This window comes from Flavobacterium sp. AC267, from assembly GCF_979258715.1.
Genome location: NZ_OZ409875.1, coordinates 691,673 through 749,343, shown reverse-complemented (window position 1 = coordinate 749,343; position 57,671 = coordinate 691,673). Strand labels below are relative to the sequence as shown.

The window sequence follows — 57,671 nt, the reverse complement described above, 5'->3', positions numbered from 1 at the left end:
AGTCGCTTATAGTCTGCAAGTACTAAATGTTGGAAATGAGATTCAGGCCCTCATTTTTGGCATGACCTGCTTGGGAAGTTTTCCAGATTTCTCTTAGGGTAAAAATTACTAACTATAACTTAAACTTAATCAATTCTTATTATGAAAAGCAAAAATTGTATTAAAACAACAAAGCTTCCATATTTTATGGCGGTGCTTGCTTAGCGTATTTATGATGCAGTTTGGATTTGCACAAGAATCCAAAACTGTAAGTGGAACAATCACCTCTTCCGAAGACGGATTTGGAGTTCCTGGAGCAACTGTACTTGTACAGGGAACAAAATCGAGTACTGTTACCGATTTTGATGGAAAATATAAAGTGGAAGCCAAAACAGGCGATGTTTTAGTGATCACTTTCGTGGGATTTAAAACACAAAATATTACGGTTGGCGCTCAAAAATTAGTCAACGTGGTTTTACAGCCAGAAACTTCAGAACTTAAAGAAATTGTAGTAATTGGTTACGGTACTCAAAAGAAGAAAGTTAATACAGTCGCAACTTCTTTGGTATCAGGAAAAGACATTCAGCAAGTTGCGAGTCTTGATGTTGTAAATGCTTTACAAGGACAGGCTTCGGGAGTTTCTGTAACTTCTTCTTCTGGTCAGCCTGGTGCGAATATGGTGGTAAATATTCGTGGTGCAGGTACAGCAGGAAACAGTGATCCTCTTTATGTAGTTGATGGTGTTGTGGTTGATAACGGAATTGGATATCTTGATCCATCTGTTATTGAAAGGGTTGATGTTTTAAAAGATGCTTCTGCGACTTCTATCTACGGAGCAAGAGCGACAAATGGAGTTATCTTGGTTACAACTAAAAAAGGAAAAGACGGTAAAATGAATGTGTCTTTCAGCTCTTATACAGGTTTTCAGCAGATTGCTAAAAAACTGGATTTATTGAATACACAGGAATATACAACAATTATGAACGAAGCTCGTGTAAATTCTGGATATGCTCCATTATACACAAAAGCTCAAATTGCTGGATTTCCAGATACCGATTGGCAGAAAAGTTTATTTAACGAAGGTGCAATCAAACAAAATCACTCGCTTTTAATTACAGGTGGTGACGAAAAATCTACAATTGCTACTGGTTTATCTTACTACGGGCAAGACGGTATGATCGGAGGATCTACAAGTCAGTCTCAATACGATCGTATTACCTTTACAGTAAACTCTACTTCAGAAGTAATTAAAGGATTTTTAAAAATTGGTGAAAACTTCACTTTATCAAACATCAAATCTAGCGGTGTTGCAGATGATGGTATTTACAGCAATGCAATTAGAGCTTTCTTAAATGTCGCGCCAATCGATGCTCCTTACGATGAAAATGGCGGTTTTGCACGTTCAATTATTTCAAACGACGTAACAAATCCTGTTGGATCTTTATACTACAATAACTTCAACCAGACTAAAACAAACCGTTATGTAGGTAATATTTTTGCTGAATTAAAATTTGCCAAAAACTTTACTTTCAGAACTAGTTATGGTGTTGATATGACAGACAGTAATTACCGTTCTTTCAGACCAGTTTATTCTCTTTCTTCAAATGATAATAATACGGTTTCAAGTGTAACTCAAAGTGCTACAAAATCTTTGGGATGGATTTTTGAAAATACACTTCAATATAAATTCAATGTTGGGTCAGCTCATAATTTTGATTTGCTAGCGGGTACTTCTGCTAAAAAGAATACTTCTGATTACATGGAAGGACAAGGTAGAAACTTGATTTTTGATGATTTTGCTCACGCTTATTTAGACAATGCAAAAGACCCAACTTCAAATGTGGTAAAAGGAAATCGTAGAGATTACGCGATTCAATCTTATTTCGGACGTTTATTGTACGATTATGATAATAAATACTTATTCTCAGCGACAGTTCGTCGTGACGGATCTTCAGAATTTGGTCCAGACAACAAATATGCTATTTTCCCTTCATTCTCTGCAGGTTGGAATTTAGACAAAGAAGCTTTCTTTAAAGAAAACAAAGTATTAAATACTTTCAAATTAAGAGCAAGCTGGGGACAAAATGGTAACGATCAATTTGCAAGAAGATTTGCTTACATGTCAGTTGTAAACTCAACAGATAAAACATATCATTTTGGAACAGGTGACGAAACTTTATTAGTAGGTTCAAGTCCTGACCAATTAGCAAACCGTAACTTAAAATGGGAAACTTCAGAGCAGTTAGACTTAGGTTTTGATGCTACTTTGTTTAACAACTTTACTTTAACTTTCGATTATTACGATAAGAAAACTAAAGACTGGTTAGTTTTGGCTTCTATTCCTGCCTATGCTGGAGCAACTGCACCTTACATTAATGGTGGAGACGTGAGCAACAAAGGTTTTGAAATTGGATTGGCTTACCGCACACGTTTCGGAAAAGACTGGAATTTTGGTATCAACGCCAACCTTTCACGCAACCAAAACGAAGTGTTGAGAATTGCAAATAATGAAGGAATCATTCACGGAGAATCTAATGTTTTATTCCAAGGTTTAGACGAAATGAACCGTGTTGAGGTAGGTAAACCAATGGGTTATTTCTACGGTTTAAAAACAGCTGGAATTTTTCAAAATGCTTGCAGAAGTTGCGGCGGGAGTACAGCCTAGTGCAGTTCCTGGAGATGTTCGTTTTGTGGACTTAAACGGTGACGGACAAATTGATGCAAATGATAAAACTCAAATTGGTGATCCAAACCCAGATATTACTTACGGTGTTAATTTAGAATTATCATATAAAGCTTTTGATTTCTCTATTAATACTTACGGTACTGCTGGAGGACAAAACGTTTTTGGAATTCACGATTACACTCGTGCTTACACAAACAACACAACAGATGTTTTAAACAGATGGACAAGCGAAGGAACTTCAAACACAGTTCCAAGAGTAACTTACGGAACAGATGATAATGGTAACTACACTAAATTCTCTGATTTGTATATTCAGGATTCTGATTTCTTCAGAATTAAAAATGCTACAATTGGATGTGATTTGACAAAGTTAACAGACAAGTTAAAATTCTTCTCTAAATTCAGAGTATACGTTGCAGGAAATAACATTTACACATTCACAAAGTACAAAGGAATGGATCCGGAAATTGGTTTTGGAAACGTAAATCAATCTTGGGCTAAAGGAATCGATGTTGGGTATTATCCACAGCCAAGAACCTACATGATGGGTCTAAATGTTAACTTTTAAATTTTGAAAACGATGAAAACATATATAAAATTATTTGCCCTTTCAAGCCTTCTGGTTTTAGGTTCTTGTTCGGAGGATTTTTTGGAAAACGAACCATATACAGATAAAGTAACAGAGAATTTTTATAAAACTCCATCTGATGCTTTTGAAGGTTTGGTTGCCGTTTATGACGTATTGCAAAGAGAAGCTTATGGTACACAATTGATCGTAAGCGAGCAGGCATCTGATAACTGTTTTGGTGGATTTGGTATTGCAGATCCAACGGTAGATTTGCAGTGGGACCGCTTTCAATATACTACAGATAAAGATATGAATAGCCTGACTTGGTCAAACTCTTATCTTGGAATTTACAGAGCAAATGTTCTATTAGAAAACTTAGACAAAGTAAACTGGGGATCTGAGACAGCTTTAAAAACACGTTACGAAGCGGAAGCTCGTTTCTTGAGAGCACATTTTCATTTCCAGGCGACAAAAATGTTTGGTGATATTATTCCGTTGGATCATACAGTAACAACAAGTGAATTTGAATTACCAAGACAAACTCCAGAAGTTACTTATGCTTTAATTGCAAACGATTTAAAATTTGCTGCTGATAACTTAGGTCCAGAAAATTACTCACAAGCAGGAAATGCAAACTACGGACGTATTACAAAATGGGTCGCAGAAGCTTATTTAGCTAGAACATTCTTGTTTTACACGGGAGCTTACAACAAAACAGATCTAGCCGGAGTAATTACAAAAGCGCAAGCTGTAACTTATATCAATGATGCTGTAAATAATAGCGGACACGGTTTAGTAGCTGATTTTGCAAATCTTTGGTTAGCGACTTCTTTTGAAAATTTTGCTGGAGAAGATAATACAGAAATGGTTTGGGCTGTTCGTTTCAACGGATCAGGAAAAGGAAATTGGGATCTTCATGAAGGAAACCGTTTCCAAGTAAATATTGCGTCGCGTGGAGGCTCAATTGGTAAATATGCAACAGGATGGGGAGGAGCAACTGTAAATCCTAAATTGGTTGCTCGCATACGATAATGCTGATACAAGAAAAGGAGCTTCATTTATTGATTATGTTGGTGAAGGATTAAACTTTGACCCGCAAGCTAGAGAGCAGCGTCAATATACTGGATATTCTTGGAAAAAATACTGCCCAATTACTAACAGCCGCAGGAGTTGCAGTTGTAGAGGCAAATGGAGGAAACTTCCAAATTGATAACTATCAAGATTATGCGGTTATTCGTTTTGCAGATGTTTTATTAATGGTCGCTGAATTGAATTTAGGAACAAATGCTTGCATTAGCACAAACAGATTTAGACAGAGTTCGTGATCGTGCTTTTAAAACTACGACAAATAGAGTTCCTGCAACTCAGGCCAATATTATGGAAGAGCGTCGTCTTGAATTAGCATTAGAAGGTTTACGTTATTTTGATTTAATCAGACAAGGTATGCCTGTAATGAAAGCGGCGATTGATAATAATACTGGAGATTCTCAGTTTGCGGTTACTTTTAGACCAGAAACGCTGGGATGGTCGCCTTTACCACAATCACAGATTGTACTTTCAAACGGTACTATTCAACAAAATCCAGGTTGGAACTAACATTTAAACAAATTGATTATGAAACGTATATTATATATAGTATTAGCGGCTGTAACAATCAGTTCGTTTTTATTCTCTTGCGAGCCTGTTGAAGATCGTGAAAGTCTGCCGGCAGTAACGCTGACACCAGAAACACTTGAGTTCTCGATAACTCAAAACACTGCAAAAAAGAATGAAGTAGTTTTAAAGAATGACGATCCAACTGTAATTCCATATTGGAGATATGTTGATGGAAATGGTAATGAACTTGGACATTCTAACAAAAGTGATGATAAAGTAAATTTTCCTTTTGCAGGGAAGTACACTATTTTTTACACAGCGTTTGTTAGAGGAGGTTCTGTTGAAGCGGCGCCGGTAACGGTAGAAGTTCCAGAAAATGATGATGCTTTCTTCAGCGATCCAAGATGGGAAAAACTGACTAATGGACAAGCTGGAAAAACTTGGGTTTTATACATGACGGCTCCATTAGAATTTATCGGAAATACACCAAGTTATGTAAACAGAGAGGTGAGCGGTCCAGGATGGTGGCCAAACCTTTCAGATATTTCTTGGGCTGGTCTTGAAAACAAAGATTGGGGAGAAATTACATTTAATTTAGATGGAGGTTACAATGTTTCGGTAACACAAACCAACCCAGCTTTAGGGAATACACAAAAAACAACCAAAGTAGGAACATTCAATTTTAGTCTTACAACTGGAGAAACAAATGATAGAATTTCGTTTAACGGAGGTACAGAAATGCTGCATCCAAACGAACCAAGTTATTTTAGTCCTTCTTTCAGTTTCACGAATGTAAAAATTGTTGAACTTACTGATACAAGTTTATGCTTTATCGGAATTAGAGCAGATGGTGATTATTTAATTTATCATTTAGTTCCAAAATCATAAGTTAGTTAGTTTTGAAGTCTCAGTTTTAAATACATTTTATAATGTGCTTTAAGACTGAGACTTAAATTATTTTAAGAAGAAATATTCGAAATCATTTTTTATTTCTATCTTCCATTTCCAAAAACACAAAAAGCACCTATGCATATTAGAAAAAACATAAAAAGCATAAGTTTATTGGCAGTCGCGACCGGAGTACTTTTATTCAATTCCTGCGCTAAAAAAGACGATGCATTTATAAACAGAAAAGTTTCTTTTAATACAGATTGGAGTTTTCACCTTAACGATAGTATTGTGGATAAAGATACCATCGGAAGTACTACAAAATGGCGAAAACTAGACGTTCCGCACGATTGGAGCATCGAAGGCAATTTTGATGAAAAAAGTCCGGCAGGTTATGGAGGCGGCGCTTTAAACGGAGGTTTAGGCTGGTACAAAAAAACATTCAAAGTCGCTTCAGAAGACAGCACAAAAGTAACATCTATAACTTTTGACGGTGTTTACAAAGACAGCGAAGTTTGGGTAAACGGACATTATTTAGGAAAACGTCCAAACGGATATATTGGTTTTCAGTATGAAATTTCTCCTTATTTAAATTATGGAGACAAAAACAATGAAATAATTGTTAAGGTTGACAATTCAAAACAACCCAATTCACGCTGGTATTCAGGTTCAGGAATTTTTAGAAATGTCTGGATCGAAACCACAGATAAACTGCATGTTGCACAATGGGGAACTTATGTGACAACACCAAAAGTTACGGCTCAAAAAGCTTCAGTAGAATTTGAAACTACCATTCAAAATCAAAACGCGCTGACAGAAAAAGCGACCGTAACCACTATTATTTTTAAAGAAGATACCAAAGTAACATCGGTTACTCAAGATATAACAATCGGCGCCAATGCCAATCAAACCTTAAAACAATCTGCAGAAGTAGAAAATCCGGTTTTATGGTCGGTTGAAAAACCAGAATTGTATACCGCAGTTACCGAAATTTCTGTTGACGATAAAATCGTTGATCAATACAAAACCAATTTCGGAATCAGAGATTTTAAATTTGATTTGAATAAAGGTTTTATTTTGAATGGAAAACAGGTAAAAATAAAAGGGGTTTGTTTACATCATGATTTAGGTCCGCTGGGGGTCGCGATCAATACGCGTGCTATCGAACGTCAATTGGAAATCATGAAAGAAATGGGTGTAAACGGAATCAGAACTTCTCATAATCCGCCTGCTCCAGAACTTTTAGACCTTTGCGATAAAATGGGTTTCATTGTTATGGATGAAGCTTTCGATATGTGGAAACAAACCAAAACCAAATACGATTACGGAAACGACTGGGACAAATGGCACAAAAAAGATCTAATTGATCAATTGTCGCGTGACCGAAATCATCCAAGTATTTTTGTTTGGAGTATTGGAAATGAAATTCCAGAACAATGGAACGAAACCGGTGTTGTAATTGCTAAAGAATTAGCGACAATTACACGTCAGTACGATAAAACGCGTCCGTTGACTGCGGCAATGAATCCGCCTGTAAATATGAATATTGATGAAGTGACGTTACAGTTTGAGAAAAACAATGTATCGATTAATCCGCTTGCTGGATCAGGTGTTTTAGACTTGATTGGGTACAATTATGCACATCAAACGTACGAACATCACCTAAAAAACTTTCCAAATACACCTTTCATTGCAACAGAAACGACTTCTGGTTTGCAGACAAGAGGATATTATGACGCTGTTTCAGATACTATAAAAAAATGGCCGGTAAGATGGGACCTTAAATTTACAGAAGGAAATCCAGGTAACACAGTTTCTGCTTACGATCAGGTGCAGACACCTTGGGGTTCTACTCACGAAGCAACGTGGAAAGTAATTAAAAAACACGATTTTCTTTCTGGAATGTACATTTGGACCGGTTTCGATTATATCGGCGAACCAACACCTTATGAATGGCCGTCAATTAGTTCTTATTTTGGAATTGCAGATTTAGCAGGTTTCCCAAAAGATGTGTATTATATGTACCAAAGTGAATGGACAGACAAAACCGTTCTTCACATTTTCCCACATTGGAATTGGAAAGCGGGACAAACCGTTGACGTTTGGGCATACTACAATAAAGCCGATGAGGTGGAACTTTTTGTAAACGGAAAATCAGTTGGAAAAAGAAGCAAAAAAGGAGACGATCTTCATGTAATGTGGAGAATTCCTTTTGAAGCGGGAACTTTAAAAGCCATTTCTCGTAAAGACGGAAAAGTGGTTTTAGAAAAAGAAATTAAAACGGCTGGAAAACCTTCGCAGTTAAAATTGACTGCTGACAGAAGCACAATCAAAGCAGATAAAAATGATTTGTCATTTATAACAGTTGATATTTTAGATGATAAAGGCACTTTGGTTCCGAATGCCAATAACGAAATCAACTTCTCTTTAAAAGGAAACGGAAAAATCGTTGGTGTTTGCGGCGGTGATCCCGTAAGTCACGAACCTTATAAAGGAACTAAACATACCGCTTTGGCTGGAAAATGCTTGGTAATAGTTCAGTCTGGAGATCAATCTGGAAGATTAGAATTAACCGCAAAAGCGAATGGCTTAAAACAAGCTACAATTGTAATTACAACAGAATAAATTTTTGAAATTTTAAATATGGCCACAGATTAAAAGGATTAAAAAGATTTTTATGCTCTCGCAGATTTAGCAGATCATGCAGATTTATTTTTTCAAATCTCTGTAAAAAGATAGCAACAGATAAAATGATTAAAAAAGATTTAGATCTGCATGATCTGCTAAATCTGCGAGAGAAAAGGAAAAAGAAAAAAAATCCTTTCGAATCCTTTTAATCTGTGGCAAAAAATAAAAAGTAACCAATGAAAAACTCAAAATTAACCGCATTATTTTCTGCTCTTATGTTTGGATTTTTGGCAGTTCCAAATGCTAATGCTCAAATCCAAAATGCAGACGTACTAAATGCACCAATAGACATCAGTAAAGATTTTCAGAATTATCTGAATACTTTTTATTTCGCAGACGAATTGGCCTCTTTTGATCCTGCAACGGGAAAAGGAACTATAAAATATTTGAGATACAATTATAAAACGCGTCAGGCTTTCAACAACATGATGATGAAACCTGATGTGGAAAAAGCAAACGAATTTCCAACAACAGAATACGAAGAATCACCTGTTTTACCATTCGAAATTCAGTTTGTTTCAGATCGAACAGTTCGTATTAAAACAACATCTGGACCACAGTTTCATCCGCAAAAAGAATCTTTAATGCTGATTGACGGTGTTGCGCCAAACCATCCTGAATTATGGAAATATTCTAAAATTGAAGGCGGTCACAGTTATACAAGTAAACACGGAAAAGTTGAAATCTTGACAAAACCTTGGCACGTAAAAATCTACGATGAAAAAGGAAAATTGCTGACAAGTACACTTCACGATACTGATTTTAAAAACACATATACACCAACACTTCCGTTTTCTTATGTTCGCAGAAACAGCGATTATTCAAGAAGTATGGGTGCGGCTTTTAGTTTAGAGCCAGACGAAAAAATATTTGGCTGTGGAGAATCATTCACACAATTAAACAAACGTGGTCAAAAAGTAGTTTTATGGGCAGATGACGCAAACGGAATCCAAAATGAAACCATGTACAAACCAATTCCGTTTTACATGAGCGTACTACGGTTACGGAGTTTTCATGCATCATTCAACACCAATTACAGTTGACTTCGGAAAATATTTCTCAAGTGCAAACGAAATGTATATTGGCGATGACGAAGCCGATTTGTTTTTCTTCATCGGAGAACCAAAAGACGTTTTAGATCAATATACCAATTTAACTGGAAAAGTCGCCATGCCTGCCACTTTGGTCTTTCGGATTCTGGATGAGCCGTATTACCTATTTCTCTGAAAAAGAAGGACGCGAAGTAGCAAAAGATTTGCGTAAATATAAAATTCCAACAGATGTAATTCACTTCGATACGGGTTGGTTTGATGTAGATTGGAGAAACAACTACGAGTTTGCAAAATCTCGTTTCCCAGACGCTACAAAAATGATGTCCGATTTAAAGAAAGATGGTTTCCAGGTTTGTTTATGGCAATTGCCTTATTTCACGCCAAAGAATACTTTGTTTCCTGAAATTATGGATAAAAACTTAGCAGTAAGAGACAGAAAAGGAAACCTTCCGTATGAAGATGCGGTTTTAGATTTCTCAAATCCAGAAACGGTAACTTGGTACCAAGGAAAATTGAAAAAATTATTTGATGAAGGAGTTGCGGTTTTCAAAGTAGATTTTGGAGAAGCGGCACCGCCAGACGGAATTTACCATTCGGGAAGAACTGGTTTCTACGAGCACAACTTATATCCATTACGATACAATAAAGCAGTTGCAGAAATCACTCAAAAAGAAAAAGGATATACTTTAATCTGGGCAAGAAGTACTTGGGCAGGAAGTCAGCGTTATCCTTTACATTGGGGAGGTGATTCTGAAACCACAAACGGAGCAATGTCTGCAGAATTACGCGGTGGACTTTCTTTAGGTCTTAGCGGATTCAGTTTCTGGAGTCACGATGTTGGAGGTTTCGCAACTAAATCTCCAGAGAATATTTACAGAAGATGGACACCATTTGGAATGTTAACTTCGCACGTAAGAAGCCACGGAGAACCGCCTCGCGAACCTTGGTTGTACAGCAAAGATTTCTTGGAAGGATTTAGAAAAGCAGATAATATGCGTTACGAATTAATGCCGTATATCTACGCTCAGGCAAAAGAAAGTTCTCAAAAAGGACTGCCAATGATGCGTGCTTTATTTGTAGAATATCCAAACGATCCGGGAGCTTGGTTAGTAGATAATCAGTATTTATTTGGTTCAAGTATGTTGGTTGCACCGCTTTTTGAAGAAGTTGAAGAAAGAGATGTTTACCTTCCAGAAGGAACTTGGATTGATTATCAAACTAAAAAAGTTTACCAATCAGGATGGCATAAAATCAAAGCTGGTGAAATTCCAATTATCGTTTTGGTTAAAGACGGAACAGCAATTCCACACATTGGTTTAGCGCAGTCTACAAAAGATATGGATTGGAGCAAACTGACATTAAAAGTTTATGCAAGCGACAAAACCACTTCGGCGACAGCCAAAGTATTTTTACCAGAAGGCAATGCAGTACAAGAAATAAAAGTGAACAAAACTGGAAACAATTTTGAAGTAGTCGCAAATCCATTAAACGGAAAAACCACTTTTAAAACAGAGTGGGTTAAGTAATTAAAAATTGATAATTAAAAATTAAAAATCTCCTCAATCTGCGAGAAAAAAATAAACACATAGAAACATAGTTTTTTTGTTTCTGATCAAAGAAAATAAAAAGAAAATAGTTTTTCACACATAGAAAAAGCTATGTGAACTGACATAAGTGAAAGGCCTTTTTTTAAATTTCTAATAAGCTATGATTCTATGTGTTTAAAAAATATAGCCACAGATTAAAAGGATTAAAAATTAAAAATTAAAAATCTCCTCAATCTGCGAGAAAAAATAAACACATAGAAACATAGTTTTTTGTTTCTGATCAAAGAAAATAAAAAGAAACTAGTTTCTCACACATAGAAAAAGCTATGTGAACTGACATAAATGAAACGCCTTTTTTTAAGTTTCTAATAAGCTATGAATCTATGTGTTTAAAAAATATAGCCACAGATTAAAGGATTAAAGAAGATTATTACTCTCGCAGATTTAGCAGATCAGGCAGATTTTTGTGATATTTAAAATCAGCTCAATCAGCTCAATCTGCGAGAGAAAAAATAAAAATCCTCTCTAATCTTTAAATCTGCGGCAAAAAAATAATTCAAAAAACATGAAAAACTATCTAATTCTCCCAGCCGTTTTGTTTTCAGTAGCAATTGGCTACAGTCAGAAAAACAAAAACGCTTACGAACTGGCATCGCCAAACGGAAAAAACAAAATCAAATTTGAGCTCGTAAAAAATGCTCCAAAATACGCCGTTTCTCACGGAAAAACCGAAGTGATTTCTCCGTCAGATATGGGATTTTTGCTAAAAGGAAATGAAGATTTAAGTTCAAATTTTGAAATTAAAGGTGCTAAAACTTCGACTTTTGACGAAACTTGGGAACAAGTTTGGGGAGAAAAGAAAAACATCAGAAACAATTACAATCAGCTTGTAGTTGATTTACAGCAAAAAACAGGAAACAAAAGAAAATTACAAATTCAATTTCGTGCTTTCGATGACGGAGTTGCTTTTAGATATGTGTATCCAAAGCAAAATGTAAAAGACAGTATTTTTATTACGGACGAAAAAACAACTTTTAACTTAAAAGAAGACGGAAAAGCATGGTGGATTCCAGCAAACAGAGAAAACCGCGACGAATATCTTTTCAAAGATGCGCCGGTAAGTACTTTGGACACCGTTTTAACTCCATTAACAATTGAAAGTAAAAGCGGATTGGCTCTAAGTTTTCACGAAGCAAATCTGATTGATTTTGCAAGTATGACTTTGGTAAACACAAAAGGGACCGAATTAAAATCGGATTTAGTGCCGTGGCCTGACGGAGTAAAAGTTCGCGTAAAAGATACGTTTACTTCTTCTTGGAGAACACTTCAAATTGGAGAAAATCCTGGAGAATTGATTACTTCTTATTTGGTTCTAAACCTAAACGAACCAAACAAATTAAAAAATACCGCAAGTTATTTCAAACCTTATAAATATTTAGGAATTTGGTGGGGAATGCACATCGGCAAATATACGTTCTGGGAAAGCGACAAACAAGGAGCTACAACCAAAAATGCAGAAGCATATATTGATTTTACAGCAAAAGAAGGTTTCAATCATTTATTGATCGAAGGATGGAACAAAGGATGGACGCCAGGCTGGTATGAAAACCGTATGCACATGTTCAGCTTCACGAAAAGCGCTGACAATTTCGACCTTGAAAAAGTAGTGGAATACGGAAAGAAAAAGAACATCGAATTAATCGGATACCACGAAACAGGTTCGAACTTAATTAACTACTTAAAAGAAGTTGATGAAGGTTTTGCTTTATATAAAAAACTAGGAATTCATACGGTAAAAATTGGTCACGTGGGTTCAAAATTGAATATGAAGCAAATGCACTTTGGACAATTTGGAGTGAATTATTTCAGGTACATTTTAGAAAAAGCGAGCACAATACGATCTAGCCGTTTTATACCACGAATCAATCAAAGATACAGGAGAAAGAAGAACTTTCCCAAACATGGTTTCAAGAGAAGCAGCGCGTGGACAAGAATATAACGCATGGAGCGAAGGAAATCCGCCAAACCATTTAAGTATTATTCCATTTACAAGATTACTTTCTGGACCAATGGATTTTACACCTGGAATTTTTGATGTTGAGGTAAAACAAGGTTATCCAGGAAAAAGAATTCAAGGAACAGTGGGGCGACAATTGGCATTGTATGTAACAATTTATTCTCCAATTCAAATGTTGGCCGATCTTCCAGAAAACTACGAAGGAAAACCAGCTTTACAATTCTTAAAAGACGTTCCGACCGATTGGGAAGACACTAAAATCTTAGAAGGAAAAATTGGTGAATATATTACAACGGCAAGAAAAGACAGAAACAGCGCAGACTGGTATTTGGGAACTCTTACGAATGAAAAACCAAGAAATGCGACAATTTCATTATCATTCTTAGATCCAAATGCAACTTACGAAGCACAAATTTATGTTGATGCCGAAGGAACAGATCAAACGCACAATCCAGAAGCAGTTGCCATTTCTAAGAAAACAGTAAAAGCTTCAGATGTTCTAAACCTAAAATTAGGCGGAGCTGGCGGTGGAGCAGTAAGATTTAAAAAATTGTAATTATAGATTTAATATCCTAACAGGTTTCCAAAACCTGTTAGGTATCAGATATAACGTCACAGTTAAAAACGCTTTTTAGATTAGGTAAAAAATACCTAACAGGTTTTTGAAACCTGTTTAGTTATCAGATATAACGTCAAAATTAAAGACGCTTTTTAGATTGGGTAATAATACCTAACAGGTTTTGGAAACCTGTTAGGATAACAAAAAATTTTCAGATGAAAAGAATTCTAATACTGCTGGTTTTAATTCATTCAATCCAAATTATTGGACAAAATAATACTGCTGAAAATCGAATCATAAAAGTTGATTATAAAAAAGAAGCAGGAAAATTAAATACCATGTTTAAAGAATGCATTGGTGCCGGAAGAGCAAACGAAGGTTTGAGAGCCGACTGGCGACAACAATTGGCATTGGTTAAAAAAGAATGCGATTTTAAATACATCCGTTTTCATGGTTTATTGTCCGATGATATGGCCGTTTATCGTGAAGATAACAAAGGAAATCCGGAATACAATTACCAATATGTAGACGTTTTGTTCGATTATATTGTGAGCCTGAAAATGAAACCGTTTGTAGAATTAGGTTTTATGCCTAATGCTTTAGCAAGTGGAAAAGAAACTATTTTTTGGTGGAAGGGAAATGTAACACCTCCAAAAGATTATAAAAAATGGGAAGATTTAATTAAAAATCTAACCGCACATTTTAAGGAACGCTACGGAGATGAAGAAGTAAAAACATGGTATTTTGAAGTGTGGAACGAACCCAACTTATCACCAGGTTTTTGGACAGGAACTCAAGCAGAATATTTTAAATTATACGATTATGCGACTCGTGGTGTCAAAGCGGTAAATCCTGCATATAAAGTTGGCGGACCAGCAACGGCAGGCGCAGGATGGGTTCCCGAAACAATTGATTTTTGTGTTAAAAATAATGTGCCTTTAGATTTTATTTCGACTCATACTTATGGTGTTAATCAAGGATATTTAGACGAATTCGGAACTTCTGGAACAGTTTTGAGCCCAGACATAAATAGTGTCAACGGAGATGTCAGCAATTCGCGTAAGCAAATCACTAATTCGGCTAAACCTAATTTAGAATTGCATTATACAGAATGGAGTTCATCTTATACGCCAGCCGATCCAATTCATGACAGCTATCATTCGGCGGCTTATATACTGCAGAAATTGAAGCAAGTCGGCAATGATGCAAACTCCATGTCGTATTGGGTTTTTACTGATATTTTTGAAGAACCAGGACCAAGATTTACACCTTTTCACGGAGGTTTCGGATTGTTAAATACACAAGGAATTAAAAAGCCGGCCTATTTCTCTTATTATTTAATGAATAAATTAGGAGAAACAGAACTTCAAAATTCAGATAAAGCTTCGTGGACTTCCAAAAATGCCAAAGGCGATGTACAAGTTTTGCTATGGGATTTTACCAATACGCATCCGGGCGATAAAGTTTGGAACCAAACATATTATGTTCAGGATCTTCCATCAAAAGAAAAAGGAAAAGTAAAAGTTGAAGTTGATGGAATGCAGAAAGGAAAATATCTGCTAGAAATTTACAAAGTAGGATATAAATCAAACGACGTTTATGCAGATTATTTGGCAATGAATAAACCAAGTCAGTTAACACGTCAGCAGGTTAATTCGTTAAAAGAAAAAAACAACGGCGCACCAATTGCAACAGAAAAAATTACGATTGACGGAAAAGGAACTTTCAGCAGAGAATTTAAAATCAATGAAAATGATGTTTTTTTTCTTAATCTGATTAAACAATAAACAAAAAACCACAAACACAAAAAATAATATTAACGGTATTTAAAGATCATTAGTGAGGCTCAGAATCTTTAAATCTAAACACCTAACTATCTATGAAAAACAAAATGATATTCCTTTCGGTCGCAGTTGTTTTTGCATTGTTTACTTCTTGTAAAAATGATGCGAAGACGGAAGCTTCAAATTCGGATTCGGCACAGACCGAAGAATACGTAGGAAAAGAAATAAGCACAGATCATGATGCTGAAATCGACAAATTGATTTCGCAGATGACATTGGAAGAAAAAATTGGAATGCTTGCACGGTAACAGTATGTTTGCGAACGCAGGCGTAAAACGTTTAGGAATTCCAGAATTAAAAATGGCCGACGGTCCGTTGGGAGTTCGTGAAGAAATTTCACGCGACAATTGGGCTCCGGCAGGTTTAACAAATGACTTTGCAACGTATTATCCAGCAGGAGGTGCTTTAGCGGCAACATGGAATGCAGAGATGGCACATACTTTTGGGGCTAGTTTAGGAGAAGAATTACGTGCAAGAGACAAAGACATGTTACTTTCGCCAGCCATTAATATGGTAAGAACACCGCTTGGAGGAAGAACTTACGAATACATGTCTGAAGATCCTTTCTTGAATAAAAAACTTTCAGTGCCTTTGATCGTTGGTTTACAAGAAAAAGATGTAATGGCTTGCGTAAAACATTATGCGACAAACAATCAGGAAACCAATCGTGATTTTGTCGATGTACAAATTGACGAACGTACACTTCGTGAAATTTATCTTCCCGCTTTTGAAGCTTCGGTAAAAGACGCAAAAGCATACAGTATTATGGGAGCTTATAATAAATTTAGAGGCGAATACTTATGTGAAAATGATTATATGCTGAATAAAATCCTTCGTGACGAATGGGGATTTAAAGGTGTAGTAGTTTCAGACTGGGTCGCAGTGCATTCTACAGCAAAAGCATTGAAAAATGGTTTAGATATTGAAATGGGAACACCAAAACCGTTCAACGAATTTTTCTTAGCCGATAAATTAATCGGCGCGGTTAAATCTGGTGAAGTTTCAGAAAAAGAAATTGATCTGCATGTAAAACGTATTTTAAGAGTTTTGTTCCAAGTTAAAGCAATGGGCGGAGGCGAGCGTGCAAAAGGAAGCATCGCAACAGAAGCACATTACCAAGACGCTTACAAAATTGCGGCAGAAGCGATTGTATTGTTGAAAAACGATAACAATGCTTTACCATTAAAATTGGACGGTGTAAAATCGATTGCAGTTATTGGAAACAATGCTACAAAGAAAAACGCTCTTGGCGGATTTGGAGCTGGAGTGAAAACAAAAAGAGAAGTTACCCCTTTAGAAGGTCTTAAAAATAGATTACCTTCTTCAATTAAAATCAATTACGCAGAAGGATATTTAGAGCGTTACGACGAAAAAAATAAAGGAAACTTAGGAAATATTACTTCTACAGGACCTGTTACAATTGATAAATTGGATGACGCTAAAGTTCAAGAAGCAGTAGAAGCGGCTAAAAATTCAGATGTTGCGATCATTTTTGCGGGTTCAAACCGTGATTACGAAACAGAAGCTTCAGACCGTAGAGATTTACACTTGCCTTTTGGACAAGAAGAATTAATCAGAAAAGTAACTGCAACAAATCCTAAAACTATTGTAGTAATGATTGCAGGAGCTCCATTTGATATTAATGAAGTAAGCCAGAAATCTTCTGCTTTAGTTTGGAGCTGGTTCAATGGTTCTGAAGGTGGAAATGCTTTGGCAGATGTTATTTTAGGAAAAGTAAATCCATCAGGAAAATTACCTTGGACAATGCCTAAACAGCTAAAAGATTCTCCTGCGCATGCAACAAACAGTTTCCCTGGAGACAAAACGGTAAATTATGCAGAAGAAATTTTGATCGGATACCGTTGGTTTGATACTAAAAATGTTGCGCCATTATATCCTTTCGGTTACGGATTATCATACACGACTTTTGCGCTTGATAATGCAAAAGCAAATAAAGAATCGTATGCTCAAAACGATGTAATTGAAGTTACAGTTGACGTTAAAAATACTGGAAAAGTAGACGGAAAAGAAGTAGTACAATTATATACTTCTAAGTCTGATTCTAAAATTACACGTGCGACTCAGGAATTAAAAGGATTCAAAAAAGCTGATGTAAAAGCGGGAGGTTCAGAAAAAGTGACTATTAAAGTACCAGTAAAAGAATTGGCTTACTACGATGTTGCGACCAAAAAATGGACAGTTGAACCTGGAAAATATACTATTAAGTTAGGAACTTCTTCTAGAGATATCAAAAAAGAAATTGAGGTAACAGTTAAATAACAGCTGTTTTCTTTTCATAAAATCTAACTATAATCAACGCCAGCCCTTTTAAGCTGGCGTTGATATTAACCACCAAACCAAATAAAATGAAAAAAACAATTAAAGATTACCTATTAAGTTTTGCCTTATGTTTTGCATTTCTAGGAGTTTTAGCCTGCAGTTCAGACAAAGAAGATACAGCTCCTGTATCCATAAAGACACTTGGTGCGAGCACAAATAAAATTGATTTAGAAAGCAAAGAAACTACGGTTGAGATAACAATTACTTCCAACGCTACAAACTGGACTTTAAGTAATCAGGCAAGCTGGATCAAATTAAGTCAGGCCGTTGGAACTTCTGGAAGTACAATTGTCAAAATTACAGCTTCAGAAAATGTAGATACAGCAGTACGAAATGCAGTATTGAAATTAACTTCTACTGAAGGCAATGCTTCAGAAATTACAGTTTCTCAGGCGACTGGAGTTGCGGCAGGTTTATATCCAAGTTATAATACAAATCCAATTGCGGCTGATGCCTCTGGAATGGCAAGTTCAGCAGTTGAATTGGCGACAAAAATTAAACTAGGATGGAATATCGGAAATACACTTGAAGCAACTGGAGGCGAAACAGCTTGGGGAAATCCAAAAGTGACTAAAGCTTTGATTGATGCTGTAAAAGCAAACGGATTTAATGCGATCCGTATTCCGTGTTCTTGGAATCAGAATCTAGAAAATGTCTGCAACGGCAAAAATCAAAACAGAATGGTTGAACAGGGTTAAAGAAGTAGTTCAATATTGTGTAGACAATGATATGTATGTCTTGGTAAATATTCACTGGGACGGCGGCTGGTTGGAAAATAATATTACTGAAGCTAAAAAGGTAGAAAACAACGCGAAACAAAAAGCTTTTTGGGAGCAGATTGCAACGCATTTACGCGGATTTGACGAACATTTACTTTTTGCAAGTGCCAACGAACCAGCAGTAGAAGATGCGGCGCAAATGGCGGTTTTAACTTCATATCACCAAACTTTTATTGATGCCGTTCGTTCAACTGGAGGAAAAAATGCTTCTCGTGTTTTAGTAGTGCAGGGACCAACAACAGATATAGAAAAAACAAACAAATTAATGACTACATTGCCAGTAGATAAAGTTACAGGCAGAATGATGGTTGAAGTACATTATTATTCACCTTGGAATTTTGCAGGATTGACCAAAGATGAAACTTGGGGCAAAATGTTCTACTATTGGGGGAATGGTTTCCACTCTACAACCGATACAGAACGAAATGCCACTTGGGGAGAAGAAGCTGATTTAGAGAAAAACTTCAAATTAATGAAAACGCAGTTTGTAGATAAAGGAATTCCAGTTTTGTTGGGAGAATTTGGAGCAATCCGCAGAACGACATTAACAGGAGATGCTTTGACTTTACATTTAAATTCAAGAGCCTATTATTTAAAAACGGTTGTAAAAACTGCAAAAGCAAATGGATTATTACCATTCTATTGGGATGAAGGAAGCATAGGAAATAATGGTTTCGGAATTTTCAAAAGAAGCGATAATTCTGTGTTTGATACTCAAGCTTTAAACGCTTTAAAAGAAGGATTACAATAAAAATGAGGTTAAAAACCATATAAGTGATATAAGTAAATTTAAGCACAGCGTTAATAAAAACTTAAAGTAACTTATATCACTTGTATGGTTTAAAAACAATTAAATTAGAAAAAATGAAAAAAGTTGTTGTTTTTATTTTGTTGATTTTTAGTGTTATATCTAATGCTAATGTGAGAATGCCTTTAATATTCTCGGACGGAATGGTACTTCAGCGGAACAAAGAAATTCCGATTTGGGGTTTTGCCGATGCCAATGAAAGTATAGAAATTCATTTCAACAAACAAATTAAGAAAACACAAGCCGATAAAAACGGAAAATGGACGGTAAATTTAAGTGCTGAAAAAGCCGGAGGCCCATTTGAATTAATCATTATTGGAAAAAATAAAATTACAATCAAAAATGTTTTGGTTGGCGAAGTCTGGATTTGCGGCGGACAATCCAATATGGAATTTCAGGTTATAAAAACCATGAATGCCGAAAAAGAAATTGCAGATTCTAATTATCCAATGATTCGTCATTTTGGTGTTGCTCAAGATTTAAGCGGTACTCCAAAAGACGATTTGAAACAAGGAAAATGGGAAGTTTCAAGCAAAGAAACCGTCGGTAATTTTACGGCAGTAGGTTATTATTTCGCCAAAAAACTATATTCAGAATTAAAAATTCCAATCGGAATCATTAATACTTCTTGGAGCGGCACCAACGTAGAAACATGGACAAGCCGTGAAGCATTTCAAAACAGTCCAGAATTTAAAGCAATGATTGCCGATGTTCCAGTTGTAGATATTGATTCGGTTTTTGAAATTTATAAAAAATCAGTTTTAGACAATCTGAAAAAAGTGCAAGGTTTTGATGTTTCCATGGAAAATGAAACTCAATTTAAAGACCCAAATTTTCAGGATAAAAATTGGCCGGAAATAAAAGTGCCTTCACTTTGGGAAAATCAACAGATTGGCAACATCGACGGAATTGTTTGGATGCGAAAAACAATTGTTTTAACGGCAGAACAAGCAAAAAAAGAAGCAACATTACATTTAGCAAAAGTAGATGACGAAGATAAAACCTATGTAAACGGAGTTGAAGTGGGAACTAATAATCTTTGGGACAAACTAAGGGTTTATAAAATTCCTGCCAATGTTTTAAAAGAAGGAACCAATGTAATCGCTGTTCGAATTACAGATTATAGCGGTGGCAGGTATCTACGGCGACCCAACCGATTTAAAAATTGATTTTAATGGCTCAAATTTTCCGCTTGACGGACTTTGGAAATTCAATGTCATTCAGGTAAAAATTGCCATTTCACCAAATAGTTATCCATCCTTATTATACAACGCAATGGTAAATCCGTTAGTTCCGTATGCTATGCAGGGGGTTTTATGGTATCAAGGTGAAGCCAATGTTTGGAGAGCAAAAGAATACAAAAAGTCTTTCCCGTTAATGATTAACGATTGGAGAACCAAATTCAAACAAGGTAATTTTCCATTTTATTTTGTTCAATTATCAACTTTTGATGAATTTGGAGGCAACAGTCAAAAAGGAAGCCGATGGGCAGAACTTCGCGAAGCACAATCTGAAACGCTTAAACTTCCAAATACAGGAATGGCAGTTACAACCGATATCGGAAACGCAAAAGACATTCACCCAACTAATAAACAAGATATTGGACTGCGTTTAGCGGCAATTGCAATGAATGATCTTTACGGAAAAAAGCAAGTTCACAGCGGTCCAACTTACAAATCGCAGGAGATAAAAGGAAACCAAATTATCCTTACTTTCGATAATACAGGAAGCGGATTATCAACGCTAAATAACAATGAACTTAAAGGATTTGAAATCGCTGGTTCAGACAAAGTTTTCCATGCGGCGAAAGCGATAATTAAAGACAATAAAATAATTGTTTCAAGTGAGAAAGTTCTAAATCCTGTCGCAGTACATTACGGCTGGGCAGATGACGATACGACAATCAATCTTTGCAATAAAGAAAAATTTCCGGCATCGCCATTTAGAACCGATAATTGGGAACTGATTACGGCGAATGAGAAGTATAGTGTGAGTAAGTAGTTTTTTAGTGATTAGTGCTTAGTTCTTAGTGATTAGTTGTTAGTGATTAGTGATTAGTTGTTAGCACTTAGTTCCTAGTCCTTAGTAATTAGTCGTTAGTGATTAGTAGTTAGTAATTAATAAAGGGAATAAAAATCTATTTTACATTTATAAAAAACTTTTACATCTGTATGACATGTTCCATCGGAACATTTCATCGGTAGAAAAATAAACATCTGATTTTCTATCCTAACAGGTTTTTAAAACCTGTTAGGTATTAGATAGATTTTATTAGTTTTAGATATTCAATAAATACCTAAGAGGTTTTAGAAACCTTTTAGGATAAGATAACCAGATATGATTAAAAAAACATTTTTCATTTTACTTCTTACCTCTTACTATACAAACATTTCGGCGCAATCGAAACATGTTTTATCGTACAAACAACCCGCAGAATTCTTTGAAGAAAGCTTGGTTTTAGGAAATGGTAAAATGGGGGCAACTGTATTTGGAGGTGCAAATTCAGATAAAATTTATTTGAATGATATTACACTTTGGTCAGGAGAACCGGTAAACGCTAAGATGAATCCCGAGGCTTACAAAAACATTCCGGCAATTCGGGAAGCATTAAAAAATGAAAATTACAAACTAGCCGAAGAACTAAATAAAAAAGTTCAGGGTAAAAACTCCGAATCTTATGCTCCTTTGGGAACATTAGAAATCAATAATTACGAAAAAGGAAAAGCCGTTAATTATTATCGGGAATTGGATATTTCGAATGCAGTATCAAAAGTAAGCTACGAAATGGCCGGCATAAAATATACCCGCGAATATTTTGTTTCAGCGCCAGATCAAATTATGGTAATCAAATTGACAGCCGATCAAAAAGGAGCTTTAAATTTTGATATCAATTCAAAAAGCCTTTTAAAGTCAAATGTTGAAGTAAGAAACAATATTTTGGTTATGACAGGTGTGGCGCCGATTCATGAAAATGCTGGATATCCAGTTGTGCCAAAATATCTGGACATAAAAGAAAGAGGAACAAGATTTACCACTTTAGTCCAAATCAAAAAAACAGACGGAAAGATTACAATTTCGAGAGAATCGTTATCTTTAAAAGATGCTACAGTAGCTATTATTTATGTTTCAGTTGCCACAAGTTTTAATGGTTTCGACAAAAATCCAGCAACAGAAGGTTTAGACGATGTGTCAATTGCTTTACAGAATTTGAACAAGGCATTTGCAAAACCATTCGATAAACTAAAAGAAAATCACATTGCAGATTATCAAAAATATTTTAATCGTGTCAATTTAGATTTAGGAAAAACAACTGCTCCAGATTTGCCGACAGACGAGCGTTTACTACGTTATGCTGACGGAAAAGAAGATAAAAATCTGGAAATTTTATATTTCAATTACGGTCGTTATTTATTAATCAGTTCTTCAAGAACTTTGGGTGTTCCTGCAAATTTACAAGGACTTTGGAATCCGCATTTAAATCCGCCTTGGAGTAGTAATTACACGATGAATATCAATCTGGAAGAGAATTATTGGCTGGCAGAAAACACCAATCTTTCAGAAATGCACACTTCGCTTTTGAGCTTTATAAAAAACCTTTCGGTAACAGGAAAAGTGACGGCAAAGACTTTTTATGGCGTAAACGAAGGATGGGCGTGACACATAATTCAGATATTTGGGCAATGACCAATCCGGTTGGACAATTTGGAAAAGAAGACCCGATGTGGGCTTGCTGGCCATTGGCAGGCGCTTGGCTCAGTACACATATATGGGAACATTATATCTTTACGCAGGACAGAGAATATTTGAAAAAAGAAGGATATCCGTTGATGAAAGGTGCGACTGAATTTTGCTTGGGCTGGCTTGTGACCGATAAAAATGGAAATCTAATTACATCGCCGTCAACTTCACCAGAAAATCAATACAAACTGGCAGATGGCTTTGTTGGTGCTACTCTATATGGAGGAACTGCCGATTTAGCAATGATTCGCGAATGTTTTGATAAAACCATAAAAGCATCAAAAGAACTGAATGTTGATGCTGATTTAAGAAAAAAACTTGAAACAGCACTTTCAAAATTATATCCGTATCAAATTGGTAAAAAAGGAAATTTGCAGGAATGGTATTTTGATTGGGAAGATAACGACCCGAAACATCGTCATCAATCACAATTATTTGGACTTTTTCCTGGCGATCATATTACGCCATTAAAAACTCCTGATCTGGCTAAGGCTTCGAGAAAAACTTTAGAAATAAAAGGAGATGAAACAACCGGCTGGTCAAAAGGCTGGAGAATAAATCTTTGGGCAAGACTTTGGGACGGAAACCGCGCTTATAAAATGTTCCGTGAATTATTGCGTTACGTTGATCCTGACGGCAAAAAAACAGAAAAACCAAGAAGAGGAGGAGGAACGTATCCGAATTTATTCGACGCGCATCCGCCATTTCAAATTGATGGTAATTTTGGAGGTGCGGCGGCAGTTGCTGAGATGCTGGTTCAGTCAGACGAAAACGAAATTCGATTACTTCCCGCTTTACCAGACACTTGGGAAACTGGATCAGTAAAAGGAATATGCGCCCGTGGAGGATTTGAAATTGAAATGAATTGGGAAAATAAAATGCTCAAAAAAGTAGCAGTTTCATCTAAAATAGGAGGGAAAACGACTTTGATTTCTGGCGATAAAAAACAAAATATCACCTTGAAAAAAGGAGAAAAACTAGAAGTGAACTGGTAAAATAGTTCTAAACGTAATCTTTGTCAAACCCGACATGTTTTTAAAACCTGTCGGGTTTGCTTCTATAAATAAGCTTCGGAGAAGTGAAATGTTTATAGAAAATAATATGTGTTCATAATAATATAGAGCTCCAGCGGAGCGACATGTAAAATCTTCGCTATTTAGATATATTTCGCTCCTTAGGAGCTCTTTTACATGCGCTGGATTTCATTTCTATAAATATTTTGCACCGCTGGGGCATTATAGAATATGTATAAAAAACAAACTCGACAGGTTTTTTAAAACCTGTTGGATTTCGTTTTAAAGGCGTTTATTGGAATTTTGGGAATTGAATTGTTGGATTTTAAGTTCCATCGGAGTGGCACATTATATATTTCACCCCGCTGGGGTTTTATGATGGTACATTTATAAATTTTCTATAAATATTTCGTCCCGATGGGACTTTCTTTTAAAATACTATTTATTCTTTCTCATTAATTTCATTTGACTTCTCTTCAGAACTTTTAACATGTTCTTCCTTAAAAGTTTCATACCATTTCTCAATTGAAGGATACACAAAAGCCGCTACTTTTTTTATCGGATTGTAAAAATAATATTTATCGAGAGTTTCTTTTTTTGCAAAAGTTTCATTGAAGTTTATTTTCTCAAAAAGAGCAATAAAAATACTCATAATCAGGATCGTTTTTAAGATTCTAAAGAAACCTCCACCCAGTTTATTGGCCCATCCTAAAAAAGCGAAATCGGCAATTCCGGTAAGGATTTTGGCTAAAAAGTAAACTCCAATTACAACTAGAATAAAAGTCAGGATAAAAGCAGTAACTTGTATAGTATTCGGATTCCATGATACATGTTTACTGATCATTTCTTTCATTATAGAAGAAAATTTTATGGCAAGATAAATTCCTAACAGGAGCGAAATAAAAGAAGCAACTTCTACAAAAAGTCCGTTTTTGATTCCTTTATATAAACTAAAAGCTAAAAGTGCGGCCACAATTATATCAAAAAAACTCATGATTTTGGTGTATTAAATAAAGGCGCAAATATATAGTTTTTTTTAGGTTCAAAGGCTCTTAGCGACAAAGGTTCAAAGGTTTTTTGGAGTTCTCTTTTGTATGTGTTTAATTTTTTTAGGCACATTGAATTTGAACTATGTATCTTTGCAAATCAAAATTTAGAGTTTAGATTGTGATTCTGCCCCTCAGAATTAAATTTTTAGCCCGCAATCTAAAACCTGCCATCAAAAATCATTAATTAAAATGTCCAGAGATACACAACTAAAAGAGCGATGGGAAAAGCTCGTCGAGATATTATCTAATCAGTTTTCGCAAGGTGAAGATTTAGATTTAGATGCCATAATTTACTTAATTGGAGTTCAGGAACTCGGAAAAGTGCACCGTGAATTCAAAAAAGATGAAAAATTAAACTTAATGCATATTGCAATTTGTAGATTATTAGAGCCTTACGGGTTTTATGAATTTGATTTTTTTGATGCAGAAGGATGGCCGCATTATAAGGTAAAAGAAGAATTACCACCATTAAAAGCTGGAGAACAATCTGTTTTAATGAAAGAAGCGATTGTAAATTATTTTTTAGAACGAGAATTGATTGAGTAGTTTTTAGTTTTCAGTCACAGTCACAGTTTAGAGCTGATTGAAGTGAAAACTGAAAACTGTGACTGTGACTGTATAATTTCAACTAAAAACACTAAATTTGTATCTCAATTATTGAAGGAAAATGATAGATAAGATAAAACAACATATAGAGGAAGCCAAAGCCTTTAATGATAAAAACAAAGAATCTTTAGAACAATTCCGTATTAAATATTTAGGTAGTAAAGGTTTATTGAAGGAACTTTTTACTGAATTTAAAAATATTCCAAACGATCAAAAAAAGGATTTTGGACAAGTTATAAATACTTTAAAAGCGGTTGCTGAAGAGAAAGTAAGAGTTATTCAGGAAGAACTTGAAAGTAAAGAAGAATCTAAAGGCATTTTCGGCGATTTAACGCGTGCGGCAGAACCAGTAATTATTGGTTCTCGCCATCCAATTTCGATTGTTAAAAATCAGATTATAGATATTTTTGCTAATATCGGATTCAACGTTTCTGAAGGTCCAGAAATCGAAGACGATTGGCATAACTTTACAGCATTAAACTTGCCAGAATACCACCCGGCGAGAGATATGCAGGATACATTTTTCATTCAGACAAACCCAGATGTTTTATTGCGTACGCATACATCATCTGTTCAGGTGCGTTATATGGAAAATCACAAACCGCCAATTCGTACAATTTCACCAGGACGTGTTTTCCGTAATGAAGCAATTTCATCTCGTTCGCACTGTATTTTCCATCAAGTGGAAGGATTATATATTGACAAAGATGTTTCTTTTGCCGATTTGAAGCAGACATTATTGTATTTCACTAAAGAAATGTTCGGAAAATCTAAGATTCGTCTTCGTCCGTCTTATTTCCCATTTACAGAGCCAAGTGCTGAAATTGATATTTATTGGGGACTAAAAACAGAAACTGATTACCGTATTACAAAAGGAACTGGCTGGCTAGAAATTGGAGGATGTGGAATGGTTGATCCAAACGTTCTTAAAAACTGTGATATCAATCCTGATGAATTCAACGGTTTTGCTTTCGGAATGGGAGTAGAGCGTATTGCAATGCTTTTATACCAAATTGGCGATATCCGTATGTTTTATGAAAACGATGTTCGTTTCTTAGAGCAGTTTAAATCAAATATATAATTTAAGTTAAAAAGTCATAAAGTCGAAAGTCAAAAGTCTCATAGTTATGGCTTTTGGCTTTCGACTTTATGACTTTCGACTTTCAAACTTTTGACTCATATGAAAAAAGATATAGTAATTCCAGAAGTAGAAAACGTATTCCTTGCCGCTGTGCAGGAATGGAGCGATGACTTTATGGAAAAAGTATGGTATGCTTATTTAGTTAATGACAGTGACTTCAATTTAGACAGCGTAATGGTCGTTTCAAAAGCTTTTGGAACTATCGACGGCGAAATGAAAAAAACTTCGATTCTGCGTCATGCTTTTGTTGAGGTTCCAGCAGTTTCTGTTGTAAAAATCGAAATGATTGAGAAAAGTCTTTTGGTTATGAATAATGAATTTATGGTGACTTTCTTTATCGGAAATACTTTATACGACAAGAAATTCATCTTCAAATCTAATTCGCTTGACGAAAATAAAACGGAAGAAGTGCCGATTTTGTTTGTTGAAGGGGTTATGGTGAAGTAAAGAAAATAGAGAAAAGAATAAAGAAAATAGACTCTACAAAATAGTAAAAGAAAAGAGCCAAGACTAATTATTTAGATCTTGGCTCTTTTTTTATAATCGACAAAAGTCTATATCTATTCTCTTTATTCTATATTCTTTTCTCTTAATCCAAAGACTCTGTCAATTTCTTAAATACTGCCTTAGCGTCTTTTCCTTCATATAAAACAGCATAAACAGCATCGATAATTGGCGTTTTTGCTCCGTATCCTTGATTTAATTTATAAGCACTTTTTGTAGCATAATAACCTTCGGCAACCATACTCATTTCCATCATGGCGCTTTTTACGGTATATCCCTTTCCAATCATATTACCGAACATTCTGTTTCTTGAGAAAACAGAATATCCTGTAACCAATAAATCGCCCAAATAAGCTGAATCATTGATGTTACGTTTCATTTTATGAACTTTTCTAATGAATTTCTTCATTTCGCGGATTCCGTTACTCATCATAACCGATTGGAAATTATCGCCATAACCTAATCCGTGTGCAATTCCAGCGACTATTGCGTAGATGTTTTTCAACATGGCGGCATATTCAGTACCAATAATATCGTCTGAAATTTTAGCTTTAATGTAATTTCCAGAAAGAGATTTAGCTACGATGCAGGCTTTTTCAGGATCACCACATGCGATTGTTAAGTAAGAAAGTCTTTCAAGAGCTACTTCTTCGGCGTGGCAAGGACCTGTAATAACTCCAATGTTGTAGTAAGGAATGTCGTATTGAATGTGAAAATGTTCGCCAACGATTAAACTTGTCTCAGGAACGATACCTTTAATAGCCGAAAAAATAATTTTATCAGCTAACGAAACCGTCATGTTTTTTAATTCGGCATCTAAAAAAGCGGAAGGAATCGCAAAAATAATATAATCTGCGTATTCAATTGCTTCGTTTATATTGTTGGTTAATTTAAGCTTGTTAGTATCAAATTCAACAGAACTTAAATAATTTGGATTGTGTTTGTATTTCTGAATATGTTCAATGGCAGAGTCATTGCGCATATACCAGGCAATTTCTGAAAGATTAACGCATAACATTTTTGCAATTGCCGTTGCCCAGCTCCCTCCTCCAATTACTGCAAATTTTAATTTTTCGCTCATTATTTTAATAATTTAAAACAAAAGTACTTAATAATGTGCTAATAAAGCAAAGTCTAATTTAAGAATTTTGCCAAAGACATTTGGGTTTATTTTCATTTAAATTAAAAGCGACTGAATTTCAGAAGATATTTTAGTTTTAAAAACTCAATTAATACAAAAAATAGTATTTTTGAGAAATTTCTTTCAATTATGATATATTAATTTTTGACCTCTAAAATCTTTTATGGAAGGTAAAGTCTTAGGAGAAAAAAAGAATGTAATTTTTAAGATATTATAAAAGAGATTGAAATAATGAATAAAATACTGGAGAAGAAAATGAACGAAAGCTTTAAATAATAACGAGTTTGCTGAATGATTTGATTTATCAATAAAAATATTTTTCTCCCTACACAATAAAATATAAAACTGTGCGTTTGAACTCTTTATAAATTAGAATTTTAATGAATTTGAAAAAAATTGAGTTAGTTAGTTTTGTTTTAGTATTTTGAAAAGGCGTTCCTAATTTTTTTAAGAACGCCTTTTTTGTGAAATTCCAATTTTTCTAAGCTCCAAATTCCAACGATTGAAATTTAAATCCCAATATTCCAAATTCCACATTCCAATTTCAAATAAAAATTCCAAATTCCAATACTTACGTGCGCAATTGGAATTTGGAATTTAATTCCGAGGCTTCGGGATTGGAATTTTATTTTATTTAGTAGCTCATTTCAACAATAGATTTCACTTTATCTAAAGTTACCAATTGATTTTCACCAAGACCTTTCCAGCCTCTTTCGTCAAAACGATTTACGATAAAATCTGCTGTATTGCCGTAATCTTCTGTGTATTGTGAAAGTTTAGTATCCATTCCCATTGTATGGAAAAATTCAACCGTTTTATTGATTGCTTCTTTTGCCACTTCTTCATCAGAACCAGAAAGATTAAAAATACGTCTTCCGTATTGGGCTAATTTTGCTTTTTTAGTTTCAAACATTACATTGTATAAACTTGGTCCAATAATCGCCAAAGTTCTCGCATGATCGATTCCGTAAAGCGCTGTTAATTCGTGGCCAATCATGTGAGTTGCCCAATCGCTTGGAACACCTTTCTGAATTAATCCGTTTAATGCCATTGTACAGCTCCACATAAAATTGGAAGCCAAAGTATAATCGGTTGGATTTTTTACAACGCCTGGACCAACTTCAATTAAGGTTTGAAGAATTCCCTCTGCAATTCTATCTTGTAAAAATGCATCAGTTGGATACGTTAAATATTGTTCCATAACATGTGTGTAAGCATCTACAACACCATTTTCAAGTTGTCTTTTTGGTAAAGATGCAATTACTGAAGGGTCACAGATAGAGAATTGTGGAAACAAAGCACTTCCGCCAGAAGATAATTTTTCCTGAGTAGCTTCAATTGTTACTACGTATCCGGAATTCATTTCACTTCCCGTTGCTGGAAGTGTCAAAACGGTACCAAAAGGCATCGCATTTTCTTTAATCAGAATACGTTTCTGCAAAATATCAATCGGATTTCCGTCAAAATTTACGGCGACCGAAATAAATTTCACACCATCAATTACAGATCCTCCGCCCACGGCAAGAATGAAATTAATTTTTTCATTTTTGATAACATCAACTGCTTTCATCAAAGTTTCAAAATGTGGATTTGGTTCTATGCCGCCAAATTCTACAATTTCAAAACCTTTTAAGTTCGCAATTACCTGATCGTAGATTCCGTTTTTAAAAATACTTCCGTCGCCGTAAGCCAAAAGAATTTTAGCATCTTTTGGAACTAAAGTCGAAAGTTTTTCAATTTGTCCTTTTCCGAAGATTAAATTCGTCGGATTATATAATTCAAAGTTTAGCATGTTTTTTTAAGGTTCTGAGATGCTAAGGTTCTGAGGTTCTAAGTTTTTTTAACTTAATCTTAGAATCTCAACATCGATTATTATTAATTCTTTTAATTTATTTATTAAGTGCAAAAGGGTTAAGTTTTAAAATCTTAGCACCTTAGCAACTTAGAATCTTAGCATCTTTACTTACTTCAATTGCTTTAATAATTTTCCAGCTACCAATTTAGATGAAGCAGGGTTTTGACCTGTAATCAATAGACCATCTTCTACAGCATAAGGTCGCCAATCTGGTCCTTTTGAGAATTTTGCACCATTTTGAGTTAGTGCGTCTTCTAATAAAAACGGAACAACTTTTGTCAAGCCTACACCTTCTTCTTCAGAGTTTGTAAAACCAGTCACTTTTTTATCTTTTACTAAATATTCACCGTTTACTTTTACATTTTTCAAAACTGCTGGAGCATGGCAAACAAAAGCAACTGGTTTTTTATTAGTATAAAAAGCTTCGATTAGAGCGATTGAATTTTTGTCTTCGACTAAATCCCAAAGTGGTCCATGTCCTCCTGGGTAAAAAACCGCATCGTAATCTTTTTGGTTAATTGTTGAAAGCTTTAAAGTGTTTTTTAGTTTTTCCTGTAAAACTTTATCTGCGTCAAAACGTTTTGTGTCTTCAGTTGCAGAAGCTGGATCTGCACTTTTTGGATCAATTGGCGGTTGTCCTCCAAGCGGAGTAGCAATCGTAATCTCGACTCCCTGATCTAGTAATTCGTAATATGGTGCGACAAATTCTTCTGACCAAAATCCTGTTTTTTCTCCTGTATTGCCCAGTTTATCATTACTGGTTACAACAAATAATACTTTTTTCATACTTTTTTTATTTGATTTTTGAGCCACAGCAGAAATGCTTGAAGCTGTAAATGCAATTATTGCGAGTAATGCTATTTTCTTCATTAGATTAAATTTTAAACAAATTTACAGCTTATGTGATATCAGTAAAAATAAAATAAACTATGTTTGTTATAAATAAATTTATGTCATGGTAAATCTAGAATGGTACAGAACATTTAAGGCAGTTTACAAAAACGGTAATTTTTCGGTAGCGGCAAAAGAGTTATTTATGAGCCAGCCCGCCGTTAGTCAGCAAATTTCTATGCTCGAAGCGCATGTTGGAAATAAATTATTTAATAGGAAATCTAAAGGCGTTGAACCAACCGAATACGCTAAGTTACTGAATAATTTGATTATAGATGCGCTGGATCGGCTAGAAAGTGTCGAGGCAGGTTTCAGGGCAAAAGCGGAAGACGCCAATAGATTAATTTCAGTCGGAATTTCAAAACATCTTTTCCATTGCGTTGGCGATCTTTTGATTTCTAAGTTTGATTTGATCGATTTTACTTTCGCAGAAAACGATGAACTATTTGCATTAGTAGATGCTAAAAAACTTGATTTCGCCATCACGACAAAAAGGTTCGATACTTTTGATACCACTTATGAAATTGTTGGAAAAATAAAACTGATAATGGTGGCGCCAACACATTTAGACATAACAGATTTTCGTCAAAAATTAAAAGCAGACAATTTTAGTGAAATAGAACAATGGCTCAATGGGCAGAAATGGTACAGTCATGATGCTCGAATTCCGCACATAAAATTATTCTGGCTTCATGCTTTCAATAAAAAAAGACCTTCAATGGTTCCCAATTATATTATTCCTTCAGAATCTGAAATGCTAAAACTTTTATCCAAAAATGATGGAGTGGCCGTAACTTGGAATTGTAATGCGAGGAAATTAATAAAAGAAAATAAACTGCGACTGGTGTGGAATAGTTTTCACGTGCCAGAAGAATTTGTGTATTTGTTAGCACCAAAAAATAATAACTTAAATTCGTTTTTTGACATAATTGCTAAAGAACTGAAGTTGTTTTTTGGAAATAGGTTATGATTTTAATCATTTGTTTCTGTAGTGTAAAAGAGTAATTTTGATAAATGAACCACTAAAATTTTCAAAAATGAAAAAGATTGCAAAAGTGTTAATGCTTATCGCAACTGTACTTATAAGTAATTCGTGCAGTAAACATGATGACGAAGTGATAATAGATTGTCTAGCAGAATCATTTTTTGTTAAATTACATAATTCAACAGATGCTTGCTAATCCGAAATTAATGAACTATTCAGTTGAGTATTCAGGAACTGGAACTTTAGTTGGAGTGAAATGGACATTTGGTGATGGAACTACGGGAACTGGTACAGTGGTAACACATATTTACGCGACAGCTGGTACATATGAAGCTAAGGCTGAAGTTACGGTTAAAAAAGATGGTGCAGAATGTACTTCTGTTCCTAAAAGAACTGTGACTGTTAACTAGAAAAAATTAAAAGATATTAATGAGAGTCAATTTTATAATCTAATGCAAAAGCATAAATTATAAAATTGACTCTCATTCGTTATATTTGTTTGATATGATTTATGATTATGGAAAAATTACAAAATATTAGAATTGCTGTCGATGCGATTGTTTTTGGGTATAAAAACAATGATCTATACGTTTTATTGATCGAACAGCAGTTTGGTACTTCAGAAAAATATTGGGCTCTTCCGGGTGGTTTAGTTCAGGATTCAGAATCACTAAGCGATGCAGTAATTCGCGAATTGCATGAAGAAACAAACGTGCGACTGACTTTTATGGAGCAGTTGTACACTTTTGGAGATGACATTGATAGAGATTCCAGAAATCGCGTTATTTCGGTTGCTTATTATGCTTTGGTTGATGCTTCAAACTTAGACATCAAAGCCAGTACAGATGCAGAAAGAGTGCAATGGTTTAAAATTGATGAAATCCCGTCTTTGGCATTCGACCATAATTTGATACTCGAAAAAGCCATTACAAGGCTAAAAGCAAAACTGACTTACGAACCAATTGGTTTCGATTTACTTCCTGAAGAATTCTTGTTTTCAGATCTTGAAAATCTTTATTGCACCATTCTAGAAAAAGAAATTGACCGACGAAACTTTAGAAAAAAAATACTCAGCTACGGTATTTTAGAACAAACAGAAAATTTTTCTCCAATAAAAACAGGACGTCCAGCCAAGTTATTTAAGTTTAATAAACTAAAATACAACGAATTAATAAAAGAAGGTTTTCACTTCGAAATAAAGTTTGCGTAATTTTTACACAAAATAAATTGTTTATTTAAAATTTAATTCTACATTTGCGTATAATTAACGCAAACTAAAAAACTATGATACTAAATCTCGACCCAAAATTCGCTCCTTTTCAAAATCAGGAAGAAATCAAATTTCAAAGTTTTACTTTCTCTGGAGGAGAACCACACATCAAAATCAGCCCAGATTTTGATGCTAATCGAAAAATAACAATTACACACCGCTTAAATTCTTTCAATGATTTAGGATTATTATGTGTTACAGTTGATGCGCTTCGCAGAATGGATGTTAAAATTATCGATCTTTTTATTCCGTATTTCCCGGTCGCAAGACAAGATCGTGTTATGATTCCTGGCGAACCATTATCTGTAAAAGTATATGCAGATATTATAAATGCCTTGCAGTTAAATAAAGTTTTTGTTTTTGATGCGCATTCAGAAGTGACTCCAGCTTTACTAAATAATTCTACAGTAATTCCAAACTATACTTTTATCAAAGAAGTTTTAAAAAGAATTGGCGAAAACGTAAAATTGATTTCTCCAGACGGAGGTGCTTTAAAGAAAATCTATAAAGTTTCTGAATTTTTAGGCGGTGTTGAAGTTGTAGAATGCAACGAAAAGTCGTGATGTAAAAACAGGAAGATTATCTGGATTTAAAGTTTACGAAGATGATCTAAACGGAATGGACTGCTTAATTGTAGATGATATTTGCGACGGTGGCGGTACTTTTGTCGGTCTAGCCGAAGAATTGAAAAAGAAAAATGCCGGAAGATTATATTTAGCAGTAAGCCACGGAATTTTTAATAAAGGGTTTGAAGTTTTAAACTGCTTTGACGGCATTTTTACGACGAATTCTTTTAAAGACTTTGAAGGCGAAAATGTTACGGTAATCGGACTAGATACTTTAGTTTAAAAGTTTAAAGTTTCAGGTTTCACGTTATCCGAAGTAACCTAAAAAATGCTATTAACCGTTTCAAGTTTAAACCACATTTCAAATCAAGTTCACAACTTGAAACCTGAAACCTGAAACAAAAAAATAAAATTATGAGCGATTTAAAACCAAGATTTATTGAGTCTTTAAAAAGAAACAATGATCAGATAAGAGAGGATAGAGCCAAAACTATTGGCGAAGATTCTGAATTAATATACAGACGTCGAGTTGAGGATATCGAATTAAAAATAAAAAGACTCGAAAGAGAACAAGAAGGACTTATCGATATTAGTCCGCTGGATAAAAACAGTTTAACCTTTGCCGATTTTCAGCCAGAAGCTTTTGTGCAAAAAGATATGGAGCTTTCGCTGACCATCAGAAATTTAAATATCCAGTTTGAAGTAACAAAAAAGAGATTTGAGTATTTATTTGGTAAAACATTTTAGTCATGGGAGGTACAAGATATGATTTCGGTGCTCGCGAAAGCAGAGCAAAAAAAGTAGGTTATGCTAGTAAATCGGCTGGCGAGATATTTACACAGAATGCGTTACGAATGGCGCATGAATCAATGAATCCAAAAGGAGTGATTTTCAGAGAAGCGAGAGATTCAGACGTTCATCCAAACACAGTTCCAATTATTTTAGGACTAGACGTTACAGGAAGTATGGGACATATTCCACACGAACTGATCAAAGAAGGACTTCCAAAATTAATGGGAGGAATTATTCAGGGAGGTGTTCCAGATCCGGCACTTTTGTTTTTAGGAATCGGCGATCACGAATGCGACAGGTATCCATTGCAGGTTGGACAGTTTGAATCTGGAGATGAAGAACTAGACATGTGGTTAACGAGAACCTATATCGAAGGCGGTGGCGGAGGAAACGCCGGAGAAAGTTATTTGTTAGCATGGTATTTTGCCGCATTTCATACTAAAACCGATGCTTTCGAAAAAAGAGGTCAAAAAGGATTGCTGTTTACAGTAGGCGATGAACCTGGTTTAAAAACACTTCCTGCATCGGCAATAAAAGAAATTATGGGTCAAGGACAACAGACTTATACACATCTTGAATTATTGGCAGAAGCGCAAAAAAGATACGATGTATATCATATTAGTGTTTTGCATTCCGGACAAGCGATAAATGCTGATGTCGAATGGAAAGAATTGTTAGGACAAAATTGTCTTTCAATTGAAGATCATAGAGAAATTCCAAACGTAATCAAGAAAATAATCTGCGATAAACATAAAAGTTCTGTTTCAGGAACAATACCAGTTTCTGATACAACAAGTACAGGTTTAGATAATATAGATATGCTTTAAAAGTTTTGGGACTTCACCAGATTAAAAAGAAATTTTTTTTCTCAACGACGAGAAATTTGCTCGCAAAGACGCGGAGGCGCAAAGATTTTTTACTAAATGATAAAGTTTAAAATAGAACTTAAAAAGAGTTGCTGACAAAAAAACTTTGCGATTTAGCGACTTTGCGAGATTAATAATAACAACAAATGAAAAGAGCTCAAATAGTTATAGGTTTAGGATTTGGTGATGAAGGAAAAGGAATAACAACAGATTTTCTGGCAAAACAAAATCCTGAATCTATAGTTATTCGGTTTTCTGGAGGACAGCAGGTCGCGCATACGGTTATGATTGATGATAGAAAACACGTTCATTCCAGCTTTGCCAGCGGTGCGCTTCGTGGACTTCCGTCTTACTACAGCGAACACTGCACGATTCATCCGCTTTTTCTGTTTAATGAAAGAGAAGAATTAAAAGAAAAAAATGCTAATCTGGATCTGTATATTCATCCATTGGCAAAAGTGACCACTCCGTTTGATGTTTGGCACAACAGAGGAAACGTGAGAAACATAGATCACGGAACCTGCGGAAAAGGCATTGGTTCAACCATGAAAAGGAACGAAGGGCCTTATAAATTATTTGCGATTGATTTGGTAGCGCCCCGCGAAATGCTTTTAGAAAAACTAAACCAAATTGCTTATTACTACGGTTTTTTAAATGAACCAGACATCGATCAGGATGTTCAGGATTATCTGGAAGCAGTAGATAAAATAAAATGGAATATTGTTGATTACAGTTTTCTTGCAAAGTTTGATAATTTAATTTTTGAAGGAAGTCAGGGAATTCTCCTCGATATGGATCATGGTGTTTTTCCGAATGTGACATATGCGAATACTACTTCGAAAAATGCGATTGAAATTTGCAATAAACTAAAAATTGATGATATAGAAGTGTATTACGTAACCAGAAGTTACACAACAAGACACGGTCACGGCTGGATGCCAAATGAAGTTGAATTAAAATTAAAAAATAACGAAGAAGAAACCTGTGTTTTCAACGAATATCAAAAACAGCTGAGATTTGCAGATCTTGATTATGATTTGTTGAATTACGCTTTAAAACTAGACGCGACTTATAGTCCAAATACAAAAAGAAATTTGGTTGTAACCTGTATGGATCAGTTAGAGAAAGACTATGAATTTGAAAATTTGACAACAGATTTCAATGCCATTTACGGATCATTTTCACCCGATTCTAAAGATTTTAAAGAGATTACTTCTTTGTTTCAATAACAGAAAAAATGAAATACAATATAGATAATATTAGTCAAGAAAATAAATTTTTGTTTTTCTGGGGACATCAGCCAAGTAATGACGGAACAATTACTAAAACCTGTTTTAGTCAATGGTGGTTATGTTCTTTTGAAGTAGATAAAGTGATCTACAAAACTGCAGAACACTGGATGATGGCCAAGAAAGCTGAATTGTTTAAGGACAATGAAATTTTAGCAAAAATCATTAAAGCTAATTCTCCTGCCGAAGCTAAAAAGTTAGGCCGTGAAGTGAAGAACTATAACGAAACGCTTTGGTTAGCCGCGAGATTTGAAATTGTGAAAGAAGGGAATTATCATAAGTTCAGTCAAAATCAAGAACTGAAAACTTTTTTACTAAATACAAAAGACAGAGTTATAGTAGAAGCAAGTCCTGTAGATGCAATCTGGGGAATCGGTATGGCGGGCGATCACAAAGATGTTATGAACCCGCAGAAATGGAAAGGTTTGAATTTGCTGGGTTTTGCTTTGATGGAAGTTAGAGATGAATTGAAATAAATTATACCCAATTAGATGTTCCGTAGGAACATTTCATTGGTAGAAAACATTTCATTGGTAGAAAAAAAATATTGATAATGAATGAAAAAACAGCAAAAAGCGTCAGCAAGTTTTTAAGTCTGGTGCTTAGACATTCACCAGAAACGATCGGATTAAAATTAGACGAAAATGGCTGGGCAGATGTAGAAGAGTTGATAACAAAATGTTCTCAAAAAGGAAATTCATTAAATGTCGAACTTTTAAATTACGTTGTGGAAAACAACGATAAAAAACGTTTCGCATTTAACGACGACAAAACGAAAATCAGAGCCAGTCAAGGGCATTCGATTTCTGTTGAATTAGATTTAGCAGAAACAGAACCATCAGAATATTTATATCACGGAACTGTTGCAAAGTTTTTGGAAAGCATTAAAAAAGAAGGTTTACAAAAAATGAGCCGTCAGCATGTACATCTTTCTAAAGATCGTGAAACGGCGATAAAAGTAGGAAGTAGAAGAGGAGCTCCGCAAATTTTGAGCATAAGAAGCGGTCAGATGTACAGAGACGGATTTAAATTTTATTTATCTGAAAATAATGTTTGGCTTACTGATGAAGTTCCCGTAAAATATATCGATTTTTGATGTTGTAAAATTAATTAAATTAACTAGAAAATATATGAACCCACTACTATTAACAGATGGTTACAAAGTTGACCACAGAAGACAATACCCAGATAATACCACATTAGTTTATTCTAACTGGACACCTCGTAAATCAAGAATTGAAGGCCTTGATGAGGTTGTGTTTTTCGGATTACAGTATTTCATCAAAAAATATATCATTCATGATTTTGAAGAGTATTTCTTCAAACAGCCAAAAGAAGAAGTGATTAAGAAATATTCTAGAAGAATCAATAATTATTTGGGTGAAAACCAAGTTGGTACAAAACATATCGAAGACTTACACGACTTAGGATATATTCCGATGGTTTTTAAAGCATTGCCAGAAGGAGCGACGGTGCCATTAAGAGTTCCGATGTTTACGATGTACAATACAATTCCGGAGTTTTTCTGGCTTACTAATTACTTCGAAACGTTGCTTTCTGCAGTAGTTTGGTCGCCTTGTAACTCTGCTACAATTGCAAAAGAATACAGAAAAGTATTGGATAAATATGCAGATGAAACATCGTCAGTTCCAGAATTTGTAGACTGGCAGGCGCACGATTTTTCTATGAGAGGAATGGGCGGCATCGAAGCGACGGTAACTTCTGCGGCGGGACATTTATTGAGTTTTACAGGATCTGATACAATTCCGGCGATTGATTTCTTCGAAGAATATTACAAAGCCAATTCTGATACTGAATTAATTGCGGGATCAGTTGTCGCTACAGAACATTCTGTAATGTGCATGGGAACTACAGAAGGAGAATGTGAAACCTTTAAAAGATTAATTACAGAAGTTTATCCAAAAGGAATCGTTTCTATCGTTTCTGACACTTGGGATTTATGGAAAGTTTTAACCGATTATTTACCGCGTTTAAAAGAAGATATTATTTCAAGAGAAGGGAAAGTAGTAATTCGTCCTGACAGCGGTGATCCGGTTGATATTATCTGCGGAAATCCAAACGGAAAAACAGAAAAAGAAAAGAAAGGTGTAATCGAATTGCTTTGGGATGTTTTCGGCGGTTCTGTAAACGACAAAGGATTTAAAGAATTGATTCCGCAAATTGGCGCTATTTACGGTGATAGTATTACTGTGGCAAGAGCAACTCAAATTTGCGAGAGATTAAAAGAAAAAGGATTTGCATCAACAAACGTGGTTCTCGGAATTGGATCGTTTACCTATCAATACAACACAAGAGATACATTTGGTTTTGCCATGAAAGCAACTTATGGTGAAGTAGCAGGAGAAGGAAGAGCAATTTTCAAGGATCCAATTACAGATGATGGAACTAAAAAATCGGCCAAAGGATTGATGAAAATAGATTTAATCGACGGGAAGTATCATTTAACAGATAATGTTTCTTGGGAAGAAGAAAAACAAGGTGAATTGAAGGAAGTTTTTAGAGATGGAAAACTTTTAATTGATCAATCGCTGAGTGAGATTAGAAGTCGAGTAAAAAGCGAAGTTAATATTGAAGCGTAATAAATTTTCGTTTTAATTAATAAGTCCCAGAGGGACGGCATATTTATAGCATTTAATCGTTCAAATGGAAAAAAGCCCCATCCGGTGTGATATTTTTCGCGCCACTGGAGCTTATTTGACTCAAAATATTTTTAATTAAAACAAAGAGCCTGCATTTTAAATTCAGGCTCTTTTTGTTTGATTTATTTTTCATTAATCAGTTTAGTAAACAACAGTATTTCAATATTCGGTAGTAATATCTCATCGCTAGAAAAAATGTATCGTTTTTGCATTGTGTCTAGCGAAACCTGTTTATGTAATAATAGATCGTAATGAAACGTTTCTACGGAACGTATAAACGTAATTCAAATTTAATTCGACCGATGATACATTCCTACGGTATGATTTTTTGAAAATAAAAAAACCTCCAGTTAAAACTGGAGGCAATTCAAATTGTTTATTTCTTATAGAAATTATTGTGATCGATATATTCCCAAACTTTTGGAGGAAGTAAAGGCTGAATATTTTTCCCTTCCTTAATACTGTTTCTTATAAATGTTGAAGAAATTTCTACAATCGGCGCATCGATTACGTGAATTTTTGGATGTGATTTTAATTCAACATTTTCCTCTTCCTCAGAAATTCTCGGATAAACATAAATATCATGATTCTCAAGAATTACTTCATAGTTTTTCCATTTATGAAGCGTTTTTAAATTGTCTTCGCCCATAATCAAAGAAAATTCATGATTGGGATATTTCTCTTGTAAATGAGCTAAAGTAATTACGGTGTAGTTCGGCTGAGGTAATTTAAATTCAATATCCGAAGGTTTTATTTTTGGATAATCTTCGGTTGCCAGATAAACCATCTGCAAACGATGATGATCATCTAATAAAGTTGCTTTCTTTTTTAACGGATTATGAGGCGTAACAACCATCCAAATCTGATCTAAATCTGCAAACTCAGCCATGTGATTGGCAATGATCAAATGACCAACATGAATGGGATTATATGTGCCGAAATAAAGACCTATTTTCATTTTTAGAGTACTTAGTTCTTAGTCCTTAGTTCTTAGTCTTTGAGATTTTTAGAAAAAGCACTTATCATTTTGCTTTCTTCTTCAATCAAAAACATAATCTCATTAAATAGATTATCGTCAGAAATAAATTCTAATTCTTTTGCAATAATTAATTGTGTTTCTATTTCATTCAGAGAGCCTCTGGAAATATTCAAAAAATGGTTAAATGATTTGTCGGTTTGACGTCCAAAACCTTCTGCAATATTTGAAGGAATGGATACGCTCGCTCTTTTTAATTGACTTGTTAAGGCGTATATTTCTTCTTTAGGAAAACTCTTTGTTAATTTATAAACCAGAAAAACTATTTTTATTCCTTTATGCCAAATGAATAATTCTTTGTATGATTTAATACCGCTCATGTAAATCTTAAAATTAACTTCTTCTCAGACTAAGGACTAACAACTAACGACTAAATAACTACTTAGATACAAACTCCTTCACTAGTTGATAAGCTTCTTCTTTCGCTGTATCTAAATCGTAGTTTTTGATGATAGTGTCAAACTGAGGAGCTGTAGCTAATTCAACCGAAGCTTTTGCAATTCGCATATTGATTTTATCTTCACTTTCTGTAGAGCGTTCTTTTAGTCGGCGTTTTAGTTCGTCCACACTTGGCGGTTTTACGAAAACGGCTAAAGTCTGCTCTGGGAATTTATGTTTAATACGAAGTCCGCCGGCAACATCAATATCAAAAATCACATTTTTTCCTAAAGCCCAGATTCTTTCAATTTCGGCTTTTAAAGTGCCGTAGAAATTATCACGGTACACTTCTTCCCATTCCAGGAAATTTTCGGCTTTAATGTGTTTTTTGAATTCTTCCAACGAAATAAAATAATAATCTTTTCCGTGTTCTTCTTCTCCGCGTGGGTCGCGTGAAGTCGCTGAGATCGAGAATTCTAAGTTTAAATCCTCTTTCCCTAGTAAATGTTTTACTATAGTTGTTTTTCCTGATCCTGATGGTGCTGAGAAAACAATTAATTTTCCTTTGTTCATTAATTTATGCTTTATTTTTTGCTTTAAGCTTTAGGCCGTAAGCTTTAAGCCTTTATTTTTGAAGTCTTCAATTTTGCATATAGCTTACAGCTTACTGCTTAAAGCGTCTAAAGGACATTCAAAACCTGTTCCTTAATCTTCTCCAATTCATCCTTCATCATCACCACCAACTTCTGCATTTGAGCATGATTCGATTTAGAACCCATCGTATTGATCTCACGACCCATTTCTTGAGTAATAAAACCAAGTTTACGACCATTAGCTTCAGTACCTTTTATGGTTTCTAAGAAATAATCTAAGTGATTGGTTAAACGAACTTTTTCTTCTGTAATGTCTAATTTTTCAAGATAATAGATTAATTCTTGCTCGAAACGGTTTTCATCAACATTAACTTGTAATTCAGAAATTGCGGTTTGTAAACGATCCTTAATTGCTTGAACACGTTCTGGATCAAGAGCCAAAGCGTCATTCATATATTGGCGGATATTTCCAATTCTAAGGTTGAACTCTTTTTCAAGAGATTCTCCTTCGTCTTTTCTAAAACTTAAAATGTTTTGGAGAGCTTCATCAATAATTACCTGAATTTGCTCCCAGTCATTTTCGTCAATTTCTTCGCGCTCTGTTTTTAAGGTATCCGGCATACGAACAGCCATTTTCATTAATTCAGTTTCATCTGCGCCAGGGTAAACCTCTTTTAACTGTGCAATATAATTTTTTACGACAGGAACATTTACTTTAGTCGAAGTTTGTTCTGCAGTACTTTCGATGTAAATCGCAAAATCAATTTTTCCTCTTTCTAGTTTTGTAGAGATTTGGGTGCGTAAGCCTAGTTCCATTTCGCGATAAAGCGATGGCATTCTTACATTTAAATCTAAACCTTTGCTGTTTAAGGATTTTACTTCAACCGTAATTTTTTTTGTAGGCAATTGCAAAGAAGCTTTGCCAAACCCTGTCATAGATTGTATCATATAATTGAGTATAAAGGCGCAAAGATAAATAAAAGTTTGCAGTGTTGGCGTGATTTTCTCGCAAAGACACAGAGTCGCAAAGTTTTGTATTAATATCTTTGTGGCTCTGAGTTTTTACAAGATTATTTTGTGTTGGATCTTTTTGAATTATTACAACAATAAAATAGCTTTTTTATGATAAAGCTTTCATTACCTGTAGAATATTCTGCTGGCTGTTGCCGATGTAAATTTTTCCGTCAATAATAAAAACCGGACGGCTTAAAAAAGTATAATGTTCCAGAATGTATTTTTTAAAATCTGCCTCAGTTAACGATTTGTTTTTTAAATCCATAGATTTATACAATTGCGCTTTTTTGCTGAATAAGGCTTCGAAGCTTCCAGAAAGTTTATACATTTCTTCTAATTCTGCCTCCGTAATTGGGTCTTGTTTGATATCGTGAAAAACCAAATCATTTTTAGGAAGACTTTTAATGATTTTTCTGCACGTATCGCAAGATGCCAAATAATATATTTTGTTCATGATTTTTGAGTTTTATTAGAGTACAAAGAAAATTCATTTAAAACTTAAAATTGTCTAATTTTAGAAAAAAAATAAATTATGAATTCAGTTTTTGAAGTCCAAAAAACAATTAGAGAGGTTCTTTTGAAAATATTAGAAAGTCATTCATTAGAACAATTGAATAAAATTCCGCAAGGATTCAATAATAATATTATTTGGAATGCTTGCGCATTGTATTTCTGTGCAAAGCAGGCTTTGGTTTATAAACTATCGGGATTACCAGCAATAGTATCAGATGAATTTATTCTAAAATACAGAAGAGGTACAAAACCCGAAGGAGATCTTTCGCAGGCAGAAGTTGATGAAATTAAAGCATTGCTTTCAACAACACTTGAAAAAACAAAAAATGATTTTGAAACCGGTCTTTTCGTTGACTATAACGAATATGCCACGAGCTTAGGTTATACACTTAAAAATATACAAGGAGCTTTAGATTTTAATAATTATCATGAGGGAGTTCACAGTGGTATTATGATGAGTTTAAGAAAATTGGTTTAAATAAAAATCCCGCCTTAAAGCGGGATTTTTATTATTCTACTATGGTTTCAATGGTAACCTTCATGGCGCCTGCACCTTTGTGTTTGGTAATATCCATAAAAGCTCTTTTAGATAAATCGATTTCACGGGTTTTTACAAATGGACCACGATCTGTAATTTTTACAATGACAAATTTGCCATTTGCTTCATTTGTTACTTTTACTCTGGTTCCAAAAGGAAGTTTTTTATGAGCAAGCAGTATATTGATTGTTGTTGAATCGGCTTCCGTTCGCAGTTCTTTTTCCATTAAAACGATCAGCGTAGTAGGAGGCGTGAGCATTTTTTTTGTATGGTCTTAGTTTTAAACCTTTGTCTGTAAATACTGAATCTACAGGTAATGCAATAATATTTGGTCTTGCATTTTTGACCGTATCTTGAATGATTTTAGGTTCTGTTGTAGGTTTGGTTTGGCTTATAACATAAGTAAAGCCGCTAATTAAAGTCAAAGCAATTGTGGCGAATAAAATGTGTTTTTTATTTCTCATGGGTTATTTTTTTTCAGACTTGGGGGAGTTTGTACAAATAATATGCCGAGATAAAAAAAGCCCTGTAAAAGGGCTTTTAATTGGTATTTTTTAGAACCAAAGGTTCCACGGAATTCTACTTAAAATTAGTAATAATCCTAATCCGTAAAATATAGCAAAGGTCTTAAATTTAGCTTCGCTGTTTATTAATTTTTTATGTTTAGACCATCCAATTGTAATTAGGACGATAGCAATAAGATTAATTAGTGGGTGCTCTAATGATGTTAATCTAAGTTCTGCATTAGACATTTGTCCAAAAGCTCGCTTTTCCAAGAGGAGAAACAAAATATAAGATCAAACCAATTAATAACTGGGTGTGAGTACCAATTAAAGCAAATAAAGCGATTTTACGATCCTTAGCTGTAAACTCTTTTTTTGAAGTGACTCCGATGATTGCGTTAACAACTGCAACAAGTAAAAGAAGCAATGCTAAGTATGCCCAGCCAGAGTGGAATTTTTGTAGAAAATTATACATAAACCTTGTTTTTTGTTTGAAACAAATATAACAAAAATGAGTAAAAAAAACGGCATTAAACTTAAAAGTCAATGCCGTTTTAATTATTTAGGATGGTTCTTTATTAGTTGAAAGAGTATCTAGCTCCAACTTGCATTTGCCATCTTGCTGATTGTAAACCTACATCATCAATTTGGTTGATGCTGTTTGCAACATTTGGATTAAAGTTAAATGTTGGAGTAGTTCCATCAGCTAAGAAACCAACTTGCTGTAACATTAATGCTTGATCATTTGTAGCAAAGTATCTTCTTCCCCAGTTTTTGTTTAACATGTTTGTGAAGTTGAAAACGTCAGCTGTAAATTCTAATTTATGGCTTTTGTTATTCACATTGATTTTAAACTCTTGAGCTAATTTTAAGTCAATTACATGGCTCCAAGCTAAACGATCACCGTTACGCTCTGTGTATTTACCTCTTCTGCTTTCTAAGTATTTATTACCTGAAATGAAGTTGTCAAGAGCTTCCCATTGTTGATCTGGTGTTAAAGTATTTCCTGTAACAGTAACTAAGTTAATTTCACCTCTGTTTGCTGGTACGTATACTAAAGCTGAGTTTTGGAATGTATCACCTAAGATTCTACCATTATCGTTGTATACATAACTAAATGGAGTTCCTTGAGCACCTTCGTAGTATAAACCTACTGTAGTTTTCATGTAATTGTTCCATTTGAATTTGATAGAAGAGTTAGCCATAACTCTTGAACCTTGTTCGAAATCTGATCTAGTTACACCAGGAATTACATTAGAACCGTTTACAGTTTCCATGTATTGCCATTGTGAACTGTTTTGAGAACTTGTAGCATCCATCCAAACATTAGATTCTCCATAAGAGTAAGTTGCAGAAATGTTTGCATCAATAAAATCTGATTGGAAGTATTTAGTCAATGTTAAATTTGTATTCCAAGCGCTACCAGCTTTTTTGTTAGAAGCTAAGTAAATACCTTGGTATTTGCTGTCTATAAGTACACCATTGTATCTTGGTCTTACATCAGCACCTGTAGTGTATGATTGTGGACCTGCAACGTTTAAGTTTTGGTATTGAATTGCATTAAGATTATCATTGTAGATAGCTTCTGCAGTTAATACTAAACCACCAGGAAGTTTACGGTCAAAAGCAAGACTCGCTTTTAAAACTTGTGGTAATTTGAAATCTTTAGCAAATAAGTCGATGTTACCACCTGCTTGTCCGCTTCCAGGAAGTGGTCCTAATGGAACACCATTGTTGTAAAGTTGACTGTCTACAGAAGTATTTGGGTTAAAGAATGGAGCACCAGCAGTAGTTCTAATATCAATAGCATTTTGAGAAATACCGTTGTTGTTATAAGCTCCACCTGGCCATACTAATGGTACTCTTGATGTAAATACACCAACACCTCCACGTACTTGAGTTTCTTTATCTCCGTTTACGTCATAGTTAAATCCAACTCTTGGAGAGAAGTGAACTGTATTTTCGATAGCTTGTCCAACTCTTGCTCCTTTTAAATCTTTTCCTGCGACTTCTAATAAACCTACAGTTCTAGTGTTGAAATCTGTGTTTACGTTACCGTCTTCCCAAACTGGCATGTCAGCACGTACACCAATAGAAACTCTAAAGTTATCAGTAACTCTAATGTTATCTTGAACATATAAACCATATTGGTTCATGTTAAATTCTGCAAGCACCTTGAGAATCGTCTCCTGAACCACCAAACAATGAGTATCCTAAACGGAATCTGATTGGTTTAGCATTATTCATGAAGTCATTTAAACTGTTAAATTGGTAGTAACCGAAGTTTCTTGAGATAAATACGTTTTTAGCGTAAGAAAATTCATTGTGAGTACCGATAAGGATATTATGTCTTCCAGTGTTAATCTCGAAGTTATCTGTAACAGTAAGAATTCTTTGGTTTAATAAGTTTGCAGTTGAGTTAGTCTCAGCTCCAAAGTAAATATTTCCAGAACCATCTCTAATTTCTACAGTTGGGAACGGATTTCCTGAAGGATCTCTGTCATCATTAACTGAAGTATATCCAACTACTAAGTTGTTTGAGAATTTGTTACTAATTCTTGCATTCCACTCAAGAGAAGAAGAGTTTGTAGTAGATGTAAATTCTTGCGCACCATTTGTAAAGTTTAATGATGTTGCAGTAGAACGGTATGGTGAAAAGTTTGTTGCTTTAACATAACTGTTCTTAACAGAGATTTTGTGATTGTCGTTAAGGTTCCAGTCAACTTTAGCAATTAATTTATCAGAAACTAAAGTTTGAGTGTTATTGCTGTAACCACCTGGGTTGTAACCGTAATTAGTTCCTAAATAGTTTGTCAATGCATCAATTCTTTGTTGAGCAACTGCACCACTGTAAGGAGTTGTACCATTTACACCAATGTTTCCAGTATAATTGTTGATATCAAAGGGAGCTGGTGTTTGGTTGTCTTGTCTTTCGTAATTGATGAAGTAGAATAATTTATCTTTTATGATTGCTCCTCCAGCTCTTACACCGTAAGTTTGAGCTGTAAAGTCAGCTAATTTTTTTCTTTCAGCAGTACTGCTTGATCTTTGTGGAGTTTTTCCAGCTAAAGATTGATCTCTGTATAAGAAATAAGCAGAACCATCAAAGTTATTTGTTCCAGAACGTGTAATAGCACTAATTGCTCCTCCAGCAAATCCTGATAATTTAACATCGTAAGGAGAAACACTCACTTGAAATTGCTCAATTGCATCTAATGAAATTGGAGAAACCCCTGTTTGTCCACCGTTAGTACCGTTTGCGACTAATCCGAAAACGTCGTTGTTTACAGCACCGTCAATGTAAATTGCGTTAAATCTGTTATTTTGTCCACCAATTGAGATTACATCATCCCCACGTAATTGTGCTTGTGGTGTAAGTCTTGCGAAATCGGCAATATTTCTAGATAAAGATGGTAATTCGTTGATCTTGTCGTGATCGATAATTGTTTGAGCTCCAGTCTTTTTTGAGTTAAAAGTTGGGTCTTTTTTCCCAACAACTACAACTTCACTAAGTTGGTTTGTTTCGTCTTTTAAGACAACTTTTAAGTTTTTAGAATCACCAAGTTGTAAATAAACTCCTGACTCTGTGTAGGTTGTGAAACCAATGAAAGTCACTTCAATTTTGTAAGGACCACCAACACGCATGTTAGAGATTCTAAAGTGACCATCAAAATCCGTTGTGGTTGAATAACGGCTACCTGAAGCCTCGTGAACTGCTAGAATCGTTGCACCTGGAAGGGACTTGTTTTGCGAATCATTAACAACTCCATTGATAGAGGAAGTTGTATTACCTTGCGCATAAATATCTCCTGCATAAATAAACGCTAAAAGCAGTAAGAGAAACTTTGACAATTTTTTCATCTGTTTTGTTATTTGTTTTTGGCAAAATTATAACAAATAACTCAGATAATGTTATCGAAATGTTAAGAAAAATAAGTTTTGTATTTTGTGTTGCGCATTAAAATGAATTTTTCTCTTTTCGTTAAAAAAAACTTTATTTTCTTAAATTTATGCAAGTGTTTTTTGTTAAAAATGTAATTATTTGGATTGTGTTGTAAGTGGAAACGTGCAAATGAACTCCATTTTAGTGCTTTTTGTCGGTATTTTACATATAAAAAACGCCTTAATTAGGATTAAATTAAGGCGTTTCAGTTTGTTATGAAATTTTTAAATAAAGGTTTTTTATTTGTTTTTCAAGAAGTGGTTTAATAAAAACGAAGTTGAACTATCATGACTTTTAACAGTCTTGGAGTTAATTTCATCTAAAATCGAATTAGCAAGCTGTTTTCCTAATTCAACACCCCATTGATCAAAGCTGAAAATATTCCAGATTATACCTTGAACGAAAATTTTATGTTCATACAATGCAATTAAAGAACCTAAACTTTTTGGTGTAAGCTTTTCAATTAAAATGGTGTTGGTAGGTTTGTTTCCAGTAAAAACCTTGAATGGCAATAAATAAGCGACTTTTTCTGCATCAAGTCCTTGTTTGTCAAATTCCGCTTGAACTTGTGCGGGAGTTTTTCCATTCATTAAAGCTTCAGTCTGCGCAAAAAAGTTCGACATTAATTTATCGTGATGATCTTCGTTTCCGTACAATGGTTTTACAAATCCGATAAAATCTGTTGGGATTCTTTTTGTTCCTTGGTGAATTAATTGAAAGAATGCGTGTTGGGAATTCGTCCCAGGCTCTCCCCAAATAATTGTTCCTGTTTGGTAATTAACAGGTTTTCCATCACGGCCAACGCTTTTTCCGTTACTTTCCATAGTTGCCTGTTGTAAGTAAGGAGCTAGTTTTGATAAATATTGTGTATACGGAATCAAAGCTTCACTTTCGGCACCATAAAAATTATTGTACCAAACGCTTATTAAAGCTAAAATTACTGGAATATTTTCGTCTAATTCTGTTGATTTGAAATGTTCGTCCATTTCGTTTGCTCCAACTAATAATTCGTTGTAATTATCAAAACCAATTGCCAAGGCAATACTTAAACCAACTGCACTCCAAAGAGAAAATCTTCCTCCAACCCAGTCCCACATCGGGAAAACGTTGTCGGGATTAATTCCGAATTCGGTTACTTTTTGAATGTTTGTTGAAACCGCCGCAAAGTGTTTTGCAATATCTTCCTGAGATGCCGATTTTAAAAACCATTCTTTAATGGTTTCTGAATTTGAAAGTGTTTCCTGAGTTGTAAAAGTTTTAGAAACAATTACAAATAAAGTAGTTTCAGGGTTTAATTTTTTGATTACTTCATTTACGTGATCACCGTCAACATTTGAAACGAAATGTAAGTTTAAATGATTTTTATAAAATTGTAAAGCTTCCACGGCCATAACAGGTCCAAGGTCAGATCCACCAATTCCGATATTAACCACATCAGTAAAAGCTTTTCCTGTGTATCCTTTTCTTTGTCCAGAAATCACTTCTTCTGTGAAGCTTTTGATTTTATTTTTTACTTCATATACTTCAGGAATCACATTTTCTCCATCAACTTTAATCACTGCCGATTCTGGAGCACGTAATGCAGTATGAAGAACTGCACGGTTTTCTGTTTTGTTAATTAATTCTCCTCCAAAATAATCAGCAATTGCATTTTTTAATCCAATTGAATTTGCTAATTCTAATAAAAGCGAAATAGTTTCCTGACTGATATTATTTTTAGAATAATCTACTAAAAAGTCATTCCATTGCAAGTTGAATTTTTCAACACGCGCACTATCTTGTTGAAACAATTCTTGTATTGTGGTTTCTTGAATTGCGTTAAAGTGGTTTTGCAGATTTTTCCACGCTTCAGTCCCTGTTGGGTTTGTTGTGTTTAAAGCCATTTTATCTATAATTGAGTTTGTTCTATGAAACACAAAAATACTGAAATAACTTTTAAAAGGGTAGCGGTTCGAGATTATATAACAATTAGTTACGAAAACGTTTTATGAGTTCTGGTTGCTTGATTTATTCTATTTTTATCTTTTTCCACGCTGTAACTAAGTTTCCATCGACAGTCATGTCGCTAATCTCAAAATAACTAAGATGGTTTTTTGAAGTTTTCTTAAACAACTTTTTAAAATCTTTATCAATAAGGTACTTATCGTTTAAAACAAAAGGAAATGATTTTATTTCATTCCATTTGTTGTTTTTTAAGCTATATATAATAATTGCTTTATAACGACTTGCGCAGGAAGAATAATATTGGGCAATTTCGCTTTTTCCATCTTCATCAATATCTCCAATATTTATTATACTTGCGGGATGACAGCAGTTAGAGTCAGTTGTGATTCTTGGAATGTTATTGTCGGTAAAATAATAAGAATCGCCTTCTTCGCAATAATTTAATGCATGTAAAACAAATACCGCGTCCGCTTTTTTATCTCCATTTAGGTCTCCTAAATTATTAAATCCTTCATTGTAAAATTCATTAAATAATTTCTTTGAAAGCCTAATAGGGTAACATTTCTTTTTTTCTGCTTCAGCTTCATATTTTGAAATGTCTAATGTGAATTTTCCTTTGAGGATGGAATCATTTATAAATTGAATGTCATTTGATAGAACAAAGCCTTTAGTTGTTCCATTTTTTATAGCTTTTAACTGTTCGTCGTAAGAAAGTATTTTGGGTTTAGAAATAACGATATGAGAATCTGTTTGTGGAGAAGTATCTTTTTTCTTTTCACAAGATGAAAGGCTAAGAAAAATTAGAAACAAAATAAATATTCTCATGGTTTTTAAGAGAGTTTTTGTGTTGAAATTATTTTGATGAAAATGTGATTTAAGCTTTTTTTAGTTTTAAAATTTACCAAATCTTCCACCAAGGTTTTTTATTAATCTCAATAGTTTTCTTGGCAGTATTAATTTCAATCCTTTTTACAGGATCTGTTTTGATTTTAGAATCATCAAAAAACAATTCTCCATTTTCGTTCATTCCGATTGGTGACTTTGTTCTTTCTTTCCAAGATTCTGTCTGCAGTTCGGGGACTAAAGGTAAATGGATTTTTTTAGCGAACTTTTTTCTCGCATTTTCTATAATTTCTTCTTCCAGATTTGAAGTGGAGTTTTTAAAAAGTGAAATTGAAATATCGGGTATGTTTAAAAGAAAGATCTGTGTTTTGTCTTCAATTTTCTGAATGTCCAATACTTTGAAATACGCAATAGAGTCTAAAAGGAAATGACCAATTTTTGCGGAATCAGGATTAAATTTTGATAAATCTTTTGGATGTGCACTTGCGATTAAATATCGTAAATTTCCAGAAATGCCTCCGCCAATCGAGCTCATGTCAGTAAAACCTTTTTCTTGAATTATTTGCCCAATTTTGTACTTTAAAATTAAATCATCAGATAAATTAGTGTCGCGATAATATAATTTTAAACCTGAAAAAGTTTCATGATAAAGTTCTTTAAGACGAGCATTTTTCATGTTTTTCTATTTTTAGAATTGAAATTTTAATAACGCCATTTTCTAACTATTGCTTTTCCAAATAATTTCTCTGCAATTTCTTCTGTCCATTCTTCTACTTCATCTTGGCCTATTTCTCCAAAAAGATCAGCTTGCGCAAAAATTAAACAGCCTTTGATATAATCGTCAACGTTATCAAACATTTTTGTAAGATAGGGACGGGTATCATGATCGTAATAATAAATTTCTTTAGTTTTACTATGAAAGCAGAACATGTTACCATTTCCTAAATAATCACTAAATGAAATTAAAAATGGCAATGAGATTTGATCTTCTTTTGTGAATTCTGGTCCGTAAGAATTATCTTCACTCCAAAGGTTTTTTATCCAATTTATGGTTTCAAAATTTTGTAATTCTTCACCAATATCAGCAAGTCCAAAAGTATTATAAAAAAGCTTTAAGCCTTCTGGAAGAGTTGTTCCCAAACGATTTTCTAAAGCATCTATTTCTTCTGTTAAAATGGGGTTTTTCAAGTCATTGCTCCAGTTTTCAGCAATTGATTCAATAATTATTTTTGATTTTTCTTGCCAGTTTTTGTCTCCTATTTTTTTAAAAGGAATGATAATGTCTTTTTTTTTGTTTATTTCTATCATTTGAATTCTTATTTATTGCAAAACATGATTTGTTGAGATATCATTTTCTCTTGCAAAAATAAGTATTTTTTCTTACAAATTACCAATGCTGTCCAATTCTCTTTTCAAAGGTTCAATTTGCTCGCATAAAACGAGTTCTGTCATTTCCAGTCAGAGATTCTCCCGTTGGAAGATTCAATCGAAGTGCATCGACTTGAACGCCATTTTTCCAGAAACGATAACATACGTGAGGTCCAGAAGCTAAACCAGTACTTCCTACTAAACCAATTGTCTGACCTTGTGTTACACGTCGCCCGCGTCGAACTAGGATTTTTGACATATGTAAATATTGAGTAGAGTAGGTTCCGTTATGTTTTACTTTTACAAAGTTTCCGTTACCAGCTGTGTATCCTGTGGTTTCTACAACTCCAGAAGCTGTGGTAGAAATTGGTGTTCCCGTTGGTGCTTGCGTAATCAGTTCCTTTATGTGCTTTCCAAGTATGCTGTACCGGATGAAATCTATTCATGGTGAATCTAGAAGTGATTCGGCTGAATTTAATTGGTGTTTTTAAGAAGAAATTTTTAAGGGTTTTTCCTTCATCATCGTAATATTCAATTTTTCCTGAAGTAGTGTCTCTTTCAAAAGGAAAAGCGTACACGATTTTTCCTTTGTACTCAAAAAAAGCGGCTTCCAATTCTTCGACACCATCGTACGTTTTTCCATTTATAAAACGTTCGGTAAAGATTAGTCCGTAACGATCTCCTTTTTTTAATTTAAAGAAGTCAATAGACCAAGAAAAGACTTTTGTAATTCTGCTTGCTAATGCTGTTTCTACACTTTCATTTCCTAAAGTTTCAGATAATGAACTTTTTAAAACACCGCCAATAATTTTTTCTTTTAAAGTAACAGGTTTTATTTTCTTATAAGCTTTAGCGATGCTGTCTCGTAAATCAATAACGTAATAACTTAAAGCGTCTGGCTGATAAATAAAAACTTCAAGGTTGTTGGTTTTATTTTTGGAACGTAATAATGTAAAAGGTTTGTTGTAACGAATACTTCTAACGTTAAAAGAATCTTTTACCTGCTCTACAATATCGTGTACTTTTTTGTCGCCGATATTTTGACTTTGGATGATCGAGCCAAAAGAATCTCCTTTTGAAATAGTATCATTAACAACATTGAAATCTGCGTAATTAAAACCGAATTCTATTTTTTTGGTTTTTGGTTTAGTAATTTTGATTTCTACCTTTTCTTCGGTTTTTTTACAAGAGAAAATAGAAAACAAGACAATTAAAATTACGACTGCTTTTTTCAAACTTTTTTGGATTTTTGTGGTGAAATTATTCTTCGGTTTCATTTCCCCAATTGGACAATTCTTCTTCGGTCCACAATTTAGGAAAAAAGATGCGTCTTTGGTATTTTGGATGCATATATTTTTGCCAGTCACTTCCTCCAGTCGCTTCACCATTACCTTTTCCGCTTTCCAAAATATATTTTCTTGCAGTATTAAGATGCTTTGCATAACCCAAGTGATATTCACTGTTTTATCGTAGTGACGCATTGTCGCAATTAATTCTGGATTTTGCTGGTCTTTTTCTGGAAGTCTGCGAAAATTTCTGCCAGATATTTTTGGTCTTAAATGTTGCCATCTGTCTCAAAAACTGATCTTTGTATTTGTTTTCGAATTCCTGAAGCAAATAAGATTTTTGTCCTGTATGATAATCTTTTCCAGCGACCTGCCAATATAAGTGTTCAAAACTAGTTTCCAGATCTGTGTTTTCGTCAAAGTTTGCTTTGTATCTGCGATCGGTTAAATTAATAACATCAGTTGATGCAAATTCAATTAATCTATATTGTGCACTTTGAAAACCACTTGCTGGAGTAAGCGTGTTTCTAAATTTCATGTATTGATCAACTTCCATTCCGTTTTCCATGATGCTGAAAGAATTGGTAAGCATATCAAAATATCTGGTAATTCTAGATAATCTTTCGCTGAAAAAATCTACCTCAATATTTTCTTTTTCGGCAATTTGATCAATTTCCCACAAAATCATTTTGAAGATTAATTCATTCACCTGGTGATACATGATAAAAACCATTTCGTCAGGAAGTGTCGTGCGTTGTATTTGTAAATTTAACAATGCATCGGTTTGAATATAATCCCAATATGTAATTGGTTTAGCCCAAAGCAATCCTTCTAATTGAACATCAGTTTTTTGATTTATGGCTTGAAATTTAAGATCAATTTTTTTTAAGATTGCTTCAGAATTATCTGTAGGGTTCATTATTTTTTTGCTTTAAGTGGACTTTGTAATCCTTTATATTCATCGAGATCGGCTTTAAGAGAACCTACGGCCAAATCTGCTTTTATGCGAATTGGAACTTTGTTTACATCGTCTGTTATCCAGAGCGTTAAACTTTCCTTTTCTTTAAATACTCTTCCTGTTTGTACAGAAGGTTTAAATACCATCGTAGAAACCGTCCCAAATTTAGTTGTAATATCCTGACGACCTATATATTTTAACTTAAATTTTGTGATTTCTTCATCAAAAAACATGTCAATAGAAATTGCATCGCCAGATTTTAATTTGTCAATATTTGGATGGTTTCTCAAATAATAAAATGCCGAAACAATATCTTGCACATTTTCAGTAACAATAATCGTTTTTTCTGATTTTCGTTTGTAATCTTTTACCAAAACCCTGTTGTCGTTTTGATTGAAAAAACCTTCCTGATTTTTGGTGTAACCTCCTTCGTCAATTTTTCGAACATAACGATAAGGTTTTCCTGTTTCTTTGTCAAAATAGCTTTCATATAAATCTTCAACTTTAAAGAAAAATTTTGACATACCTGTAGTGTAACCTTTTCCAACAGAATGGTATACCTTTTTATTGTTTACTGTGGCATCTTTTACTTCAAGAGTTGCATAGCCCGCATTGACAATTCCGTAATGAATTCTAAATTTAAAATATTCGCCAGTATCGAAAGCGTCCACTTTTTGAGTATCGAACGCCAGTGTTGTTAGTGCTAATATGATGAGGATGAATTTTTTCATAGTACAATTTTTACATTTCATTATAAAGATAAATAAATGCAAATTCTATTCCAAATGTACCAAAACAAAAAAACTCAGTCAAAGATGACTGAGTTTTTATGCTATTAACTAACCAAAAAACTATAAATTATGAAATTTATATCAATTCGGAAGGAAACCACCCCTTCCTGATTTGCGAGTGCAAAGATAGATAGAAAGTTCAAAAAACAAATAGCCAAAGTCAAGTTTAACATATCATTTGCAAAAAAAGCATCGTTTTTTAGAGAATTGTGCTGTTTTCGATATAAAAATTAACATTTTATAGTGTTCCTCTCAATTCTTGCTCTCTTTCAATTGACTCGAAAAGGGCTTTAAAGTTCCCTGCGCCGAACCCTTTTGCACCCATTCTTTGAATAATTTCGAAGAAAAGTGTCGGTCTGTCTTGAACCGGCTTCGTAAAAATCTGCAATAAATAACCATCTTCGTCAGCATCGACCATGATCGCCAATTTCTCAATTTCGTTAATATCTTCTTTCATCATGTCCATATGAACACCTAATCTTTCTGGAATTGCTTGGTAGTAAGTATGCGGAGGAGCCGATAAAAATTCAACACCGCGTGCTCTTAACTGCGATACTGTTGTAATAATATCATCAGTTGCAATGGCGATGTGCTGAATTCCAGGTCCGCCGTAGAAATCTAAATATTCTTCAATCTGCGATTTTTTCTTTCCTTCTGCCGGTTCGTTGATGGGGAATTTAATTCTTCCATTTCCGTTTGACATTACTTTACTCATCAATGCAGAATATTCTGTGGTAATTTGTTTGTCATCAAAAGATAAGAAATTCACAAATCCCATTACGTCTTCGTAAAATTTCACCCAAGTATTCATTTCGTTCCAACCCACATTTCCAACCATGTGGTCAATATATTTCAATCCCGTTGGTTCTGGATTATAATCAGATTTCCATTCTTTATATCCTGGCAGGAAAATACCATTGTAATTTTTTCTTTCTACAAAAATATGAACAGTTTCTCCGTAAGTGTAAATTCCAGAACGAACAACCTGTCCAAATTCATCTTCTTCAACAGTTGGTTCCATGAAAGAACGTGCGCTGCGTTTGATCGTTTCTTCGTAAGATTTTGTAGCATCTTCAACCCAAAGTGTCGCCACTTTTACACCATCGCCATGTTTTTTCAAGTGATCGTTTATTGGAGAATCTGCCGTTAAAGGTGTTGTCAAAACAATTCTGATTTTATCTTGTTTCAAAACATAGGAAGCTTTGTCTTTTACTCCAGTTTCTAATCCGGCATAAGCCAATGATTGGTAACCAAAAGCAGTTTTGTAATAATGTGCAGATTGTTTTGCATTGCCTACATAAAACTCTACATAATCTGTTCCTAATAATGGAAGGAAATCTTGTGCTCCTTCAAATATTTTTTCTAATCCGTATTCTACTGATTTTACTTCTTTTGACATGATGTTTATTTGTTTAATCGGTTAATCGTTTAATTGATTTTTCCGAAATGTTGTGTTTAAATTTTTTTTTACCGCAAAGAGCGCAAAGATTTTTTATCAATAAGGTTTTGTAAAATTGCTAAGAACGCAAAACTTTGTGAACTTGGTTTGATAAAACTTCATTGAAAACTTTGTGAACTTTGCGAAAAATCCTTTGCGAACTTTGCGGTTAAATTCGATTAGTTACTCTGTCCAGGATTTGTAATATTTCCCATCATCAAGACCCATAGCTTCTTCCGTAACCATTAATGGACGGAACGTATCAACCATAACGGCTAATTCCTGAGTTTCTTTATGACCGATACTACGTTCCATGGCGCCCGGTGCGGGACCGTGCGGAATTCCTTTTGGATGTAAAGTGATATGACCCTGCTCAATATTATTACGACTCATAAAATCGCCATCTACATAATACAGTACTTCGTCAGAATCTATATTGCTGTGATTGTACGGCGCCGGAATTGCTTTCGGATGATAATCGTAAAGTCTTGGGCAGAAAGAACAAACGACAAAAGTTGCCGTTTCAAATGTTTGATGTACCGGAGGCGGTTGGTGAACACGTCCCGTTATAGGTTCAAAATTATGAATTGAAAATCCGTATGAAAAATTATAACCATCCCAACCGACAACGTCAAAAGGATGTGTGGCGTAAACCACTTCGTGAATCATGCCTTCTTTTTTGATTTTAATTAAAAAATCGCCTTTTTCGTCATGTGTTTCCAGTTCGTTTGGCAAAATAAAGTCACGCTCGCAAAATGGAGAATGTTCTAAATGCTGTCCCGATTGGTTTTTATAACGTTTAGGAGTG

General features: G+C 34.4%; 46 protein-coding genes and 8 pseudogenes (1 of these 54 cut by a window edge). 33 read left to right on the top strand and 21 right to left on the bottom strand.

The annotated features are described in order from the left end of the window. Nucleotides 1–196: 196 nt before the first annotated feature. From ACZZ95_RS04010 to ACZZ95_RS03920, 19 genes and pseudogenes are all read left to right on the top strand, one after another. Nucleotides 197–2,644, top strand: coding sequence for a SusC/RagA family TonB-linked outer membrane protein (locus ACZZ95_RS04010; RefSeq protein WP_463468100.1), 2,448 nt, complete (start codon nt 197–199; stop codon nt 2,642–2,644). Further along, complete coding sequence (locus tag ACZZ95_RS04005; RefSeq protein ID WP_463468099.1) at nt 2,610–3,233, top strand: hypothetical protein; 624 nt, start codon at nt 2,610–2,612, stop codon at nt 3,231–3,233. The genes ACZZ95_RS04010 and ACZZ95_RS04005 overlap by 35 nt, the downstream gene beginning before the upstream one ends. Nucleotides 3,234–3,245: 12 nt before the next feature. Beyond that, complete coding sequence (locus tag ACZZ95_RS04000) at nt 3,246–4,265, top strand: RagB/SusD family nutrient uptake outer membrane protein (RefSeq protein ID WP_463468098.1); 1,020 nt, start codon at nt 3,246–3,248, stop codon at nt 4,263–4,265. Nucleotides 4,266–4,321: 56 nt separating this feature from the next. After that, the gene (locus ACZZ95_RS03995; RefSeq protein WP_463468097.1) at nt 4,322–4,558 is read left to right on the top strand and encodes a hypothetical protein; all 237 of its coding nucleotides are present in this window, start codon (nt 4,322–4,324) and stop codon (nt 4,556–4,558) included. Then, nucleotides 4,518–4,829, top strand: coding sequence for a RagB/SusD family nutrient uptake outer membrane protein (locus ACZZ95_RS03990; protein ID WP_463468096.1), 312 nt, complete (start codon nt 4,518–4,520; stop codon nt 4,827–4,829). The genes ACZZ95_RS03995 and ACZZ95_RS03990 overlap by 41 nt, the downstream gene beginning before the upstream one ends. Before the next feature lie 18 nt (nt 4,830–4,847). Continuing rightward, nucleotides 4,848–5,717: a hypothetical protein gene (locus ACZZ95_RS03985; RefSeq protein ID WP_253251074.1), complete on the top strand. Its 870-nt coding sequence runs from the start codon at nt 4,848–4,850 to the stop codon at nt 5,715–5,717. Nucleotides 5,718–5,855: 138 nt separating this feature from the next. After that, nucleotides 5,856–8,342, top strand: coding sequence for a glycoside hydrolase family 2 TIM barrel-domain containing protein (locus tag ACZZ95_RS03980; RefSeq protein WP_463468095.1), 2,487 nt, complete (start codon nt 5,856–5,858; stop codon nt 8,340–8,342). Nucleotides 8,343–8,581: 239 nt separating this feature from the next. Beyond that, nucleotides 8,582–10,983: pseudogene (locus tag ACZZ95_RS03975) on the top strand (glycoside hydrolase family 31 protein). 586 nt (nt 10,984–11,569) lie between these two features. Then, the gene (locus ACZZ95_RS03970) at nt 11,570–13,003 is read left to right on the top strand and encodes a glycoside hydrolase family 97 N-terminal domain-containing protein (protein WP_463468094.1); all 1,434 of its coding nucleotides are present in this window, start codon (nt 11,570–11,572) and stop codon (nt 13,001–13,003) included. Then, the gene (locus ACZZ95_RS03965; RefSeq protein ID WP_463471620.1) at nt 12,930–13,577 is read left to right on the top strand and encodes a glycoside hydrolase family 97 catalytic domain-containing protein; all 648 of its coding nucleotides are present in this window, start codon (nt 12,930–12,932) and stop codon (nt 13,575–13,577) included. Before ACZZ95_RS03970 ends, ACZZ95_RS03965 begins: the two co-directional genes overlap by 74 nt. Before the next feature lie 218 nt (nt 13,578–13,795). Further along, nucleotides 13,796–15,367, top strand: a complete 1,572-nt coding sequence (locus tag ACZZ95_RS03960) for a GH39 family glycosyl hydrolase (protein WP_463468093.1) — start codon at nt 13,796–13,798, stop codon at nt 15,365–15,367. Nucleotides 15,368–15,459: 92 nt separating this feature from the next. Then, on the top strand, nt 15,460–15,672 hold the full coding sequence (locus tag ACZZ95_RS03955) for a hypothetical protein (RefSeq protein ID WP_463468092.1): 213 nt from the start codon (nt 15,460–15,462) through the stop codon (nt 15,670–15,672). A gap of 4 nt (nt 15,673–15,676) precedes the next feature. After that, on the top strand, nt 15,677–17,704 hold the full coding sequence (locus ACZZ95_RS03950; protein ID WP_463468091.1) for a glycoside hydrolase family 3 C-terminal domain-containing protein: 2,028 nt from the start codon (nt 15,677–15,679) through the stop codon (nt 17,702–17,704). Nucleotides 17,705–17,790: 86 nt separating this feature from the next. Continuing rightward, a complete protein-coding gene (locus ACZZ95_RS03945; protein ID WP_463468090.1) occupies nt 17,791–18,462 on the top strand; it encodes a BACON domain-containing protein in 672 nt (223 codons plus the stop codon). Further along, nucleotides 18,416–19,294 (top strand): glycoside hydrolase family 5 protein, encoded by an 879-nt coding sequence (locus ACZZ95_RS03940; protein ID WP_463468089.1) that lies wholly within the window; start codon nt 18,416–18,418, stop codon nt 19,292–19,294. The genes ACZZ95_RS03945 and ACZZ95_RS03940 overlap by 47 nt, the downstream gene beginning before the upstream one ends. Nucleotides 19,295–19,407: 113 nt before the next feature. Next, nucleotides 19,408–20,520 (top strand): sugar-binding domain-containing protein, encoded by a 1,113-nt coding sequence (locus tag ACZZ95_RS03935; RefSeq protein WP_463468088.1) that lies wholly within the window; start codon nt 19,408–19,410, stop codon nt 20,518–20,520. After that, complete coding sequence (locus ACZZ95_RS03930) at nt 20,480–21,352, top strand: sialate O-acetylesterase (protein WP_463468087.1); 873 nt, start codon at nt 20,480–20,482, stop codon at nt 21,350–21,352. Before ACZZ95_RS03935 ends, ACZZ95_RS03930 begins: the two co-directional genes overlap by 41 nt. A gap of 336 nt (nt 21,353–21,688) precedes the next feature. Next, nucleotides 21,689–23,784: pseudogene (locus ACZZ95_RS03925) on the top strand (glycoside hydrolase family 95 protein); the annotation flags it as partial. A 54-nt stretch (nt 23,785–23,838) separates the two neighbouring features. Next, entirely contained in the window at nt 23,839–24,084 is a 246-nt protein-coding gene (locus ACZZ95_RS03920; RefSeq protein ID WP_463471619.1) for a glycoside hydrolase family 95-like protein, read from the top strand. Nucleotides 24,085–24,544: 460 nt separating this feature from the next. Here ACZZ95_RS03920 and ACZZ95_RS03915 read toward each other — a convergent pair whose 3' ends face one another. After that, nucleotides 24,545–25,096: a CvpA family protein gene (locus ACZZ95_RS03915; RefSeq protein WP_463468086.1), complete on the bottom strand. Its 552-nt coding sequence runs from the start codon at nt 25,094–25,096 to the stop codon at nt 24,545–24,547. 244 nt (nt 25,097–25,340) lie between these two features. On the opposite strand from ACZZ95_RS03915, the gene ACZZ95_RS03910 reads away from it, so the two are divergent. From ACZZ95_RS03910 to ACZZ95_RS03900, 3 genes are all read left to right on the top strand, one after another. Further along, entirely contained in the window at nt 25,341–25,697 is a 357-nt protein-coding gene (locus ACZZ95_RS03910) for a hypothetical protein (RefSeq protein ID WP_095953847.1), read from the top strand. A 121-nt stretch (nt 25,698–25,818) separates the two neighbouring features. Further along, the gene (locus ACZZ95_RS03905) at nt 25,819–26,838 is read left to right on the top strand and encodes a phenylalanine--tRNA ligase subunit alpha (protein ID WP_057115257.1); all 1,020 of its coding nucleotides are present in this window, start codon (nt 25,819–25,821) and stop codon (nt 26,836–26,838) included. 99 nt (nt 26,839–26,937) lie between these two features. After that, on the top strand, nt 26,938–27,345 hold the full coding sequence (locus tag ACZZ95_RS03900; protein WP_095953848.1) for a hypothetical protein: 408 nt from the start codon (nt 26,938–26,940) through the stop codon (nt 27,343–27,345). Nucleotides 27,346–27,487: 142 nt separating this feature from the next. On the opposite strand, the gene ACZZ95_RS03895 is transcribed toward ACZZ95_RS03900, so the two are convergent. The 3 genes from ACZZ95_RS03895 to ACZZ95_RS03885 form a co-directional block, all read right to left on the bottom strand. Further along, a complete protein-coding gene (locus ACZZ95_RS03895; RefSeq protein WP_463468085.1) occupies nt 27,488–28,483 on the bottom strand; it encodes an NAD(P)H-dependent glycerol-3-phosphate dehydrogenase in 996 nt (331 codons plus the stop codon). Between the two features lie 694 nt (nt 28,484–29,177). After that, a complete protein-coding gene (locus ACZZ95_RS03890; RefSeq protein WP_463468084.1) occupies nt 29,178–30,335 on the bottom strand; it encodes an iron-containing alcohol dehydrogenase in 1,158 nt (385 codons plus the stop codon). 171 nt (nt 30,336–30,506) lie between these two features. Beyond that, entirely contained in the window at nt 30,507–31,268 is a 762-nt protein-coding gene (locus ACZZ95_RS03885) for a type 1 glutamine amidotransferase domain-containing protein (RefSeq protein ID WP_463468083.1), read from the bottom strand. Between the two features lie 85 nt (nt 31,269–31,353). Here ACZZ95_RS03885 and ACZZ95_RS03880 point away from each other — a divergent pair, with 85 nt between their 5' ends. The 10 genes and pseudogenes from ACZZ95_RS03880 (at nt 31,354) to ACZZ95_RS03835 (ending at nt 39,657) form a co-directional block, all read left to right on the top strand. Further along, complete coding sequence (locus tag ACZZ95_RS03880; protein ID WP_463468082.1) at nt 31,354–32,259, top strand: LysR family transcriptional regulator; 906 nt, start codon at nt 31,354–31,356, stop codon at nt 32,257–32,259. Nucleotides 32,260–32,459: 200 nt separating this feature from the next. Beyond that, nucleotides 32,460–32,684 (top strand): PKD domain-containing protein, encoded by a 225-nt coding sequence (locus ACZZ95_RS03875; protein WP_463468081.1) that lies wholly within the window; start codon nt 32,460–32,462, stop codon nt 32,682–32,684. 107 nt (nt 32,685–32,791) lie between these two features. Continuing rightward, entirely contained in the window at nt 32,792–33,484 is a 693-nt protein-coding gene (locus ACZZ95_RS03870; RefSeq protein ID WP_463468080.1) for an NUDIX hydrolase, read from the top strand. A 74-nt stretch (nt 33,485–33,558) separates the two neighbouring features. Continuing rightward, nucleotides 33,559–34,393: pseudogene (prs, locus tag ACZZ95_RS03865) on the top strand (ribose-phosphate diphosphokinase). 131 nt (nt 34,394–34,524) lie between these two features. Then, entirely contained in the window at nt 34,525–34,857 is a 333-nt protein-coding gene (locus ACZZ95_RS03860) for a hypothetical protein (protein WP_057115248.1), read from the top strand. A 2-nt stretch (nt 34,858–34,859) separates the two neighbouring features. Beyond that, entirely contained in the window at nt 34,860–35,729 is an 870-nt protein-coding gene (locus tag ACZZ95_RS03855) for a hypothetical protein (RefSeq protein WP_463468079.1), read from the top strand. A 185-nt stretch (nt 35,730–35,914) separates the two neighbouring features. Next, complete coding sequence (locus ACZZ95_RS03850) at nt 35,915–36,997, top strand: adenylosuccinate synthetase (protein WP_463468078.1); 1,083 nt, start codon at nt 35,915–35,917, stop codon at nt 36,995–36,997. A gap of 8 nt (nt 36,998–37,005) precedes the next feature. Further along, nucleotides 37,006–37,533: an NADAR family protein gene (locus ACZZ95_RS03845; RefSeq protein WP_463468077.1), complete on the top strand. Its 528-nt coding sequence runs from the start codon at nt 37,006–37,008 to the stop codon at nt 37,531–37,533. Between the two features lie 77 nt (nt 37,534–37,610). Beyond that, entirely contained in the window at nt 37,611–38,153 is a 543-nt protein-coding gene (locus ACZZ95_RS03840) for an RNA 2'-phosphotransferase (RefSeq protein WP_463468076.1), read from the top strand. 34 nt (nt 38,154–38,187) lie between these two features. Next, nucleotides 38,188–39,657, top strand: a complete 1,470-nt coding sequence (locus tag ACZZ95_RS03835; protein WP_463468075.1) for a nicotinate phosphoribosyltransferase — start codon at nt 38,188–38,190, stop codon at nt 39,655–39,657. 436 nt (nt 39,658–40,093) lie between these two features. On the opposite strand, the gene nadD is transcribed toward ACZZ95_RS03835, so the two are convergent. From nadD to ACZZ95_RS03810, 5 genes are all read right to left on the bottom strand, one after another. Then, the gene (gene nadD, locus ACZZ95_RS03830; protein WP_095953860.1) at nt 40,094–40,675 is read right to left on the bottom strand and encodes a nicotinate (nicotinamide) nucleotide adenylyltransferase; all 582 of its coding nucleotides are present in this window, start codon (nt 40,673–40,675) and stop codon (nt 40,094–40,096) included. 32 nt (nt 40,676–40,707) lie between these two features. Then, nucleotides 40,708–41,073, bottom strand: coding sequence for a four helix bundle protein (locus ACZZ95_RS03825; protein WP_463468074.1), 366 nt, complete (start codon nt 41,071–41,073; stop codon nt 40,708–40,710). Between the two features lie 58 nt (nt 41,074–41,131). Further along, nucleotides 41,132–41,704, bottom strand: a complete 573-nt coding sequence (gmk, locus tag ACZZ95_RS03820) for a guanylate kinase (protein ID WP_463468073.1) — start codon at nt 41,702–41,704, stop codon at nt 41,132–41,134. A 107-nt stretch (nt 41,705–41,811) separates the two neighbouring features. Beyond that, entirely contained in the window at nt 41,812–42,672 is an 861-nt protein-coding gene (locus tag ACZZ95_RS03815) for a YicC/YloC family endoribonuclease (RefSeq protein WP_463468072.1), read from the bottom strand. A 172-nt stretch (nt 42,673–42,844) separates the two neighbouring features. Further along, nucleotides 42,845–43,192, bottom strand: coding sequence for an arsenate reductase family protein (locus ACZZ95_RS03810; RefSeq protein ID WP_463468071.1), 348 nt, complete (start codon nt 43,190–43,192; stop codon nt 42,845–42,847). Nucleotides 43,193–43,270: 78 nt separating this feature from the next. Here ACZZ95_RS03810 and ACZZ95_RS03805 point away from each other — a divergent pair, with 78 nt between their 5' ends. Continuing rightward, nucleotides 43,271–43,729 (top strand): DinB family protein, encoded by a 459-nt coding sequence (locus ACZZ95_RS03805; protein WP_463468070.1) that lies wholly within the window; start codon nt 43,271–43,273, stop codon nt 43,727–43,729. A 31-nt stretch (nt 43,730–43,760) separates the two neighbouring features. Here the strand turns inward: ACZZ95_RS03805 and ACZZ95_RS03800 are convergent. The 12 genes and pseudogenes from ACZZ95_RS03800 to ACZZ95_RS03745 form a co-directional block, all read right to left on the bottom strand. Further along, nucleotides 43,761–44,253 (bottom strand): annotated as a pseudogene (locus ACZZ95_RS03800) (septal ring lytic transglycosylase RlpA family protein). Nucleotides 44,254–44,343: 90 nt separating this feature from the next. After that, nucleotides 44,344–44,767: pseudogene (locus tag ACZZ95_RS03795) on the bottom strand (hypothetical protein). A gap of 103 nt (nt 44,768–44,870) precedes the next feature. Beyond that, nucleotides 44,871–48,153, bottom strand: a pseudogene (locus ACZZ95_RS03790) (TonB-dependent receptor). Nucleotides 48,154–48,474: 321 nt separating this feature from the next. Then, the gene (pgi, locus tag ACZZ95_RS03785; RefSeq protein WP_463468069.1) at nt 48,475–50,118 is read right to left on the bottom strand and encodes a glucose-6-phosphate isomerase; all 1,644 of its coding nucleotides are present in this window, start codon (nt 50,116–50,118) and stop codon (nt 48,475–48,477) included. A 124-nt stretch (nt 50,119–50,242) separates the two neighbouring features. Next, nucleotides 50,243–51,004 (bottom strand): hypothetical protein, encoded by a 762-nt coding sequence (locus tag ACZZ95_RS03780; RefSeq protein ID WP_463468068.1) that lies wholly within the window; start codon nt 51,002–51,004, stop codon nt 50,243–50,245. Between the two features lie 73 nt (nt 51,005–51,077). Further along, on the bottom strand, nt 51,078–51,698 hold the full coding sequence (locus ACZZ95_RS03775) for a hypothetical protein (RefSeq protein ID WP_463468067.1): 621 nt from the start codon (nt 51,696–51,698) through the stop codon (nt 51,078–51,080). Between the two features lie 26 nt (nt 51,699–51,724). Beyond that, the gene (locus ACZZ95_RS03770; protein ID WP_463468066.1) at nt 51,725–52,330 is read right to left on the bottom strand and encodes an SMI1/KNR4 family protein; all 606 of its coding nucleotides are present in this window, start codon (nt 52,328–52,330) and stop codon (nt 51,725–51,727) included. Between the two features lie 72 nt (nt 52,331–52,402). Then, a pseudogene (locus ACZZ95_RS03765) lies at nt 52,403–53,625 on the bottom strand (peptidoglycan DD-metalloendopeptidase family protein). A 25-nt stretch (nt 53,626–53,650) separates the two neighbouring features. Then, nucleotides 53,651–54,595 (bottom strand): annotated as a pseudogene (locus ACZZ95_RS03760) (tryptophan 2,3-dioxygenase family protein). After that, nucleotides 54,595–55,365, bottom strand: coding sequence for a DUF3108 domain-containing protein (locus tag ACZZ95_RS03755; RefSeq protein WP_463468065.1), 771 nt, complete (start codon nt 55,363–55,365; stop codon nt 54,595–54,597). Before ACZZ95_RS03755 ends, ACZZ95_RS03760 begins: the two are co-directional and overlap by 1 nt. 298 nt (nt 55,366–55,663) lie before the next feature. After that, nucleotides 55,664–56,824, bottom strand: coding sequence for a 4-hydroxyphenylpyruvate dioxygenase (gene hppD, locus ACZZ95_RS03750; protein ID WP_463468064.1), 1,161 nt, complete (start codon nt 56,822–56,824; stop codon nt 55,664–55,666). Between the two features lie 222 nt (nt 56,825–57,046). Beyond that, on the bottom strand, nt 57,047–57,671 hold the 3' portion of the coding sequence (locus ACZZ95_RS03745; protein ID WP_463468063.1) for a homogentisate 1,2-dioxygenase. Its footprint extends 533 nt past the window's final position; the window shows 625 of its 1,158 coding nt (coding positions 534–1,158); its start codon lies off the right edge, out of view; it ends in the stop codon at nt 57,047–57,049.

Excerpts from the sequence above, each read along its gene's own strand:
- ACZZ95_RS03875 (WP_463468081.1), top strand. The coding sequence starts at position 32,460 with ATGCTTGCTAATCCGAAATTAATGAACTATTCAGTTGAGTATTCAGGA.
- ACZZ95_RS03775 (WP_463468067.1), bottom strand. The coding sequence starts at position 51,698 with ATGAAAAATGCTCGTCTTAAAGAACTTTATCATGAAACTTTTTCAGGT.
- ACZZ95_RS03900 (WP_095953848.1), top strand. The coding sequence starts at position 26,938 with ATGAAAAAAGATATAGTAATTCCAGAAGTAGAAAACGTATTCCTTGCC.
- hppD (WP_463468064.1), bottom strand. The coding sequence starts at position 56,824 with ATGTCAAAAGAAGTAAAATCAGTAGAATACGGATTAGAAAAAATATTT.
- ACZZ95_RS03950 (WP_463468091.1), top strand. The coding sequence starts at position 15,677 with ATGTTTGCGAACGCAGGCGTAAAACGTTTAGGAATTCCAGAATTAAAA.
- ACZZ95_RS03805 (WP_463468070.1), top strand. The coding sequence starts at position 43,271 with ATGAATTCAGTTTTTGAAGTCCAAAAAACAATTAGAGAGGTTCTTTTG.
- ACZZ95_RS03940 (WP_463468089.1), top strand. The coding sequence starts at position 18,416 with ATGTCTGCAACGGCAAAAATCAAAACAGAATGGTTGAACAGGGTTAAA.
- ACZZ95_RS04005 (WP_463468099.1), top strand. The coding sequence starts at position 2,610 with ATGCTTGCAGAAGTTGCGGCGGGAGTACAGCCTAGTGCAGTTCCTGGA.
- ACZZ95_RS03980 (WP_463468095.1), top strand. The coding sequence starts at position 5,856 with ATGCATATTAGAAAAAACATAAAAAGCATAAGTTTATTGGCAGTCGCG.
- ACZZ95_RS03885 (WP_463468083.1), bottom strand. The coding sequence starts at position 31,268 with ATGAAGAAAATAGCATTACTCGCAATAATTGCATTTACAGCTTCAAGC.
- ACZZ95_RS03825 (WP_463468074.1), bottom strand. The coding sequence starts at position 41,073 with ATGAGCGGTATTAAATCATACAAAGAATTATTCATTTGGCATAAAGGA.
- pgi (WP_463468069.1), bottom strand. The coding sequence starts at position 50,118 with ATGGCTTTAAACACAACAAACCCAACAGGGACTGAAGCGTGGAAAAAT.
- ACZZ95_RS03870 (WP_463468080.1), top strand. The coding sequence starts at position 32,792 with ATGGAAAAATTACAAAATATTAGAATTGCTGTCGATGCGATTGTTTTT.
- ACZZ95_RS03915 (WP_463468086.1), bottom strand. The coding sequence starts at position 25,096 with ATGAGTTTTTTTGATATAATTGTGGCCGCACTTTTAGCTTTTAGTTTA.
- ACZZ95_RS03905 (WP_057115257.1), top strand. The coding sequence starts at position 25,819 with ATGATAGATAAGATAAAACAACATATAGAGGAAGCCAAAGCCTTTAAT.
- ACZZ95_RS03910 (WP_095953847.1), top strand. The coding sequence starts at position 25,341 with ATGTCCAGAGATACACAACTAAAAGAGCGATGGGAAAAGCTCGTCGAG.
- ACZZ95_RS03860 (WP_057115248.1), top strand. The coding sequence starts at position 34,525 with ATGAGCGATTTAAAACCAAGATTTATTGAGTCTTTAAAAAGAAACAAT.
- nadD (WP_095953860.1), bottom strand. The coding sequence starts at position 40,675 with ATGAAAATAGGTCTTTATTTCGGCACATATAATCCCATTCATGTTGGT.
- ACZZ95_RS03890 (WP_463468084.1), bottom strand. The coding sequence starts at position 30,335 with ATGCTAAACTTTGAATTATATAATCCGACGAATTTAATCTTCGGAAAA.
- ACZZ95_RS03955 (WP_463468092.1), top strand. The coding sequence starts at position 15,460 with ATGAAAAACAAAATGATATTCCTTTCGGTCGCAGTTGTTTTTGCATTG.
- ACZZ95_RS03850 (WP_463468078.1), top strand. The coding sequence starts at position 35,915 with ATGAAAAGAGCTCAAATAGTTATAGGTTTAGGATTTGGTGATGAAGGA.
- ACZZ95_RS03780 (WP_463468068.1), bottom strand. The coding sequence starts at position 51,004 with ATGAGAATATTTATTTTGTTTCTAATTTTTCTTAGCCTTTCATCTTGT.
- ACZZ95_RS03970 (WP_463468094.1), top strand. The coding sequence starts at position 11,570 with ATGAAAAACTATCTAATTCTCCCAGCCGTTTTGTTTTCAGTAGCAATT.
- ACZZ95_RS03755 (WP_463468065.1), bottom strand. The coding sequence starts at position 55,365 with ATGAAAAAATTCATCCTCATCATATTAGCACTAACAACACTGGCGTTC.
- ACZZ95_RS03770 (WP_463468066.1), bottom strand. The coding sequence starts at position 52,330 with ATGATAGAAATAAACAAAAAAAAAGACATTATCATTCCTTTTAAAAAA.
- ACZZ95_RS03985 (WP_253251074.1), top strand. The coding sequence starts at position 4,848 with ATGAAACGTATATTATATATAGTATTAGCGGCTGTAACAATCAGTTCG.
- ACZZ95_RS03920 (WP_463471619.1), top strand. The coding sequence starts at position 23,839 with ATGCTGGTTCAGTCAGACGAAAACGAAATTCGATTACTTCCCGCTTTA.
- ACZZ95_RS03990 (WP_463468096.1), top strand. The coding sequence starts at position 4,518 with ATGCTTGCATTAGCACAAACAGATTTAGACAGAGTTCGTGATCGTGCT.
- ACZZ95_RS03880 (WP_463468082.1), top strand. The coding sequence starts at position 31,354 with ATGGTAAATCTAGAATGGTACAGAACATTTAAGGCAGTTTACAAAAAC.
- ACZZ95_RS03810 (WP_463468071.1), bottom strand. The coding sequence starts at position 43,192 with ATGAACAAAATATATTATTTGGCATCTTGCGATACGTGCAGAAAAATC.
- ACZZ95_RS03945 (WP_463468090.1), top strand. The coding sequence starts at position 17,791 with ATGAAAAAAACAATTAAAGATTACCTATTAAGTTTTGCCTTATGTTTT.
- ACZZ95_RS03840 (WP_463468076.1), top strand. The coding sequence starts at position 37,611 with ATGAATGAAAAAACAGCAAAAAGCGTCAGCAAGTTTTTAAGTCTGGTG.
- ACZZ95_RS03895 (WP_463468085.1), bottom strand. The coding sequence starts at position 28,483 with ATGAGCGAAAAATTAAAATTTGCAGTAATTGGAGGAGGGAGCTGGGCA.
- gmk (WP_463468073.1), bottom strand. The coding sequence starts at position 41,704 with ATGAACAAAGGAAAATTAATTGTTTTCTCAGCACCATCAGGATCAGGA.
- ACZZ95_RS03855 (WP_463468079.1), top strand. The coding sequence starts at position 34,860 with ATGGGAGGTACAAGATATGATTTCGGTGCTCGCGAAAGCAGAGCAAAA.
- ACZZ95_RS03960 (WP_463468093.1), top strand. The coding sequence starts at position 13,796 with ATGAAAAGAATTCTAATACTGCTGGTTTTAATTCATTCAATCCAAATT.
- ACZZ95_RS03935 (WP_463468088.1), top strand. The coding sequence starts at position 19,408 with ATGAAAAAAGTTGTTGTTTTTATTTTGTTGATTTTTAGTGTTATATCT.
- ACZZ95_RS03845 (WP_463468077.1), top strand. The coding sequence starts at position 37,006 with ATGAAATACAATATAGATAATATTAGTCAAGAAAATAAATTTTTGTTT.
- ACZZ95_RS03815 (WP_463468072.1), bottom strand. The coding sequence starts at position 42,672 with ATGATACAATCTATGACAGGGTTTGGCAAAGCTTCTTTGCAATTGCCT.
- ACZZ95_RS03835 (WP_463468075.1), top strand. The coding sequence starts at position 38,188 with ATGAACCCACTACTATTAACAGATGGTTACAAAGTTGACCACAGAAGA.
- ACZZ95_RS04000 (WP_463468098.1), top strand. The coding sequence starts at position 3,246 with ATGAAAACATATATAAAATTATTTGCCCTTTCAAGCCTTCTGGTTTTA.